Annotated in this window: 51 protein-coding genes (1 of these 51 running past the window's edge); 27 read left to right on the top strand and 24 right to left on the bottom strand. The window is 59.3% G+C overall.

Features of this window, described 5'->3' with window-relative positions:
- Positions 1 to 294 precede the first annotated feature (294 nt).
- Positions 295 to 723, top strand: coding sequence for a DUF4160 domain-containing protein (locus tag ATI14_RS02875; protein WP_016973864.1), 429 nt, complete (start codon positions 295 to 297; stop codon positions 721 to 723).
- Entirely contained in the window at positions 720 to 1,166 is a 447-nt protein-coding gene (locus tag ATI14_RS02870) for a DUF2442 domain-containing protein (RefSeq protein ID WP_016973863.1), read from the top strand. The genes ATI14_RS02875 and ATI14_RS02870 overlap by 4 nt, the downstream gene beginning before the upstream one ends.
- Here the strand turns inward: ATI14_RS02870 and trmA are convergent.
- Together trmA and ATI14_RS02860 are read right to left on the bottom strand one after the other, a co-directional pair.
- Entirely contained in the window at positions 1,163 to 2,242 is a 1,080-nt protein-coding gene (trmA, locus tag ATI14_RS02865; RefSeq protein ID WP_016973862.1) for a tRNA (uridine(54)-C5)-methyltransferase TrmA, read from the bottom strand. The two genes, ATI14_RS02870 and trmA, sit on opposite strands and share 4 nt — an antisense overlap.
- Positions 2,239 to 3,534, bottom strand: coding sequence for an NCS2 family permease (locus ATI14_RS02860; protein WP_016973861.1), 1,296 nt, complete (start codon positions 3,532 to 3,534; stop codon positions 2,239 to 2,241). Before ATI14_RS02860 ends, trmA begins: the two co-directional genes overlap by 4 nt.
- Before the next feature lie 209 nt (positions 3,535 to 3,743).
- On the opposite strand from ATI14_RS02860, the gene ATI14_RS02855 reads away from it, so the two are divergent.
- From ATI14_RS02855 to ATI14_RS02840, 4 genes are all read left to right on the top strand, one after another.
- Positions 3,744 to 4,190, top strand: a complete 447-nt coding sequence (locus ATI14_RS02855) for a DUF4879 domain-containing protein (RefSeq protein WP_016973860.1) — start codon at positions 3,744 to 3,746, stop codon at positions 4,188 to 4,190.
- A 96-nt stretch (positions 4,191 to 4,286) separates the two neighbouring features.
- Positions 4,287 to 4,796, top strand: coding sequence for a (2Fe-2S)-binding protein (locus ATI14_RS02850; protein ID WP_016973859.1), 510 nt, complete (start codon positions 4,287 to 4,289; stop codon positions 4,794 to 4,796).
- Entirely contained in the window at positions 4,793 to 5,782 is a 990-nt protein-coding gene (locus tag ATI14_RS02845; protein WP_016973858.1) for an FAD binding domain-containing protein, read from the top strand. Before ATI14_RS02850 ends, ATI14_RS02845 begins: the two co-directional genes overlap by 4 nt.
- Positions 5,779 to 7,962, top strand: a complete 2,184-nt coding sequence (locus tag ATI14_RS02840) for a xanthine dehydrogenase family protein molybdopterin-binding subunit (RefSeq protein WP_080520286.1) — start codon at positions 5,779 to 5,781, stop codon at positions 7,960 to 7,962. The genes ATI14_RS02845 and ATI14_RS02840 overlap by 4 nt, the downstream gene beginning before the upstream one ends.
- A 139-nt stretch (positions 7,963 to 8,101) precedes the next feature.
- On the opposite strand, the gene ATI14_RS02835 is transcribed toward ATI14_RS02840, so the two are convergent.
- Entirely contained in the window at positions 8,102 to 9,340 is a 1,239-nt protein-coding gene (locus ATI14_RS02835) for an MFS transporter (protein ID WP_016973856.1), read from the bottom strand.
- Positions 9,341 to 9,659: 319 nt separating this feature from the next.
- On the opposite strand from ATI14_RS02835, the gene ATI14_RS02830 reads away from it, so the two are divergent.
- The 3 genes from ATI14_RS02830 to ATI14_RS02820 are packed head-to-tail and all read left to right on the top strand — an operon-like array spanning position 9,660 to position 12,288.
- Positions 9,660 to 11,099 carry a cytochrome ubiquinol oxidase subunit I gene (locus ATI14_RS02830; protein WP_017253718.1) on the top strand — a complete coding sequence of 480 codons (1,440 nt, stop codon included), beginning with the start codon at positions 9,660 to 9,662 and terminating at the stop codon, positions 11,097 to 11,099.
- Position 11,100: 1 nt separating this feature from the next.
- Complete coding sequence (cydB, locus tag ATI14_RS02825) at positions 11,101 to 12,108, top strand: cytochrome d ubiquinol oxidase subunit II (protein WP_016973854.1); 1,008 nt, start codon at positions 11,101 to 11,103, stop codon at positions 12,106 to 12,108.
- 12 nt (positions 12,109 to 12,120) lie between these two features.
- A complete protein-coding gene (locus ATI14_RS02820) occupies positions 12,121 to 12,288 on the top strand; it encodes a DUF2474 domain-containing protein (protein ID WP_016973853.1) in 168 nt (55 codons plus the stop codon).
- A 64-nt stretch (positions 12,289 to 12,352) separates the two neighbouring features.
- On the opposite strand, the gene ATI14_RS02815 is transcribed toward ATI14_RS02820, so the two are convergent.
- Both ATI14_RS02815 and ATI14_RS02810 read right to left on the bottom strand, forming a co-directional pair.
- On the bottom strand, positions 12,353 to 13,477 hold the full coding sequence (locus tag ATI14_RS02815; RefSeq protein ID WP_016973852.1) for a methyltransferase: 1,125 nt from the start codon (positions 13,475 to 13,477) through the stop codon (positions 12,353 to 12,355).
- Between the two features lie 163 nt (positions 13,478 to 13,640).
- Positions 13,641 to 14,354, bottom strand: a complete 714-nt coding sequence (locus ATI14_RS02810; RefSeq protein ID WP_016973851.1) for a LuxR family transcriptional regulator — start codon at positions 14,352 to 14,354, stop codon at positions 13,641 to 13,643.
- 394 nt (positions 14,355 to 14,748) lie between these two features.
- On the opposite strand from ATI14_RS02810, the gene ATI14_RS02805 reads away from it, so the two are divergent.
- Positions 14,749 to 15,525, top strand: a complete 777-nt coding sequence (locus ATI14_RS02805; RefSeq protein WP_016973850.1) for a ferredoxin--NADP reductase — start codon at positions 14,749 to 14,751, stop codon at positions 15,523 to 15,525.
- A gap of 128 nt (positions 15,526 to 15,653) precedes the next feature.
- On the opposite strand, the gene mscL is transcribed toward ATI14_RS02805, so the two are convergent.
- A complete protein-coding gene (gene mscL, locus ATI14_RS02800) occupies positions 15,654 to 16,070 on the bottom strand; it encodes a large-conductance mechanosensitive channel protein MscL (RefSeq protein WP_016973849.1) in 417 nt (138 codons plus the stop codon).
- Between the two features lie 286 nt (positions 16,071 to 16,356).
- Here mscL and katB point away from each other — a divergent pair, with 286 nt between their 5' ends.
- From katB to radA, 3 genes are read left to right on the top strand one after another with little or no spacing between them, the layout of a single operon-like run.
- Positions 16,357 to 17,898, top strand: a complete 1,542-nt coding sequence (katB, locus tag ATI14_RS02795) for a catalase KatB (protein WP_016973848.1) — start codon at positions 16,357 to 16,359, stop codon at positions 17,896 to 17,898.
- Between the two features lie 56 nt (positions 17,899 to 17,954).
- Positions 17,955 to 18,494, top strand: a complete 540-nt coding sequence (locus ATI14_RS02790; RefSeq protein ID WP_016973847.1) for an ankyrin repeat domain-containing protein — start codon at positions 17,955 to 17,957, stop codon at positions 18,492 to 18,494.
- Between the two features lie 35 nt (positions 18,495 to 18,529).
- A complete protein-coding gene (gene radA, locus ATI14_RS02785) occupies positions 18,530 to 19,897 on the top strand; it encodes a DNA repair protein RadA (protein WP_016973846.1) in 1,368 nt (455 codons plus the stop codon).
- Between the two features lie 40 nt (positions 19,898 to 19,937).
- Here radA and ATI14_RS02780 read toward each other — a convergent pair whose 3' ends face one another.
- Positions 19,938 to 20,306, bottom strand: coding sequence for a PilZ domain-containing protein (locus ATI14_RS02780; protein WP_016973845.1), 369 nt, complete (start codon positions 20,304 to 20,306; stop codon positions 19,938 to 19,940).
- 173 nt (positions 20,307 to 20,479) lie between these two features.
- Between ATI14_RS02780 and ATI14_RS02775 the strand changes: the two genes are divergently transcribed.
- The 5 genes from ATI14_RS02775 to ATI14_RS02755 all read left to right on the top strand — a co-directional run bounded on the left by ATI14_RS02775 (position 20,480) and on the right by ATI14_RS02755 (position 25,520).
- Entirely contained in the window at positions 20,480 to 22,546 is a 2,067-nt protein-coding gene (locus ATI14_RS02775) for a carbon starvation CstA family protein (RefSeq protein WP_016973844.1), read from the top strand.
- A gap of 15 nt (positions 22,547 to 22,561) precedes the next feature.
- Complete coding sequence (locus tag ATI14_RS02770; RefSeq protein ID WP_016973843.1) at positions 22,562 to 22,759, top strand: YbdD/YjiX family protein; 198 nt, start codon at positions 22,562 to 22,564, stop codon at positions 22,757 to 22,759.
- 184 nt (positions 22,760 to 22,943) lie between these two features.
- Positions 22,944 to 23,906: a GTPase gene (yjiA, locus tag ATI14_RS02765; RefSeq protein WP_016973842.1), complete on the top strand. Its 963-nt coding sequence runs from the start codon at positions 22,944 to 22,946 to the stop codon at positions 23,904 to 23,906.
- A gap of 101 nt (positions 23,907 to 24,007) precedes the next feature.
- The gene (locus tag ATI14_RS02760; protein WP_231124353.1) at positions 24,008 to 24,664 is read left to right on the top strand and encodes a YopT-type cysteine protease domain-containing protein; all 657 of its coding nucleotides are present in this window, start codon (positions 24,008 to 24,010) and stop codon (positions 24,662 to 24,664) included.
- A gap of 115 nt (positions 24,665 to 24,779) precedes the next feature.
- Entirely contained in the window at positions 24,780 to 25,520 is a 741-nt protein-coding gene (locus ATI14_RS02755) for a hypothetical protein (RefSeq protein ID WP_080520285.1), read from the top strand.
- 57 nt (positions 25,521 to 25,577) lie between these two features.
- Here ATI14_RS02755 and glyA read toward each other — a convergent pair whose 3' ends face one another.
- Positions 25,578 to 26,831, bottom strand: coding sequence for a serine hydroxymethyltransferase (gene glyA / locus ATI14_RS02750; RefSeq protein ID WP_016973839.1), 1,254 nt, complete (start codon positions 26,829 to 26,831; stop codon positions 25,578 to 25,580).
- Positions 26,832 to 27,061: 230 nt separating this feature from the next.
- Positions 27,062 to 30,913, bottom strand: a complete 3,852-nt coding sequence (locus ATI14_RS02745; protein ID WP_016973838.1) for a sensor domain-containing protein — start codon at positions 30,911 to 30,913, stop codon at positions 27,062 to 27,064.
- Positions 30,914 to 31,198: 285 nt separating this feature from the next.
- Between ATI14_RS02745 and ettA the strand changes: the two genes are divergently transcribed.
- Together ettA and gdhA are read left to right on the top strand one after the other, a co-directional pair.
- On the top strand, positions 31,199 to 32,863 hold the full coding sequence (gene ettA / locus ATI14_RS02740) for an energy-dependent translational throttle protein EttA (protein WP_016973837.1): 1,665 nt from the start codon (positions 31,199 to 31,201) through the stop codon (positions 32,861 to 32,863).
- A 345-nt stretch (positions 32,864 to 33,208) separates the two neighbouring features.
- Complete coding sequence (gene gdhA / locus ATI14_RS02735; protein WP_016973836.1) at positions 33,209 to 34,546, top strand: NADP-specific glutamate dehydrogenase; 1,338 nt, start codon at positions 33,209 to 33,211, stop codon at positions 34,544 to 34,546.
- Here gdhA and ATI14_RS02730 read toward each other — a convergent pair.
- The 4 genes from ATI14_RS02730 to ATI14_RS02715 form a co-directional block, all read right to left on the bottom strand.
- Positions 34,543 to 35,031, bottom strand: coding sequence for a GreA/GreB family elongation factor (locus tag ATI14_RS02730; protein ID WP_016973835.1), 489 nt, complete (start codon positions 35,029 to 35,031; stop codon positions 34,543 to 34,545). The two genes, gdhA and ATI14_RS02730, sit on opposite strands and share 4 nt — an antisense overlap.
- 96 nt (positions 35,032 to 35,127) lie before the next feature.
- A complete protein-coding gene (locus ATI14_RS02725; protein WP_016973834.1) occupies positions 35,128 to 35,484 on the bottom strand; it encodes a hypothetical protein in 357 nt (118 codons plus the stop codon).
- A gap of 231 nt (positions 35,485 to 35,715) precedes the next feature.
- Positions 35,716 to 37,569, bottom strand: coding sequence for an Lnb N-terminal periplasmic domain-containing protein (locus tag ATI14_RS02720; protein ID WP_016973833.1), 1,854 nt, complete (start codon positions 37,567 to 37,569; stop codon positions 35,716 to 35,718).
- Positions 37,570 to 37,660: 91 nt separating this feature from the next.
- Positions 37,661 to 38,149 (bottom strand): DUF3015 domain-containing protein, encoded by a 489-nt coding sequence (locus tag ATI14_RS02715; RefSeq protein WP_016973832.1) that lies wholly within the window; start codon positions 38,147 to 38,149, stop codon positions 37,661 to 37,663.
- Positions 38,150 to 38,417: 268 nt separating this feature from the next.
- Here ATI14_RS02715 and ATI14_RS02710 point away from each other — a divergent pair, with 268 nt between their 5' ends.
- Both ATI14_RS02710 and ATI14_RS02705 read left to right on the top strand, forming a co-directional pair.
- Positions 38,418 to 40,856 carry a Lon protease family protein gene (locus ATI14_RS02710; RefSeq protein WP_016973831.1) on the top strand — a complete coding sequence of 813 codons (2,439 nt, stop codon included), beginning with the start codon at positions 38,418 to 38,420 and terminating at the stop codon, positions 40,854 to 40,856.
- Between the two features lie 280 nt (positions 40,857 to 41,136).
- Positions 41,137 to 41,454 carry a PA4575 family protein gene (locus tag ATI14_RS02705; protein WP_016973830.1) on the top strand — a complete coding sequence of 106 codons (318 nt, stop codon included), beginning with the start codon at positions 41,137 to 41,139 and terminating at the stop codon, positions 41,452 to 41,454.
- A 146-nt stretch (positions 41,455 to 41,600) separates the two neighbouring features.
- On the opposite strand, the gene ATI14_RS02700 is transcribed toward ATI14_RS02705, so the two are convergent.
- The gene (locus tag ATI14_RS02700) at positions 41,601 to 43,424 is read right to left on the bottom strand and encodes a hypothetical protein (protein WP_080520284.1); all 1,824 of its coding nucleotides are present in this window, start codon (positions 43,422 to 43,424) and stop codon (positions 41,601 to 41,603) included.
- Between the two features lie 163 nt (positions 43,425 to 43,587).
- Between ATI14_RS02700 and ATI14_RS02695 the strand changes: the two genes are divergently transcribed.
- Entirely contained in the window at positions 43,588 to 44,076 is a 489-nt protein-coding gene (locus ATI14_RS02695) for a TIGR00645 family protein (RefSeq protein ID WP_016973829.1), read from the top strand.
- Positions 44,077 to 44,091: 15 nt separating this feature from the next.
- On the opposite strand, the gene ATI14_RS02690 is transcribed toward ATI14_RS02695, so the two are convergent.
- Complete coding sequence (locus ATI14_RS02690; RefSeq protein ID WP_080520283.1) at positions 44,092 to 45,525, bottom strand: ArnT family glycosyltransferase; 1,434 nt, start codon at positions 45,523 to 45,525, stop codon at positions 44,092 to 44,094.
- Positions 45,526 to 45,711: 186 nt separating this feature from the next.
- Between ATI14_RS02690 and ATI14_RS02685 the strand changes: the two genes are divergently transcribed.
- Positions 45,712 to 46,278 carry a TetR/AcrR family transcriptional regulator gene (locus ATI14_RS02685; RefSeq protein WP_231124352.1) on the top strand — a complete coding sequence of 189 codons (567 nt, stop codon included), beginning with the start codon at positions 45,712 to 45,714 and terminating at the stop codon, positions 46,276 to 46,278.
- On the opposite strand, the gene ATI14_RS02680 is transcribed toward ATI14_RS02685, so the two are convergent.
- Together ATI14_RS02680 and ATI14_RS02675 are read right to left on the bottom strand one after the other, a co-directional pair.
- Positions 46,265 to 46,528 carry a hypothetical protein gene (locus ATI14_RS02680; protein ID WP_016973826.1) on the bottom strand — a complete coding sequence of 88 codons (264 nt, stop codon included), beginning with the start codon at positions 46,526 to 46,528 and terminating at the stop codon, positions 46,265 to 46,267. The genes ATI14_RS02685 and ATI14_RS02680 overlap by 14 nt on opposite strands.
- A gap of 169 nt (positions 46,529 to 46,697) precedes the next feature.
- Complete coding sequence (locus ATI14_RS02675; protein WP_016973825.1) at positions 46,698 to 46,943, bottom strand: DUF6124 family protein; 246 nt, start codon at positions 46,941 to 46,943, stop codon at positions 46,698 to 46,700.
- Positions 46,944 to 47,842: 899 nt separating this feature from the next.
- On the opposite strand from ATI14_RS02675, the gene ATI14_RS31945 reads away from it, so the two are divergent.
- On the top strand, positions 47,843 to 47,995 hold the full coding sequence (locus tag ATI14_RS31945; protein ID WP_130886719.1) for a carbohydrate porin: 153 nt from the start codon (positions 47,843 to 47,845) through the stop codon (positions 47,993 to 47,995).
- A gap of 299 nt (positions 47,996 to 48,294) precedes the next feature.
- Here ATI14_RS31945 and ATI14_RS02665 read toward each other — a convergent pair whose 3' ends face one another.
- The gene (locus ATI14_RS02665; RefSeq protein WP_080520281.1) at positions 48,295 to 49,143 is read right to left on the bottom strand and encodes a hypothetical protein; all 849 of its coding nucleotides are present in this window, start codon (positions 49,141 to 49,143) and stop codon (positions 48,295 to 48,297) included.
- A gap of 416 nt (positions 49,144 to 49,559) precedes the next feature.
- On the opposite strand from ATI14_RS02665, the gene ATI14_RS02660 reads away from it, so the two are divergent.
- Positions 49,560 to 49,760, top strand: a complete 201-nt coding sequence (locus ATI14_RS02660; protein WP_008436723.1) for a helix-turn-helix transcriptional regulator — start codon at positions 49,560 to 49,562, stop codon at positions 49,758 to 49,760.
- 359 nt (positions 49,761 to 50,119) lie between these two features.
- On the top strand, positions 50,120 to 50,776 hold the full coding sequence (locus tag ATI14_RS02655; RefSeq protein WP_080520280.1) for an inovirus Gp2 family protein: 657 nt from the start codon (positions 50,120 to 50,122) through the stop codon (positions 50,774 to 50,776).
- A 100-nt stretch (positions 50,777 to 50,876) separates the two neighbouring features.
- Here ATI14_RS02655 and radC read toward each other — a convergent pair whose 3' ends face one another.
- The 6 genes from radC to ATI14_RS02625 form a co-directional block, all read right to left on the bottom strand.
- Complete coding sequence (gene radC / locus ATI14_RS02650) at positions 50,877 to 51,374, bottom strand: RadC family protein (protein ID WP_080520279.1); 498 nt, start codon at positions 51,372 to 51,374, stop codon at positions 50,877 to 50,879.
- A 46-nt stretch (positions 51,375 to 51,420) separates the two neighbouring features.
- Positions 51,421 to 52,344, bottom strand: coding sequence for a recombination directionality factor (locus ATI14_RS02645; protein WP_080520278.1), 924 nt, complete (start codon positions 52,342 to 52,344; stop codon positions 51,421 to 51,423).
- A gap of 106 nt (positions 52,345 to 52,450) precedes the next feature.
- Positions 52,451 to 53,455: a YqaJ viral recombinase family nuclease gene (locus ATI14_RS02640; RefSeq protein ID WP_080520277.1), complete on the bottom strand. Its 1,005-nt coding sequence runs from the start codon at positions 53,453 to 53,455 to the stop codon at positions 52,451 to 52,453.
- Positions 53,456 to 53,567: 112 nt separating this feature from the next.
- The gene (locus ATI14_RS02635) at positions 53,568 to 54,536 is read right to left on the bottom strand and encodes a DUF932 domain-containing protein (protein WP_080520276.1); all 969 of its coding nucleotides are present in this window, start codon (positions 54,534 to 54,536) and stop codon (positions 53,568 to 53,570) included.
- A 66-nt stretch (positions 54,537 to 54,602) separates the two neighbouring features.
- Entirely contained in the window at positions 54,603 to 54,932 is a 330-nt protein-coding gene (locus tag ATI14_RS31585) for a hypothetical protein (RefSeq protein WP_080520275.1), read from the bottom strand.
- A 557-nt stretch (positions 54,933 to 55,489) separates the two neighbouring features.
- Positions 55,490 to 56,230, bottom strand: the 3' portion of a protein-coding gene (locus ATI14_RS02625) for a GlxA family transcriptional regulator (protein ID WP_231124351.1). The gene runs 273 nt beyond the window's last position; only the last 741 of its 1,014 coding nucleotides appear in the window; the start codon falls outside the window, past its right edge; it ends in the stop codon at positions 55,490 to 55,492.

Genomic DNA, 56,230 nt, shown 5'->3' with positions numbered 1-56,230 from the left:
TTGGTCAATTGATCGCAGCGGATGTGTTCGATTATCGAACCCTTAATCATCGGCCATGGGCGCACGGCAGGCCTACTTGCTGACCGAAGTATTACGCGAGGTTGCCGAATGAGCAGGGTTTCCAAGCCCTGGCGGGATATTTCTCGCCAAGGGAACAGGCGGTTACAACCCGGCGTTCGCCGGTTTTTTCGCCGTGACTAATCTGCAAAACAGCAACCCGTGGCAGGAGCCGGTTGTCGGGTGGCACCCGGAAAAGTGTTACCTGAGGGAAAATAACCTAACGGATGGGTTACGATGAGAGTAGGTACTTACAAAGGATATGTAATTGCGGTGTTTCTCAGGGACGAACATTGCCCACCTCATGTGCATGTCAGGGGAAAGGGCTGGGACGCGCGCTTTCGTTTCAGCTTCCTGGACGGGCGCGTGGAATTGTGGGACGTGGACCCGGAACGGCGCCGGCCACCGGTCGCCGTTCTTGAAGGCATTCGTCGGGCGCTGCTGCAACCGCATTATCTGGCGCGGGCACGCAGGATCTGGTGGAACAACCTGCAAACGGTCTGCCTGGACAACCATTCCTGGGACTGGGAAGCCGCTGAAGTGATACCGGGTCTGGTGATCCGGCGAGGTGTCTCTGTCATCGCCAGTGCCCGGCACGATGTGGCAGGGCCGCGAACAATATTGAATCTGGTCAGGGTGCCGGATCCCGTGGAGATTGAGTTATGACAGTCGTGAAAGCCAAGGTCTATCCCGATGTACCGCTCACCGAGGCCGATGTCGATAAGGCTCTGGTGCGTGGGCGCAAGTTGAAACGCTTGTACGCCAGCGCCAGTTCCGTCAGCCATGCAGATGGCTGCATTTGCATCGGTTTCAGTGACGGTAGCCGCATCCTGTTGCCGGTGGCCGGGCTTGCGGAGTTCGAAGGGTTTTCCAGTGAGGACTTTGAGCAACTGGAAGTCGGGTTTGGCGGCAAGGCGCTGTGCTGTGAACCACGGGACCTGCATGTGTCGATCACCGGGCTGGTGTCTACCAGCCCGCCTCTGATGGACCTGGCCGCCAGCATGGTGGCTTCGCGCAATGGGCGTAAAAGCAGTGCCGCCAAATCGGCCGCCGCCCGTGCCAATGGCAAGAAAGGCGGGCGGCCACGCAAAAAGCCCGAGGGGGGTTAGCGGCGGGTCAGCAACACCCCGGATTCCATGTGGTGGGTCCACGGAAACTGGTCAAACATCGCACACTGTGTGATGCGGTGGGTGTCATGCAGTTGCGCAATATTCGCCGCCAGCGTCTCCGGGTTGCAGGAGATGTAGAGGATATTGTCGAAGCGTCGGGTCAGCTCGCAGGTGTCCGGGTCCATGCCGGCGCGCGGCGGGTCGACGAACACGCTGCCGAATTCGTAGCTTTTCAGGTCGATGCCGTGCAAGCGACGGAACGGGCGCACTTCGTTCAGCGCCTCGGTGAGTTCCTCGGCAGACAGGCGCACCAGGGTGACGTTATCCACGGCGTTTTCATCGAGGTTGCTCAGGGCCGCATTGACGGACGTCTTACTGATCTCGGTGGCCAGCACTTTGCGCACGCGTGTCGCCAAAGGCAGGGTGAAATTGCCGTTGCCGCAATACAGCTCCAGCAAATCATCCGGGCGGTCACCCAGGGCTTCATAAGCCCAGTTGAGCATTTTCCGGTTCACGGTGCCGTTGGGCTGGGTGAATGCACCTTCGGGTTGGCGGTAGCTGAAGGTACGGCCGCCGACATCGAGTTTTTCCACCACATAATCGTGGCCGATCACATCGCGTTTGCCCTTGGAGCGGCCGATGATGCTCACGTTCAAGTCGGCGGCCAGTTTGTTCGCGGCGGTGTGCCAATGCTCGTCCAGCGGGCGGTGATAGCACAGGGTAATCATCGCGTCGCCGGCCAGCGTGGTGAGGAATTCCACCTGGAACAACTTGTGGCTCAGCGCCGCGCTGGCTTGCCAGGCGGCCTTGAGTTGCGGCATCAACTGGTTAATACGCTGGCTGGCAATCGGGAATTCTTCGATCAGGATCGGTGTGCGCTTGTCGTCCTGGGAAAACATCGCGTAGTGGCGCTCGCCGCCTTCGCGCCACAGGCGGAATTCCGCGCGCAGGCGGAAATTCTGCAGCGGCGAATCGAAAACCTGCGGTTCCGGTGCGTCGAACGGTGCCAGCAGGTCACGCAGGCGCGTGACCTTGTCTTGCAGTTGTGCGGTGTAGCTTGCGGCGTCAAAAGTCATGCGTTGAACCAGCCCAGCTTGATCACGAACAGAATCGACAGAATCACCAGGGCCGGGTTCAGCTCACGGTAGCGGCCCGAAAGCAGCTTGATGGCGGTCCAGGCGATGAAACCGAAGGCGATGCCGTTGGCGATGGAGTAAGTGAAGGGCATCGCCAGGGCGGTGATCACCACCGGCGCTGCAACAGTGATGTCATCCCAGTCGATTTCCGCCAGGCCCTGGGTCATCAACACGGCCACGAACAGCAGCGCAGGTGCGGTGGCGAAGGCCGGAACACTGGCCGCCAGTGGCGAGAAGAACAGGGCCAGCAGAAACAGGATCGCGACCACGATGGCGGTCAAACCGGTACGGCCACCGGCGCTCACGCCGGCGGCGGATTCGATGTAGCTGGTGGTGGTCGAGGTGCCCAGCAGGGAGCCGGCCATGGCGGCGGTGCTGTCGGCAATCAGCGCGCGGCCCATTTTCGGCATGTGGCCGTCCTTGCCCATCAGGCCGGCGCGCTTGGCGACGCCGATCAGGGTGCCGGAGTTGTCGAACAGGTCCACGAACAGGAAAGCGAAAATCACGCTGACCAGGCCGATGTCCAGCGCGCCTTTGATATCCAGCTGCAGGAAAGTCGGGGCCAGGGACGGTGGCATCGACGTCACGCCGCCGAACGGGGTGAAGCCCAGGGCGATGGAAACGATGGTCACGGCGAGGATGCCGATCAACACTGCGCCGCGCACGGCCAGGGCTTCCAGCGCAACGATCAGCGCGAAACCAAGGGTGGCGAGAATCGGCGCCGGTTGTTTCAGGTCGCCCAGGCCGACCATGGTGGCCGGGTTGCTGACCACGATCCCGGCGTTATGCAGCGCGATCAGCGCCAGGAACAGGCCGATACCGGCGGCAATCGCCGACCGCAGGGGCAGGGGAATGCTGTTGATGATCCACTCGCGGATACGGAAGATCGACAGCAGGAAGAACAGCACCGCCGAAATGAACACCGCGCCCAGCGCCACTTGCCAGGTATGGCCCATGTGCAGCACGACGGTGTAGGTGAAGAAGGCGTTGAGACCCATGCCCGGCGCGAGGGCGATCGGGTAGTTGGCGATCAGGCCCATCACGGTCGAACCGATGGCGGCCGCCAGGCAGGTGGCGACGAACACTGCGCCCTTGTCCATGCCGGTTTCGCCGAGGATGCTCGGGTTCACGAACAGAATGTAGGCCATGGCCAGGAACGTGGTGATACCCGCGAGAATCTCGGTGCGCACGTTTGTATTGTGTGCTTTGAGTTGAAACAGCTTTTCCAGCATGCCGGCTCCCTGTGACGCTATCTTGCGTCGTTATTTGTTGACCTCTAAGTCAAAGCACAAACTGCGCCAAGCGCCTGTGGTTTCAGAGAGGATCGGAAAAAGCGGCGCATCATACCAGCAGCCGAGGCCATGTGGCGCACGGGGTTGGTTTTGTAGGCCATGGCCTTGAGGCATACTGCGCCGACGTTCAATTCAGGGTCATCGACAGCATGAAAAAAGCCAACGCGTGGAGTCTAGCTCTGATCGCCAGTATCAGCCTGTGGCTCGGCGCAGCACCGGCGTGGGGCGCCACTGCACCGCCCTTGAGCGAGGTGCGCGTGTTCAAGGTTGAGTCGGCCGGTTGCACGGAAACCATTCCCGAGCGCGCGCAGGACACCGCGATGTGTACGCACCGCGGCCCCACCAAGGTATCGGTGATGGAAGTGGGCCTGGGGAATAACCCGGTCGGCCTCTTCAATGGCGCGGTGTTGAATGGCCAGCGCACGGCGGTGTGCCAGGTCGGCAACGTTAGCGAAGCCTGCAGTGGCGCCGGCACCTTGATGGGCTACATCTATGTGTTTGACCTGAATGTCGAGGCCCAGGGCTGGTTCCAATACAGCAACTCGTCCATCAACCCGCCGCGCAACACCTTGTCGACGCTGCTCAATATCCGCTGATCAATCCCCTTGAACGCTCATAACCCCGGGAAGTCGTACCCCTGAGACGGCGACTTTCCTGAACGCCGCAGCGGTACACCAACCCGTGAGGTGTTTATGAGTGCAACTTCCAATGGCGCGGCGGCCACCCCGTTCGCCAGCCACCCGATCCGTCTGACCCTCAATGGCCAGGAACGCCAACTGGATGTGTTGCCCTGGACCACGCTCCTCGATTTGCTGCGCGAGAGACTCGACCTGGTCGGCAGCAAAAAAGGCTGCGACCACGGCCAATGCGGTGCCTGCACCGTGTTGCGTGATGGCAAGCGTGTCAATGCTTGCCTGACCCTGGCGGTGATGTGCGACGGTGCCGAGTTGACCACCATCGAAGGCCTGGCCGACGGCGACGTGCTGCACCCGATGCAACAAGCCTTCATCAAACATGACGCCTTCCAGTGCGGCTATTGCACGCCCGGGCAGATCTGCTCCGCCGTCGGCCTGGCCAATGAAGGCCGCGCGACGGACACCGCGCAAATCCAGGAGTTGATGAGCGGCAACCTGTGCCGCTGCGGCGCCTACAGCAATATCCGCGATGCCATTGAAGACGTGGTGTTGGGAGGTGAACAATGAACCCCTTCCAGTACAGCAAGCCGGCCGATGTGCGGGAGGCCGTGCACCTGAGCAGCGCCGCTTCGCGCTTTATAGCCGGGGGCACCAACCTGCTGGACCTGATGAAAGAAAACATCAGCCGCCCCGAACACCTGATCGACATCACGGGCCTGCCGCTGCGGGGCGTTGAAGAAACCGCCGATGGCGGGGTGATGATCGGTGCGCTGGTCAGCAACGCCGACCTGGCCTGGCACCCGCTGATCGAACAGCGTTATCCGTTGCTCTCCCAGGCAATCCTCGCCGGTGCCTCACCGCAACTGCGCAACATGGCCAGCACCGGCGGTAACCTGTTGCAGCGGACCCGTTGCTATTACTTTTATGACGCCACCGTACCGTGCAACAAACGCGTCCCTGGCAGTGGTTGCCCGGCGCGCACGGGCTTGAATCGCATCCACGCGATCCTCGGTGCCAGCGAACAGTGCGTGGCCACGCACCCATCGGACATGTGCGTAGCGCTGGCGGCGTTGCAGGCGCGGGTGCACGTGGAGGGGCGCGGCGGTGCGCGCATCATCGAATTTGCCGACTTCCACCGTTTGCCTGCCGATGCACCGCAGCGCGATAACTTGCTGGCCGACGATGAATTGATTACCGCCATCGAGTTGCCCGCCGACCATTTGGCGCGCCACAGTCACTATTTGAAAATCCGTGACCGCGCGTCCTACGCCTTTGCGCTGGTGTCCGTCGCCGCCGCACTGGCGTTGGACGGCGACACCATCATCGACGCGCGTTTGGCCCTGGGTGGCGTTGCCCACAAACCCTGGCGTGACCGCGCGGTGGAAGCCTCGCTGATCGGTCAAGTGGTCAGCCGCGAAGCCTTCAGCAATGCCGCCGACGCCATGTTGCAAGACGCCGAGCCACTGGCGCACAACGGCTTCAAGATCAAACTGGCGCGTCGCGCAATCATTCGTGCCCTGAGCGACGCCGCCGTCGCAGGAGAACGCCCATGACCGCTATCGGCAAACCGTTGGACCGGGTCGACGGTCTGCTCAAGGTCACCGGCCAGGCGCGGTATGCCGGTGAGTTTCCCGAACAAGGCCTGCTCCATGGCAGCGTCGTCTCCAGCACCATCGCCAAAGGGCGCATCGTCAGCATTGATGCCTCCAAAGCACTGGCGTTGCCGGGTGTTGTGATGGTGCTCGACCACCTCAACCGGCCCCAACTCGCCAGTTACGATGACGCCTTTGCCGACGCCGATGCCGCCGACGGCTCGCCCTTTCGCCCCCTGTATAACGACCGCGTGCTCTACAGCGGCCAGCCCCTGGCCCTGGTGATTGCCGACAACCTCGAGCTGGCGCGACACGCCGGCTCGTTGGTGGAAATCGAATACGACAGCGAAGCCTTTGAAACCGACTTGCTGGCGATGCAGGAACAGGCGCACCCGTCGCCCCAGACCCCGCCCGCCCCGCGCGGCAACTTCCAGGCCGAATGGTCCGCTGCCGCGGTCAGCCTTGACGTGCACTACAGCACTCCCATCGAACACCACAACCCGATGGAGCCCCATGCCAGTACCGTGCTGTATCAGCCCGACGGCACCTTGCATATCCACGACAAAACCCAGGGCCCGCAGAATTGCCAGGCCTATGTGCAAAAAGTCTTCGGCCTGGACAAAAGCCAGGTGCGGATTTTCGCCGCATTCGTCGGCGGCGCCTTCGGCTCGGGCCTGCGCCCGCAGTATCAACTGCCGCTTGCGGTGATGGCGGCGTTGGCGCTCAAACGTTCAGTGCGCGTGACCCTGACCCGCCAGCAAATGTTCACCTTCGGCTACCGACCGCGCACCTTGCAACGTTTGCAAATGGGCGCTGCCGCCAACGGTCGCCTGCTTGCGCTGGGGCATACGGCGATTGGCCAGACATCTCGCTTCGAAGACTTCAGCGAGCATGTGGTCGAGTGGAGCGGCATGCTCTATCAGTGCGACAACGTGCAGCTCACTTACAAACTGGTGCCGCTGGATGTGTTCACGCCCCTGGACATGCGCGCGCCCGGCGCTGCGTTGGGCGTGATCGGCCTGGAATGCGCGATGGACGAACTCGCCTGCGCGCTGGGCATGGACCCGGTGCAGCTGCGCCTGATCAATTATGCCGAACGCAACCAGACCGAAGACAAGCCCTGGTCGAGCAAAGCCCTGCGCGAATGTTACAGCGAAGGTGCCGAACGTTTCGGCTGGAGCCAGCGCAACCCGGAGCCGCGCAGCATGCGCGAGGGTCGCCAGTTGATCGGCTGGGGCATGGCCGGCGGTGTGTGGGAAGCCATGCAGATGAAGGCCAGCGCCAGGGCGCGCATTGATGCGCAGGGCCAGTTGACGGTCAGCAGCGCCACCACCGATATCGGCACCGGTACCTATACGGTGATGACCCAGATCGCCGCGCAGGCCAGCGGCGTCCGTGTCGAGGACGTGGTGTTCCTGCTCGGCGACTCCTCATTGCCGACCGCTCCTTTGCAGGGCGGCTCGTTTACCGTGTCATCGGTCGGCACTGCGGTGCAGCAAGCGTGCGAAGCGTTGACGGCGAAACTGTTGAGCATCGCGCGGCAAACCTACCCGGTATTCAAGGACGCCAAAACCGTGCGGTTCGAAGCGGGGCAGGTGCATGCCGGCAGCGTCAGCGTGTCGTTGGCGCAATTGGTCAAGGACGCCGGTGAAGAGGCATTGGAAGTGCAAGTCGACAGCAAGCCGGACAAAAAGCGCGACGGCTACGCCACCGCCACTCACTCGGCGGTGTTCGTTGAAGTGCGTGTGGATGAAGACCTGGGCACCATCAAGGTCAGCCGCGTGGTCAGTGCGATTGCGGCCGGGCGAGTGGTCAACCCGAAAATGGCGCGCAGCCAGATTCTCGGCGGCGTGGTGTGGGGGATCGGGATGGCGTTGCACGAAGAAACCCAGATCGATCATCAACTGGGCCGCTACATGAACCACAGCCTGGCCGAGTACCACATCCCGGTAAATGCCGATATCGGCGACATTGACGTGGTATTCGTTGAAGAACACGACGAGATCGTCAACGCTCTGGGTTCCAAGGGCGTGGGAGAAATCGGCATTGTCGGGGTGGCGGCGGCGGTGGCGAATGCGATTTACCATGCCACCGGCAAGCGGGTGAGGGACTTCCCGATCACCCTGGACAAGGTGCTGTAACCCGGCCTTCCAGACACTGAAGATCAAGTGTGGGAGCTGGCTTGCCTGCGATAGCGGTGGGCCAGCCCCTCACCTGTCAACTGATACACCGCCATCGCGGGCAAGCCCGCTCCCACATTTACCCCGTTTCACCCGCAACTCAGGCTTTGCTTTCTTCCACCGGCACATGCATGCGGTCGCGGTTGGCCAGGGTCGGGAACAGCTTGATCCACACTCCGGTGACCACCAGCGTACCGATGCCGCCCATGACCACGGCGGGTACGGTGCCGAACCAGTGGGCCGTGATGCCGGATTCAAATTCGCCCAGCTGATTCGACGCGCCGATAAACAGGCCGTTGACCGCACTCACGCGCCCGCGCATTTCGTCCGGGGTTTCCAGCTGCACGAAAGACGCGCGGATCACCATGCTGATCATGTCCGCCGCGCCCAGCACCACCAGCACCGCCATTGAAAACCAGAACGATGTCGACAGGCCAAAGGCAATGGTTGCCACGCCAAACACGCCGACGGCAGTGAACATCACGCGGCCCACATGGCGGTCTACCGAGAACCGTGCCAGCCACAGCGACATCAGTAACGCCCCCACCGCCGGTGCCGAGCGCAACAAGCCCAGGCCCCAGGCGCCGGTCAGCAGGATGTCTTTAGCGAACACCGGCAGCAACGCGGTGGCGCCGCCCAGCAGCACGGCGAACAGGTCGAGGGAGATGGCGCCGAGGATGTCCGGGCGGCTGCGAATGAAGCGGATGCCGGCCAGCAGCGAATCCATGGTCGCCTTGGCTTTGTTCAGTGGCGTCTGGCGCGCGGGCAGGTTGAGGGTCAGCACGCAGGCGATCAGGTACAGCGCAACGGTCGGGCCGTACACCCACACGCTGCCGAACGCATAGAGCAAACCGCCCAGTGCGGGCGCAACGATAGTGGCCAGTTGCTGGGCGGACTGCGACGATGCCACGGCGCGCGGGAACAGCGCGGTGGGCACGATGCTCGGCAGCAGGGCTTGGGTGGTGGGCATTTCAAAGGAGCGCGCGGCGCCCAGCAGGAAGGCGAGGATGAAGATCATCTCGCGGGTCACGTGGCCGGTCAGGCCGCCGATGGCCAGGGACAGCGCGATCAGCGCCTGCAAGGTCTGGCAGATGGCGGCAACCTTGCGCCGGTCATAACGGTCGGCTACGTGGCCCGTGTGCAACATGAACAGCACACGCGGAACAAACTCCACCAGGCCGACAAGGCCCAGGTCCAGCACGTTGCCGGTCAGTTGGTAGAGGTTCCAGCCGATGGCCACGGTGAGCATCTGGAAGCCGCTGGCGGTGAAGATGCGCGCCAGCCAGAACGCGATGAAAGGGCGGTGGTGACGCAACAGCAACGCGGGTTCACTAGGCATCGGAAATTCTGGTCAGGGCCGGAGGGAGCGCCGAGATTATCACTAAGTTGTAACAGATAGTTGCAACAACTGAGCTGAGGCAGTCTGTCACGCGGCAAAGGACCACACGACCCTCGGTCGAAAATGGGACTACTCTTTCAGCAATGCTTGATCCAGATCAAAACCGGCCCCGGGATTGTTCTGGCGGCCCAAAAGGCCAGATTCCCCACGTAGCTGGTTAAAAAAGAAACGAATTTGAATTCGCCACACTCCATATCCGTGGGGGCAGTGGGTGCAGGCTCCCAGCCAGCAGCCGGTATTACCTGACAGAGGAAGACTTATGTTCGGTTTGGAGGCGCTAGATCTCGCCCGAATTCAATTCGCGTTCACCATCTCTTTCCACATCCTGTTCCCGGCGATCACCATCGGCCTGGCCAGTTACCTTGCGGTGCTGGAAGGCTTGTGGCTCAAGACGCACAACGACACCTACCGTGACCTCTACCATTTCTGGTCGAAGATCTTTGCCGTCAACTTCGGCATGGGCGTGGTCTCGGGCCTGGTCATGGCCTATCAGTTCGGCACCAACTGGAGCCGTTTCTCGGACTTCGCCGGCGCCGTCACCGGGCCGCTTCTGACCTATGAAGTGCTCACGGCCTTCTTCCTGGAGGCTGGTTTCCTCGGGGTCATGCTGTTCGGCTGGAACAAGGTGGGGCGCAAGCTGCACTTCTTCTCCACCGTGATGGTGGCGGTGGGTACATTGATTTCGACCTTCTGGATCCTGTCGTCCAACAGCTGGATGCAGACGCCCCAGGGCTTTGAAATCATTGATGGCCGCGTGATTCCGACCGACTGGTTCGCTGTGGTCTTCAACCCCTCGTTCCCCTATCGCCTGGCGCACATGGCCACGGCGGCCTTTGTGGCGACCGCGTTCTTCGTCGGCTCGTCGGCGGCCTGGCACTTGCTGCGCGGCAAGGACAACCCGGCAATTCGCACCATGTTGTCGATGGCAATGTGGATGGCCCTGATCGTTGCGCCTATCCAGGCGGTGATCGGCGACTTCCACGGCCTCAACACCCTCAAGCATCAGCCGGCGAAAATCGCCGCAATCGAAGGGCATTGGGAAAACATCGGTAATGAACCGACGCCGCTGATCCTGTTCGGCTGGCCCGACATGAAGGCCGAAAAAACCAAATATGCAGTGGAAATCCCGTACCTGGGCAGCCTGATCCTGACCCACTCCCTGGACAAGCAGGTGCCAGCGCTCAAGGAATTCCCGCCTGAGGACCGCCCCAATTCGACCATCGTGTTCTGGTCGTTCCGGGTCATGGTCGGCCTGGGCTTCCTGATGATTTTCACCGGCCTGTTCAGCCTCTGGCTGCGCCGGGGCGACAAGATGTACACGTCCAAGCCGTTCCTGTACCTGGCGCTGTGGATGGGCCCGTCCGGCCTGATCGCGATTCTCGCCGGCTGGTTCACCACTGAAATCGGTCGCCAGCCATGGGTGGTCTACGGGTTGATGCGCACGGCGGATGCCTCCTCCGGGCACAGCCTGGCGCAGATGACGATTACGCTGGTGCTGTTTGTGGTGGTGTACTTCGCACTGTTCGGCGCCGGGTTGGGCTACATGATGCGCCTGGTGCGCAAAGGTCCGCAGACCCACGAGGGCAGCGAGCCGACCCACGGTGGCCCCGGCCAGAAACGCACGCCGGCCCGTCCGTTGTCCGCCGCCGATGATGGCAGCGACGACGAGCACACCCACATCCAGCACAAGGGGCATTGAGATGGGTATTGATCTTCCGCTGATCTGGGCCGTGATCATCATCTTCGGCATCATGATGTACGTGGTCATGGACGGCTTCGACCTCGGCATCGGCATCCTCTTTCCGTTTATTCCGGGCAAAGTCGACCGTGACGTGATGATGAACACCGTCGCGCCGGTCTGGGACGGTAATGAAACCTGGCTGGTACTCGGCGGTGCGGCGTTGTTCGGTGCGTTTCCGCTGGCTTATTCGGTGGTGTTGTCGGCGTTGTACCTGCCGCTGATCCTGATGCTGATCGGGTTGATTTTCCGCGGCGTGGCCTTCGAGTTTCGCTTCAAGGCCAAGGACCACAAGCGTCATCTGTGGGACAAGGCGTTTATCGGCGGCTCCATCGCGGCGACGTTCTTTCAGGGCGTGGCACTGGGAGCGTTTATCGACGGCATTCCGGTGGTGGACCGTCAGTTTGCCGGTGGCTCGCTGGACTGGCTGACGCCATTCACGATGTTTTGCGGCGTGGCGTTGGTGGTTGCCTATGCCTTGCTTGGCTGCACCTGGCTGATCATGAAGACCGAAGGCAAGTTGCAGGAGCAGATGCACAATCTGGCGCGGCCGTTGGCATTTGTGGTGTTGGCGGTGATCGGTATCGTCAGCCTGTGGACGCCGCTGGCGCACCCCGAAATCGCCTCGCGCTGGTTTACCCTGCCGAACCTGTTCTGGTTCCTGCCGGTGCCGATTCTGGTACTGGTGACCATGTACGGCTTGATCCGCGCCGTGGCGCGTAATGCGCACTACACGCCGTTTCTGCTGACACTGGTGTTGATCTTCCTCGGCTACAGCGGCCTGGGGATCAGCCTGTGGCCGAACATCATTCCGCCGTCGGTGTCGATCTGGGATGCCGCCGCGCCGCCGCAGAGCCAGGGCTTCATGCTGGTGGGCACGCTGTTCATCATCCCGTTCATCCTGGGCTACACCTTCTGGAGCTACTACGTATTCCGCGGCAAGGTCACCCACGAAGACGGTTATCACTAGGAGGTGCGTCCCATGTCCGGCAAACCTACATTGCAAGAGATCGAACAGGCCGAGAAGCAACCGCTGTGGCGGCGCCTGGGCTGGTTGGCGATGATCTGGACCGGCAGCGTGCTGGCCCTGTTCATCGTGGCCAGCCTGATGCGCATGTTCATGAATGCGGCTGGCCTGACGACTCACTGACCTTCCGACCCGGTCTTTGCGGCCCGGCGTTCAACCCTGCCTTTTGCCAGAAAGGCAGGGTTTTTTATTTGCGCGCTTTGAGAACCACGAATTTAGGTGTGGTGGCGACTTGCTCGACACCGCGGAACAACCGCGCCAGCTTGGTGTGATAGCCCAAGTGGCGGTTGCCGACGATATACAAGGCGCCGCCGACCACCAGGCTTTCCCGTGCCTGCTGGAACATGCGCCAGGCCAGAAAGTCACCCACCACCTGTTGTTGATGGAATGGCGGATTGCACAGCACCACGTCCAGCGACTGCGGCTCCTGGCCAGCCAGGCCATCGCCGGCACGTACTACCACCTCGCGCTCACCCAGTGCGGCCTTCCAGTTCTCGGCCGCCGATTGCACGGCCATATAGGACTCATCCACCAACGTGTACTGCGCGTCGGGGTTGTGCAGGGCGCTGGCGATGGCCAATACGCCGTTACCGCAACCCAGGTCCGCCACGCGGGCGTTGCCGAGGTTTTTCGGCAAGTGCGGCAGAAACGCGCGGGTGCCGATATCCAGACCTTCGCGGCAAAACACGTTGGCGTGGTTGAGCAGCTCGATCGCCGGCGCGTCCAGGCAGTAGCGGGTGGGGTAGGGCGAGACGGCGACGGGGCGATCATCCACGGTGGCAATCAGCAAGCGGGCTTTTTTGACCGCCAGCGAGGCGTGCATCGGGCCGATATAACGCTCCAGCAATTCGCCCGCCGCCCGTGGCAAGTGCTTGATCATCGCCCCGGCAATCACCTCGGCGCCCGGCGACAGCTGGCCTTGCAGGCGGATCAACTGTTCTTCCAGCAAGGCCAGGGTTTTCGGTACACGGATCAGCACACGGTCGAACGGCCCGGCGGGCGTCAGGTTCGCCGGGATGAATGGCACGGCATCAAATGCCTTGGCGTTGCGCGCGAGGTTCTTCTCAAGGCCCTGGGCAGCCAGAAAGGAGTCGCCGCTGGACGTCACCTGCACATGACCTTCAAGGCTGGCAGCCAGTGCGCCGAAGCTGTCGTTGAGCACCAGCACACGGGTCGCAGGCGCCGGTTGCTGTTCGGCCAAATGATTGAGCAGGTATTCATCGGCGGCATCGAAAGCTTGCAGCGGATCATTGTGTTGCTCTGGCTGGCGGATCAGATCGAGCTGGGCGAAAGGGCTGTCAAGCAGGGGCATGGCGGGGGAGGCTCTGGGTCATCGATGGGTGTTCGGCGAATGCGGGCGTGGGCCGAACCGTCTGAGTGAACTGCGAGGCGGCGCCTTTGGGGCGGCTTCAACACTCAGAATGGGTCGTAAATGTTACTTTTTTTTCGACGGGAATACATGCGGTGTTTGTGGGTCAGTCAAACAGCCCTTCTTTGGATGCACGCAGAACCGCGGCAATTTTGCTGTTGACGCCCAGTTTTTTCGAGGCACTGGCTAGATGAAAAACGACCGTGCGTGGGGTAATCGCCATAATCTTGCCCACTTCTTCTGCCGTCTTGCCCATGGCCGACCATCTGAGGATTTCTATTTCCCGGCCGCTCAACTTGGAGGACGGCTTGATGCTGGGTTTGTCGGCGAAATTCTGTGCGACTACCGCGTGCATCGCGTGGCAGAGCCACAACACCTGACCGGCTTTTTCGTACAGCTCTTCAGGCGTTACCGCACCTTTGCTGCGCCCCAGGGTGAGCATGCTGAAGATGCCCTGGAAGTCGTGGACCGATTGAGTCCAACCCAGATGCACACCGAATGACTGGGCCAAATCCCACAAATTGGGCGCGTCGCTAAAGGCTTTCTCATCCCAGAGGATGGGAAAAACACTGCGCTTGCAGTGGGCGACTACCGGGTCTACGTCAAAAAAATGGGCTTGTTTGTAAAGGGTGTTCCATTCTGCGGGGTAATTGTCGAATTGAATCGGTTCAGTTTGATTAGTGGGTGATTGAGAACTCATCTTGAATGAACAGTATTGGAAGCCGAGTTTGTAGGTTTCGTTGATGACCATTTCAAACGCTGTGGTTGTCTCGTTCTCGCCTTCCAGTTTGGGAACCCGTGTATTGCGCCAGTTGAGCATCGGTAACTCTCCATAGGTTTCTCCGTGACTTGGGTACGTCCTCATCCCCCAAAGCGACACGAACATGAGTGTAGGACACGGCTTACAAGGCGGGATTAAATTTTCATTATTGAACTGGCGGGTTCAATCAGTTTTTCGCTGCCCTGTTAGTTGGCGTGCTGAGGTCCGCACAAGGCTTTCCTGCGTTGTATGAGTCACTTGAGGTGCGTGTAAGGTTTAAGTAACAAAGTTTGTATGTGGTTTAACGAGGGTTGGCTCTTGGGCTAATAGCCAATTGATTAGAGAGGGAGTCACATGGCCAGCATCGAGCGCGGTGGTGATGTCACTACAAACCAGCGGTGTTTGTGTCGGCGACTTTAAGGGACACTAGGGCACCTGTAGATCGGAGCCCCCCATGACCGCCAGTGCCGAGAAATTTACCCGCCAGACCTTGCTCGACGTGCAATCGCTGACCCCCAGCCTGTTCACCTTGCGTACCACTCGTGACGCGGGCTTTCGGTTTACCGCGGGCCAGTTCGTGCGTTTGGGCGTGACTAAGGCGGACGGCAGCACGGTGTGGCGGGCTTACTCCATCGTGTCCTCCCCGTTTGACGAGCACCTGGACTTCTTCTCCATCGTTGTGCCGGGCGGCGAGTTCACCAGCGAGCTAAGCCGTTTGCAGGTGGGCGATACCTTGATGGTCGAGCGCCAGGCCACGGGGTACCTGACGCTGAACCGCTTTGTGGACGGGCGCGACCTGTGGCTGCTGGGCACCGGCACTGGTGTGGCGCCGTTTCTGTCGATCCTGCAGGACTTTGAAGTCTGGGAGAAATTCGAGCGCATCGTGCTGGTCTACAGTGCGCGTGAGGCCAAAGAGTTGGCGTACCAGTCGCTGATCAAAGAACTGGGGGAACGTGAATACCTGGCCGAGTACGCGCACAAACTCGTGTACCTGCCAATTGTTACCCGCGAACAGCATCCGGGCGCGCTCAACGGGCGCATCACCACGCTGATCGAGAGTGGCGAACTGGAGCGCGCCGCAGGCGTCGCACTCACCCCGGAACACTCGCGTGTGTTGATTTGCGGCAACCCGCAGATGGTCGATGACACCCGCCAATTGCTCAAGCAACGTGATATGCAACTGAGCCTGAGCCGCCGCCCCGGCCAAGTGGCGGTGGAAAACTACTGGTAATAAAAAGGCGCCCATCGGGGTAATGCCAGTCAGTTAAGAGCGGACACAGGTTACTTTTCGCTCTTGCTGTTTCTTGACTGACTGGCATTACCCATCGGGGCGCCTTTTTTATTACCCGCCGGTTTTGCTTAAAGCGGCTTGTCGTTCTGAGCCTTGAGCAAGTCGCGGATCTCGCCCAGCAGCACTTCTTCCTTGGTTGGGGTCGGCGGCAGGCTTGGCGCCACGGCCTCTTCGCGTTTCAGACGGTTGATGGCCTTCACGCCCATGAAGATCGCAAACGCGATGATCACGAAATCGATCACGCTCTGGATGAACTTGCCGTATGCCAGCACCACCGCAGGCGCATCGCCCTGGGCTGCCTTGAGCGTTATCGCCAGGTCCCCGAAGTCCACGCCGCCGATCAACAGACCGAGCGGTGGCATCACCACGTCGCCTACAAAGGAGGACACAATCTTGCCGAAGGCGGCGCCGATGATGATACCGACGGCCATATCGACCACATTGCCTTTGACCGCGAAGGCCTTGAACTCACTGATCACGCCCATAAGTTATTCCTTGTTACAGATGAGAAGGGTGGAGGTCAGTGTAAGTCAGTCGTAGAGGGCTTGCGCGACACAACCGTTAACACTGTTAATTTTTATCGACACATTAAATCGCAAATAGTTTGCAAAGTGCCACCAATCGCGCGCGAAATACGCGCTATTTCAGGGGGTTACCACACTATTTTCTTTATCGGGCTGGTACGGCTTTTCTATTTATCTTCCGGCGCGCAGGTCACTAGCCTCTGGCAAGCACGAATGAATGTGCATAAAAAAACCAGAGGACACCCCGATGAATATGCCCATGAGCCGCAGGCCACTCTCGGCGCGCCACGCACTGGCACTGGCCGCCGCGAGCCTGCTTTCCTTATCCGTACACGCCGCCAACCTGACCCGCGATAACGGCGCCGCCGTCGGCGACAACCAGAACTCGCAAACCGCCGGCGCCAATGGCCCAGTGCTGTTGCAAGACGTGCAATTGATCCAGAAGCTGCAGCGCTTCGACCGCGAGCGCATCCCGGAGCGCGTCGTACACGCCCGTGGTACCGGCGCCCACGGTACGTTTACCGTCACCGACAGCCTCAGCGACCTGACCAAAGCCAAAGTCTTCGCCGCCGGCGAAGCCACCCCGGTGTTTGTGCGTTTCTCTGCTGTGGTCCATGGCAACCACTCGCCGGAGACCCTGCGCGACCCGCGCGGCTTTGCCACCAAGTTCTACACCGCGGAAGGCAATTGGGATTTGGTCGGCAATAACTTCCCGACCTTTTTTATTCGCGATGCGATCAAGTTCCCCGACATGGTTCACGCGTTCAAGCCTGACCCGCGTACCAACCTGGACGATGACTCCCGTCGTTTCGACTTCTTCTCCCATGTTCCGGAGTCCACCCGTACATTGACCGAGTTGTACTCAGACTCCGGCACGCCGGCCAGTTATCGGGAAATGGACGGCAATGGGGTACATGCCTACAAGTTGATCAATGCCAAAGGCGAAGTGCATTACGTCAAGTTCCATTGGAAGAGCCTGCAAGGCATCAAGAATCTTGACCCGAAACAAGTGGCCGAAGTACAGGGTCGCGATTACAGCCATATGACTAACGACTTGGTCACTCATATCAACAAGGGTGACTTCCCCAAGTGGGACTTATATGTACAAGTGCTGAAACCTGAGGACTTGGTCAAGTTTGACTTTGATCCACTGGACGCCACCAAGATCTGGCCCAATGTACCGGAGCGCAAAGTTGGGCAAATGGTATTGAACCGTAACCCGGCGAATGTGTTCCAGGAGACCGAACAAGTTGCCATGGCCCCCGCCAATCTGGTGCCTGGTATCGAGCCATCGGAAGACCGCTTGCTGCAAGGCCGGGTGTTCTCCTACGCCGACACGCAGATGTACCGCCTGGGCCCGAATGCCCTGCAACTGCCGATCAACGCCCCGCGGGTGACCGTCAACAACGGCAACCAGGATGGTGCGATGAACGTCGGCAAAACCAGCACCGGCGTGAACTACCAGCCAAGCCGCCTGTTGCCGCGCGAAGAGCCGCAAACCGCGCGCTACAGCCAGTCGGCGCTGTCGGGCAGCACCCAGCAGGCGAAGATCCAGCGCGAGCAGAACTTCAAGCAGGCGGGTGACCTGTACCGCTCGTTCAACAAGAAAGAACGTCAGGACCTGATCGACAATTTCGGCGGCTCGCTGGCGACCACCGATGACGAAAGCAAGCACATCATCCTGTCGTTCCTCTACAAGGCAGACCCGGAATACGGCACCGGTGTGACCAAAGTGGCCAAGGGCGACCTGGCGCGGGTCAAGGCGCTGGCGGAAAAACTCACCGACTGACTGTTGGTTTCGGCCGGTGCCCGACACAGGGCACCGGCCCCTTGCAGGAGAAAATCATGCGAATTTCCATCGGTTTGCTGATGGCCATGCTGGCCTTTGTCGCCCATGCCGAACAACCTGACCCGGTTGCGCTCAAGGCGCAGTTGCAGGATTACTATTTCGACGCCGCCCGCCGTGGCGACATCGACATGCTCAATACCTTTATTGACTCCGGCTACAGCCTCAACACCCAGGACGACAAGGGTTACACCGCGCTGATCCTCGCCGCCTATCATGGCCAGGGCCCGTTTGTGGAACGCCTGCTCAGCGCCGGGGCCGATGCCTGTGTACAAGACAAACGCGGTAACACTGCACTGATGGGCGCGATCTTCAAGGGCGAGTTGAAAATCGCTCAGCGCCTGCTCGCCACCGACTGCAACCCCGACCAACGCAACGGTGCCGGGCAGACAGCGGCCATGTACGCCGGGCTGTTCAAGCGCGTCGAACTGCTCGATGAGCTGAAAGCCAAAGGCGCCGACCTCAATGCCGAAGACCCGATCGGCAACAGTGCATCACGCTTGGCCAGTGGTGAAATCCGGACCCCGGCGCCGCGCTGAGCTATCATCGCGGTTTTTCAGTTGGAGGTTCTCAAATGGCAAAGGCCAAGCGCATGTACGGCTGCACAGAGTGCGGCGCGACCTTTCCCAAGTGGGCCGGCCAGTGCACCGAATGCGGCGCGTGGAACACCCTGACTGAAACCATGATCGAAAGCGGCGGCGCGGCAGCCCCCACCGGGCGTGCCGGCTGGACCGGGCAACAGGCGCAGATCAAAACCCTGGCGGAAGTCAGCGTCGAGGAAATCCCGCGTTTCTCCACCGCCTCCGGCGAACTGGACCGCGTGCTCGGCGGCGGCCTGGTGGATGGCTCGGTGGTGCTGATCGGCGGCGACCCTGGCATCGGCAAATCCACGATCCTGCTGCAAACCCTGTGCAGCATCGCCAGCCGCATGCCGGCCCTGTATGTCACTGGTGAAGAGTCCCAGCAACAAGTGGCCATGCGTGCGCGCCGTCTGGGCTTGCCCCAGGATCAACTGCGGGTGATGACCGAAACCTGCATCGAAAGCATCATCGCCACTGCGCGCATCGAAAAACCCAAGGTCATGGTGATCGACTCGATCCAGACAATCTTCACCGAGCAACTGCAATCGGCGCCGGGTGGCGTGTCCCAGGTGCGTGAAAGCGCGGCGTTGCTGGTGCGGTACGCCAAGCAGAGCGGCACGGCGATTTTTCTGGTTGGCCACGTGACCAAAGAGGGCGCGCTGGCGGGGCCACGGGTGTTGGAGCACATGGTCGACACCGTGCTGTATTTCGAAGGCGAATCCGATGGGCGTTTGCGTTTGCTGCGGGCCGTGAAGAACCGTTTCGGCGCGGTGAACGAACTGGGTGTGTTCGCCATGACTGACCGGGGGCTGAAAGAAGTCTCCAACCCTTCGGCGATTTTTCTCACGCGCGCTCAGGAAGAAGTCCCGGGCAGCGTGGTGATGGCAACGTGGGAAGGTACCCGGCCAATGCTGGTGGAAGTGCAGGCGCTGGTGGATGACAGCCATTTGGCCAACCCGCGCCGCGTAACCCTGGGCCTGGACCAGAACCGCCTGGCGATGTTGCTCGCGGTTCTGCACCGGCACGGCGGCATTCCCACCCATGACCAGGACGTGTTCCTCAACGTGGTCGGCGGGGTCAAGGTGCTGGAAACCGCCTCCGACCTCGCGTTGATGGCGGCGGTGATGTCCAGTCTGCGCAACCGTCCGTTGCCTCACGACTTGCTGGTGTTCGGTGAAGTCGGCCTGTCGGGCGAAGTGCGCCCGGTGCCCAGCGGCCAGGAACGCTTGAAAGAAGCGGCCAAGCACGGCTTCAAGCGCGCCATCGTGCCCAAGGGCAATGCGCCGAAGGAATCGCCGCCGGGCCTGCAAATCATTGCGGTCACGCGCCTTGAGCAGGCGCTGGATGCCTTGTTCGAGTAATCGGCAACACCGCAACCCCCTGTGGGAGCTGTGTTGACTGCTAGAGCTCCAGCAACGCACCCAGCTCCCGGTGCAGTTCATCCTCATCACCCAGGTTCAGCTCGATCAGCCGGCGCAAATGGCTGATCGAGTCCAGATCGATGTGCTCGCACACAAAACCCAGCTGCCCGTGATCATCATGGGCCAACTTCACCTGCATCTTGATATGCGCCTGTGGGTCCAGCCGGATATCCACGTTAAATAGCCGCTTGCCATTCCCTCGCCAGTCCTCAGGGCGCTCTACCAGCAACCCGCGCAGCGACACATCCACCAATCGCACCGGCCAATTCCAGTTGTCCTGGGCAATCGTCGTCTTGGCATCAAAGGCGATTCGTCGAAAACGGCGGCGGTCAGACGGCTGCTCGGTCATGGTTAAACCCTCTGTGAATAGAAGGATTGTAGCCTTGCGCCATCACCCGGCTTTTATTTCTGCTTTTTTTGCAATTGCAAGGCGCTAGACCAATGTGGGGGGTGGCCTTTGAAGCCAACAGCGCTAAACTCGGGCTGGCTGTCCTTTCTGTCCACCCTGGCTGGAATATAAAAATGAAAAATAATAATAGCCTGCTACGCCACCTACCCTGGCTGGTGCTGGCAATCGTAGGAGCGTGCGCCCTGGGCGTAGTGGCCTTGCGCCGCGGCGAGGCGATCAACGCCTTGTGGATTGTGGTGGCTGCGGTGGCCATCTACCTGGTTGCGTACCGTTACTACAGTCTGTTCATCGCTAACAACGTGATGCAACTCGATCCACGGCGGGCCACCCCCGCGGTGCTCAACAATGATGGTCTGGACTATGTGCCGACCAACAAACACATTCTGTTCGGTCACCACTTTGCGGCGATTGCCGGTGCAGGCCCTCTGGTCGGCCCGGTGCTGGCGGCGCAAATGGGCTACCTGCCCGGCACGCTCTGGCTGATTGCCGGCGTGGTGCTGGCCGGTGCGGTGCAGGACTTCATGGTCCTGTTCCTGTCCACTCGTCGCAACGGCCGTTCCCTGGGGGACATGGTTCGCGAAGAGATGGGCCGCATTCCGGGCACCATCGCGCTGTTCGGCTGCTTCCTGATCATGATCATCATCCTCGCGGTGCTGGCACTGATCGTGGTCAAGGCCCTGGCCGAGAGCCCATGGGGTATCTTCACCGTGATGGCGACCATCCCGATCGCGATGTTCATGGGCGTGTACATGCGCTACATCCGCCCAGGCCGCATTGGTGAAATCTCGATCATCGGCGTGCTGTTGCTGCTGGGTTCGATCTGGCTGGGCGGGCAGATCGCCGCTGACCCGGTGTGGGCCAAGGCGTTCACCTTCAGCGGGATCCAGATCACCTGGATGCTGATCGGCTACGGTTTTGTCGCCGCAGTATTGCCGGTGTGGCTGATCCTGGCGCCGCGTGACTACCTCTCCACCTTCCTCAAAATCGGCACCATCATCGCTCTGGCGATCGGCATCCTGGTGACCATGCCAGAGCTGAAAATGCCGGCCCTGACCCAATTCATCGACGGCACCGGCCCGGTGTGGAAGGGCGGCCTGTTCCCGTTCCTGTTCATCACCATTGCCTGTGGCGCGGTTTCGGGTTTCCACGCGCTGATTTCTTCGGGCACCACGCCCAAGTTGCTGGATAACGAAACCAACGCGCGTTATATCGGTTACGGCGCGATGCTGATGGAATCGTTCGTGGCCATCATGGCCATGGTCGCTGCCTCGGTGATCGAGCCAGGCGTGTACTTCGCCATGAACAGCCCGGCCGCCGTGGTCGGTGGTGACGTGGTGGCGGTGGCGCAAACCGTCAGCAGTTGGGGGTTTGCGATTACGCCTGAGGCGCTGACCGCTGTGGCCCACGACATCGGCGAAACCACCATCCTGGCCCGTGCCGGTGGTGCGCCGACCTTGGCGGTGGGTATCGCGCAGATCCTGCACAGCGTGTTGCCGGGTGAAAACACCATGGCGTTCTGGTACCACTTTGCGATCCTGTTCGAAGCGCTGTTCATCCTGACCGCCGTCGACGCCGGTACCCGTGCCGGGCGGTTCATGCTGCAGGACTTGCTCGGCTCCTTCGTGCCGTCGCTCAAGCGTACCGAGTCGTGGACCGCCAACCTGATCGCGACCGCAGGCTGCGTGGCCATGTGGGGTTACCTGCTGTACCAGGGCGTGATCGACCCGCTGGGCGGCATCAACACCTTGTGGCCGCTGTTCGGTATCTCCAACCAGATGCTCGCCGGTATCGCGCTGATGCTCGCCACCGTTGTGCTGATCAAAATGAAACGCCAGCGCTACATCTGGGTGACCATGCTGCCGGCTGTTTGGCTGCTGATCTGCACCACCACCGCAGGCTTCATCAAGCTGTTCGACGCCAACCCGGCAATCGGCTTCCTGTCGCTGGCCAAGAAATACAGTGATGCACTTGCCAATGGCCAGATCCTGGCTCCGGCCAAAAGTGTCGACCAGATGCAGCACGTGATCTGGAACGCCTACACCAACGCAACGCTGACGGCGCTGTTCCTGTTCGTGGTATTCAGCATCCTGTTCTATGCGCTCAAGGTCGGCGTTGCCGCCTGGGGCAATAAAGAGCGTACGGATAAAGAAGCCCCGTTCCAGGCGGTTCCTGACGCGTAATCGAGGGTTGCAAGCATGTTCAATGACATCAGTCGCCTTGGTAAATACCTCGGTCAGGCCGCCCGCCTGATGGTCGGCATGCCCGACTACGACACCTACGTCGAGCATATGCAAACCAAACACCCGGACAAGCCGGTGATGGGCTACAAGGCGTTCTTCCGCGAGCGCCAGGAGGCCCGTTACGGCGGCAAGGGTGGGCCCAAGTGCTGCTGACCCGGTATTCGGGCTGGCGATGATCCCATGTGGGAGCGGGCTTCTGTGGGAGCTGGCTTGCCTGCGATAGCATCAACTCGGTATGACTGGAAGACCGAGTTGTCTGCATCGCAGGCAAGCCAGCTCCCACAGGGGACTGCTCCCACATTTGTTTTGTGTTCATTCAGTTATTAAGGAGAATTTTTTGTCCTCTCCCATTCCGGTCACGGTCCTCAGTGGCTTCCTCGGCGCCGGCAAGACCACCTTGCTGCGCCACCTGCTCAAAGCCGAGCACGGCCTGAAAATCGCCGTGATCGAAAACGAATTCAGCGACGCCGGTATCGACACCCAACTGCTGGGCGCCGAGCCGGTGCAGGTCATGACCCTGTCCAACGGCTGCGTGTGCTGCACCATCCACACCGACCTGACCAAAGCCCTGTACCTGCTGCTCGAACGCCTGGACAGCGGCGAAATTGCCTTCGACCGCCTGGTGATCGAATGCACCGGCCTGGCCGACCCGGCGCCCGTGGCCCAAACCTTTTTCATCGATGAAGAATTGCGCGAGCGCTACATTCTCGACGGCATCATTACCCTGGTGGATGCGGCTCACGCTGAGCATCACCTGACCCAGACCATCGCCCAGGTCCAGATCGGCTTTGCCGACCGCTTGTTGGTGAGCAAGCGTGACCTGGTGGACGACGCCACCTTCGACGCCCTCAGCCAGCGCCTGACCCGCATCAACCGCCGCGCGCCGATTCGCGTGGTCGACCACGGCAACATTGACCTGGCCGAATTGCTCGATGTGCGGGGCTTCAACCTCAACGCCGGCATGAGCCTGCGCCCGGTCAGCGCCGCGCCGTCCATCGACCGTATCTCCAGCCTGGTGCTGCGCACCGACCAGCCGCTGGATATCGACCGCCTCAGCGCGTTCATGAACGAACTGCTGGAAGATCATGGCAAGCAGTTGTTGCGCTACAAGGGCGTGCTGAACATCGCCGGGGAAAACCGGCGACTGGTGTTCCAGGGCGTGCTCAAGCTCTACGGGTTCGATTGGGACACCGAGTGGGCCGAGGGCGAGGCGCGTGAGAGCGTGATCGTGTTCATTGCCGATGAACTGCCTGAAGACAAGATTCGCCAGGGTTTCCAGCAGCTGTACCAGTCGGAATAAACCGACCTCGCGAGCTGTTATCTCATCAGGCAGATGAAATGGCAGAGGCAGACCCATGGTGAACGTGGCACGGATCAACGCAGGCATTGGGGGCAGTGCCAATGCCGGCTAATTATGTTTCCTGGAAAACCCCGATCGGCATGAAGGTGCATCGGGTCGCCAAATTCAAACAGCGCTCGGCATTGAGCAATAACGCCGCCATCAAAGAGATGCCCGGCGTGCAGAATGGCGCTTGCATCGGGCTTGCGTTTGCGTGGTTGCGACGCAGGCTGCAACAACCGTCGGAGACACCGCAACGGCGCATACAGTATCTGGGGCAGGAAGACACGCTGTACAAGGTCGATGTGGACTGCAGCTCCTTCAATCGCTGCTACTACAGGTCCGCCCGTGGCATCGAAAGAATTGTCGCGGCGGCGCCCAATATCTGCGGCATGTCGAGCCGTTCGGCTATCGAAGCGAGCGGGCTGACGGGCCTGGAGGTATTGGCCAGTCATATCGACGAGACCCTGCCGGGTTATTACCTGTGGGAGTGCACCTTTACCGAAGGTGTCACGTCCCACGCTTTTGCCTTGTACGCCGATGGCAGCGGGATGAGCTTTTTCGACCCCAACTCGGGTGAGTACCGTATCGGGGCGAAGGGCAAGCTGGCCTTTTTCAAGCAACTGTATAACCACTACCGGCATTACGTTTCGATGAAGGGCGTCAAGGCCGACCTTCAATTCGACAAGCTGTTTCTGATTCAGCTGGGAAACATGTAGCTGCGCTCCCTGTTGGCCGGCTCAACGAACCAAAGCCGTGCCGGACGTTCATCGGAATAAACCGCGATCACCGACTGTTATTTCAGCAGGCACGTTCAGATGTCGGAGATCGACCATGGCCACGGCAGCACAGATCCAGGCGGGTAGAAAGAGTGACGGCAAGCTGGCCCAGACCTATCGGGCCAAGACCGGCATGATGACCTTCACCTATCAGGCCTATAACGGGCCGGGCGCTGCGATGATGAGCATCGGCAGCGAAAACGGTGACCCGCTTGCCCAGTTGAAACGCACCTCCATCGACAAGGCCCTGCAAGTGTTGGCGGCCAAGGGCTTCAGCCTGCCGCCGATCACCTTCCTCTGTTCGGCCACCGAGGGCGTGCCGTGCATTGCCTGCATGGGCAATTTGCGCGGCGCAGCCGAGTACACCGTCTTCATGGGCCCCAAGACCGGGCAGCATAACCCGCAGATCCAGCTCAACGGCATTGAAGGCGGCTTGGGCAAGGACCCGGGAAGGGGCGTCGCCGACCAGGTGTACGACGGCACACAGCGCTGGTTCGGTGACCCGAAGATGCATGGGCACGCCGCGACCGTGGTGATCCACGAGATCGGCCATATTCTTCACGAGATGAATCAGCCCGAGACCTTCTGGACCTTCAAGCTGGGTGCTCAAGACCCGTCGATCACACTCAAGGCGGCGAATAACGGCACGGCGGTGAGCATGTACGCCATGACCAACCCCCTGGAGTTCGTGGCGGAAACCTTTGCTGCCAACCTGTCGGGCAAATCGTTCGATACCGGTGTCAGTAACTTTTACCGTGAGATAGGCGGTGCGCTGCCACCGTCGGGCAGCTTTTGAACAGGCAAAAAAAAGCGCCGACGTTGCCGTCAGCGCTTTGTGTTCAAGCGACTGCTATCAGGCGCCGTAGACCGGCAGCTTTTTGCAGATGGCCTTGACCTTCTCACGGACCGCGTCGATCACGGCTTCGTTGTTCAGGTCTGCCAGGATGTCGCAGATCCAGCCCGCCAGCTCCTTGCACTCTGCTTCCTTGAAGCCGCGAGTGGTCACAGCCGGGGTGCCGAAGCGCAGGCCGGAGGTGACGAACGGCGAACGTGGGTCGTTCGGCACGGAGTTCTTGTTCACGGTGATGAAGGCGCGGCCCAAAGCAGCGTCAGCATCTTTACCGGAAATGTCCTGCTTGATCAGCGACAGCAGGAACAGATGGTTTTCAGTACCGCCGGACACCACGTCAAAACCGCGCTCGATGAACACGCTGGCCATGGTCTGGGCGTTTTTTACCACTTGTTGCTGATAAGCCTTGAACTCAGGCTGCAGCGCTTCCTTGAAGCAGATCGCTTTGGCGGCGATCACATGCTCCAGCGGGCCGCCCTGGGCGCCCGGGAATACGGCGGAGTTCAGCTTCTTCTCGATATCGGCGTTGGCGCGCGCCAGGATCAGGCCGCCACGTGGGCCGCGCAGGGTTTTGTGAGTGGTGGTGGTGACCACGTCAGCGAACGGCACCGGGTTCGGGTAGACGCCAGCGGCGACCAGACCGGCTACGTGAGCCATGTCGACGAACAGGTAGGCGCCAACCTTGTCGGCGATAGCGCGGAAGCGTGGGAAATCCAGAATCTGCGAGTAGGCAGAGAAACCGGCCACGATCATTTTTGGCTTGTGCTCAACCGCCAGACGCTCGACTTCGTCGTAGTCGATCAGGCCGTTGGCATCGATGCCGTATTGAACGGCGTTGTACAGCTTGCCGGAGGAGGAAACGCTGGCGCCGTGGGTCAGGTGACCGCCGTGGGCCAGGCTCATGCCCAGAATGGTGTCGCCGCCTTGCAGCAGAGCCAGGTACACGGCGCTGTTGGCTTGGGAGCCGGCGTGCGGCTGGACGTTGGCGTAATCGGCGCCGAACAGCTCTTTTGCACGGTCGATGGCCAACTGCTCAACCACGTCGACGTACTCGCAACCACCGTAGTAGCGCTTGCCCGGGTAGCCTTCGGCGTACTTGTTGGTCAGAACCGAACCTTGAGCCTCCATGACGGCTGGGCTGGTGTAGTTTTCCGAAGCGATCAGCTCAATGTGCTCTTCCTGGCGCACGGCTTCTTGCTCCATGGCGGCAAAGAGATCGGCGTCGTACTTGGCAATAGTCAAATCACGGCTGAACATGGCGGTCCTCAAGGATCGGGGGCAGAAAAGGAGGGCATTCTAACCCAATGGGTTTTAGATGGCATATGAAAGGACATCATGTCGCGGACAAGCGGGATTCACTTAGGGATGAGCGGTGCCTGTACTGGCGCCATCGCAGGCAAGCCAGCTCCCACATTTTGATCTGTGAACCCATTCAACTGTGGGAGCGGGCTTGCCCGCGAAGGGGCCGGCAGCGCCACCACAAAACTTCAGTCGAACATGAACAGCGCATCATTGCTGAACTGCGCCTCGAACCGGTTCGCCGGCATCGGCCTGCCGAACAGGTAGCCCTGCACCTCATCACAGCCATGCTCCCTGAGGAAATCCAGCTGTTCATGGGTTTCCACGCCCTCGGCGATCACCGCCAGGTTCAAACTGTGAGCCATGGCGATAATCGCCCGGGCGATCTGGGCGTCTTGCTCGCCGGACGGCAGGCCGTCGACGAAGGTGCGGTCGATCTTCAACACGTCGATGGGGAACTGCTTGAGGTAGTTCAGCGACGAATAGCCCGTGCCGAAGTCGTCCACTGCAATGCTCAGACCGAGGTTTTTCAGGCTGGCGAGGATCTGCATGGCCTCGTTGACTTCACGCATCAGGATACTTTCGGTCAATTCCAGCTCCAGGCACGCCGGCGGCAGGCCGGTGTCCTTGAGGATGGTGGCGATGCGCTCGCCCAGTTGGCCGTCGGAGAACTGCCGAGCCGAGATGTTCACCGAGACTTTCGGCACGCGCACCTTGTTGTGGTGCCAGGTTTTGAGCTGGCGACAGGCTTCGGCCAGCACCCAGTCGCCCACGTCCACCACCAGGCCTAGCTCTTCGAGCACCGGAATGAAATCACCCGGCGGCACCAGCCCGCGACGGGGATGACGCCAGCGCAGCAGGGCCTCGGCGCCGGTCAGGCGTTTGCCGTCGCCACTGAATTGCGGCTGGTAATAGAGCACGAATTCGTTCTGGTCGAGGGCATGGCGCAGGTCGCTTTCCAGCTCCAGGCGCTCCAGGGCGCTGGCGTTCATGTCGGCCTGGTAGAACTGGAAGTTGTTCTTGCCGCGCTCCTTGGCGTGGTACATCGCGGTGTCGGCGTTTTTCATCAACTGGCTCAGCTCGTTGCCGTCCTGCGGGCTCAAGGCGATGCCGATACTGGCGGTCACAAAGAACTCGCGGCCTTCCAGCACAAACGGCTTCACCAGGCTGGCCAGAATCTGCTCGGCCACGTGAATCGCACGGTTGAGCGCCATGTCGCGGCTGACCCGCGGTTGCAACAGTAAAGTGAATTCGTCGCCGCCCATGCGTGCCACGGTGTCGTCTTCGGCCACGCAACCCAGCAGGCGCGTTGCCATTTCCTTGAGCATGCGGTCGCCGGCGGCGTGGCCCAGGGAATCGTTGATCGGCTTGAAACGGTCGAGGTCGAGGAACATCAGCACCACCCACGACTTCTGCCGCTCGGCCGACTGCAACGCGGTGTGCAGGCGGTCCTGGAACAGCGTGCGGTTGGGCAGGTGGGTCAGGGCGTCGTAATAAGCCAGGCGGTGGATGCGCTGCTCGCTGGCCTTGCGCTCGCTGATATCGCTGAAGAAACACACGTAGCTGGCCAGGTCGCCTTCGTCGTCGAACACGGCGGTAATGCCGACCCAGGCCGGGTAATGCTCGCCGTTCAGGCGTTTGAGCCACACTTCGCCTTCCCAGGTGCTGTGCTGGTGCAGTTGCTTGAGCACGTAACGCAGGTGGGCTTCCTGTTGCTCATCCACGGTAAGCATGTTCGGCAACTGGTCGAGCACGTCGCTGACGGCGTAGCCGCTGACCCGGCTGAACGCCTCGTTGGCCTGCACGATATAACCGGCCGGGTCGGTGATCAGAATCGCCGAGGTGGAATGCTCGAATACCGTGGCCGCCATGCGCAGGTCTTTCTCGGCGCGGCGCTGCTGGCTGATGTCGCGGCCCACGCCGAGGATGCCCTCGAACGCACCGTGCTCATCCCACACCAGCACCACGCGCAGTTCGATCGGCACCTTGCGGCCGTCGGCGCGCAGGCAATCGAACAGAAACAGCTGGGTTTGCACTTCATCGCGCAAGGCGTTCAGCGCTGCAGGGTCGCCGAGCGCGCGGCTGACTTGCTCCACCAGGCTGTAGATGCCGGTCAGTTGCTGCGGGTTGGCAATGATCGACTGCCAGCCGTTCTTGAACACCCAGTCCACGTCATACCCGAGCACGGCGTTGACCGACGGGCTGATGTAGTTGAGCGCCAGTTGGCTGTCGGTGGAGCAGATCACGTCGCTGATGCTTTCGGCCAGCATGCGGTAACGCTGCTCGCTGTCGCGCAGGGATTCGCTGGCTTCGATCTGGTCGGTGACGTCCTTGGCCACGCCGATGATCCGCGTGACCACCGCCGACTTATCCCGCGCCAGCGCCTGCTCGCGGATATCAAAACGCCGCCATTGGTTATTGCGATGGCGAAAGCGTAACTGGCACTGCAATTGGTTGGCATAGCCCACCTGACGCTGTTGCTGGCGCAGGTCGTGGTAAAACTCGGCGTCTTCGGGGTGCAGCAGGATTTCCCAGAAGTACTCGCCCATTTGCTGCAGCTCGGCCCTGTTGTAACCCAGGGTGTGACCCAAATGGTGATTGCTGAAAATCATGCGCTGGCTGATCACGTCCTGCACGTACAGGTGATCGGGCACGGTGCGCACCACGTCCGACCAGAAACTCTCGCGTTCCACCAGTGACAGCTCGATCAGCTTGCGGCTGGTGATGTCGCTGATGCTCAGGATCACGGCCTTGCAGTCGTCCTGCTGTTCCGGCAGGCGCATCACCAGCCACAGGTATTGCTCGTTGCCGTTGACATCATTGAGCTGGATCTCCAGCTCCAGCTGTTTCTGCCCGGTCAGCACGGCTTCCAGCACTTGGTAACCGATGGCCGTGGCGTTGCGCGGGCAGTCGTCGATCAGGCGTTCCCAGGCTTCTTCGCAGGAACTGACGTTCAACAGGCGCACGGCCACCTGGTTGACCTCGGTGACGCGCAATTCCTTGAGCAATTGCTGGCGCTCTTCGGCGTTGTCCTTCAGCCAGTCGTGCAGTTGCTCGCGGGTGTGCAGCCGTGTTTTGACGAAGAACGCCTTCAGACCCGACAGGTCCAGCACGCACAGGGCCACGCCGGTGCCTTCGAAAATATCCTGATAGCGCCGCCGGCCCTCATTCACCTGACGCTGGCGGCGGCGCATGTTCAGCAGCACGATCACCGGGATCAGTGAAAACGCCAGGCCCAGCAGGCATTTGCCGATAAACGCCGGCAGCAGTTGCTCCAGCACGGCGCTGCGGTCAAAGAGGCCGCGCAATTGCCAATCGCTTTTGCTCAGGGGCGTGACCAGCACGCTTTTATTCAGCTCGTCCGGGGTCAGGGCCGAGGCCCATTGCGCCGGCATGCCGGTGTCGCGGCTGACCACGCGGTGGTTCAGGCGGTTTTCGATGGCCCACATCGGGCGGGCGCCCTGGCCATCCTGCCGGGTGAGGTTGGCCAGGTAATTCGGCGCCAGGCGCAGCGCCCAGTACATTCTCGAGCCTCCGCTGGGCTGGTGCAGCAACAGGTAGATGAGGGTGCCGTCGGGGCTGTTGCTCAGGTAATAAGGCTGCGAGTGGCTGCGTTGTACCAGCTCTTCGAGCCAGGCGGCGTCGTGGCTGTCTTGGGCACTGTCACTGATCATGGCACCGCTGGGGGCGAGCAGGGCGACGCTGCGCAACTCCGGCAGCGAGCGCTGCAGGGTGCGCATGAGGGCTTGTTGCTGCTCGTCGTTGCGCGGCGGCTCGACCATCGGCAGCAGGTTCAGGGCAATTTTCGCGCTCAGGGCCATGTTCAGGCTGATCTGTTCAGCCAGGTCGGCGCTGTAATTGATGGTGTATTGCTGCTGGTTCTTCTGGTTTTGTTGCAGCTGGTCGAGCAGTTGCCAGAACAATAAGGCGAGCAACATCAGGACAAGCGTCGCCAATGCGCCTTTGAGGGTGCCGTGCAGGGGCGCTCCCGGCGCAATATGAGCGGCGCGCAGGGGAGTGGGCGGCGTGACTTTGGACAAGCTGTGATCCTGCGGTTTGGCTGGACTGGCGCGCGACGTGCACTATAAGCCGGACGCCCGGAGGGCGGCTAGCATGCCTTGAGTTGTGGCAAAGTGCCAGCCCCGCTTGGCTGGACTGGCCAGGCGCATTCAGGTAGCTTTGCCGGTTACGCGAGGGCGTTCCAGCCCCAGACATTCAGGCTTTTTCCGCACGCCGGCATTGACGATAGTCAAAGGCCCGCGCCGCGCATGGCCTGGCACGGGCTTCGCCCGCTTAATTCATCAGTCACTGACGCTAGGTTCACCATGGCTCAATACGTCTTCACCATGCATCGGCTGGGAAAAGTTGTTCCGCCGAAGCGGGAAATCCTGAAAAACATTTCGCTGTCCTTCTTCCCCGGCGCCAAGATCGGCGTACTCGGCCTCAACGGTTCGGGTAAGTCCACACTGCTGAAAATCATGGCCGGCGTCGACACCGAATTCGAAGGCGAAGCCCGCCCGATGCCGGAACTGAACATCGGTTACCTGCCGCAAGAGCCGATCCTGGACCCGACCAAGACCGTACGTGAAGTGGTCGAAGAGGCCGTCAGCGTGATCAAGGACGCCCAGGCGCGCCTGGACGAGGTCTACGCCGCCTACGCCGAACCGGATGCCGACTTCGACAAGCTGGCCGCCGAACAGGCCAAGCTCGAAGCCATCCTGCAGGCCGGCGACGGTCACAACCTGGAGCGCCAGCTGGAAGTCGCCGCCGACGCGCTGCGCCTGCCGGCGTGGGACGCCAAGGTTGAACACCTGTCCGGTGGCGAGAAGCGCCGTGTGGCCCTGTGCCGCCTGCTGCTGTCGGCTCCCGACATGCTGCTGCTCGACGAACCGACCAACCACCTGGACGCCGATTCCGTCGCGTGGCTGGAACATTTCCTTCACGATTTCCCGGGCACCGTGGTAGCGATCACGCACGACCGGTACTTCCTGGACAACGTTGCGGGCTGGATTCTGGAACTCGACCGTGGCGCCGGTATCCCTTACGAGGGCAACTACTCCGGCTGGCTGGAAGCCAAGTCCGACCGTCTGGCCGCCGAATCCAAGCAGCAATCGGCCCACGAAAAAGCCATGAAGGAAGAACTGGAGTGGGTGCGCAAAGGCGCCAAGGCCCGCCAGTCCAAATCCAAGGCGCGTCTGCAACGCTTCGAAGAAATGCAGTCGCAGGAATTCCAGAAGCGTTCGGAAACCAACGAAATCTACATCCCGGCCGGTCCGCGCCTGGGTGACAAGGTCATCGAATTCAAGAACGTCACCAAAGGCTACGGCGACCGCGTGCTGATCGACAACCTGTCGTTCTCCATGCCAAAAGGCGCAATCGTCGGCGTTATCGGTGGTAACGGCGCGGGTAAATCCACGCTGTTCCGCATGTTGATGGGCAAGGAAACCCCGGATTCGGGCAGCATCGAAATCGGTGAAACCGTGCAACTGGCCTGCGTAGACCAGAGCCGCGAAGACCTCGACGGCAGCAAGACGGTGTTCCAGCAGATTTCCGACGGCTCCGACCAGATCCGCATCGGCAACTATGAAATTCCGTCGCGTACCTATGTCGGCCGTTTCAACTTCAAGGGCGGCGACCAGCAGAAGTTCGTCAAGGACCTGTCCGGTGGTGAGCGTGGCCGCTTGCACCTGGCCCTGACCCTGAAGGAAGGCGGCAACGTGTTGCTGCTCGACGAACCGTCCAACGACCTCGACGTTGAAACCCTGCGTTCCCTGGAAGAAGCCCTGCTGGACTTCCCGGGCGCCGCCATTGTGATCTCTCACGACCGGTGGTTCCTTGACCGCGTCGCGACCCACATCCTGGCGTACGAAGACGACTCCCAGGCGGTGTTCTTCGAAGGCAACTACACCGAGTACGAAGCCGACCGCAAGAAGCGTTTGGGCGAAGCGGCTGCCCAGCCGCATCGCGTGCGACACAAAAAACTGGCCTGATTCGGGCAGGTTTGAAAAAAGCGGAGCCTTCGGGCTCCGTTTTTTTTGCATTTTTTCAGGTGGACCGAGGTGGGTCATCGCAGGCAAGCCAGCTCCCACTTTTGGCCGCGTTCCGCCAGTAGAAATCGATCAAATGTGGGAGCTGGCTTGCCTGCGATGGCTTTTTAACGACGGGTGCATGTTGAAAGCTGAAATCCCATTCTTGGTGCAAAAGATGTGATTTATTTATATCGAATGCACCATTTAAATTCACAAAGGCGACATTTTGCACTTTTCAGGTGCAACCTGAATTGCTAAGGTCCGGCTCAATCTCCCTTAAAAACAATCAATTTGCCGAGACTTCCCATGATCGAATCTGTCGAATCTTTCCTTTCCCGCCTCAAGAAACGCGACCCGAACCAGCCGGAATTCCATCAGGCCGTCGAAGAAGTCCTGCGCAGCCTGTGGCCCTTTCTTGAAGCCAACCCGCACTACTTGAAGTCGGGCATTCTGGAGCGCATCTGCGAGCCGGAACGCGCGATTACCTTCCGGGTATCGTGGGTGGATGATCACGGCAAGGTTCAGGTCAACCGCGGGTTTCGCATCCAGATGAACAGCGCCATTGGCCCCTACAAGGGTGGCCTGCGTTTTCATCCCTCGGTAAACCTGGGTGTGCTGAAATTCCTCGCCTTCGAGCAGACCTTCAAAAACTCCCTTACCTCGTTGCCCATGGGCGGCGGCAAAGGCGGCTCGGACTTCGACCCCAAGGGCAAGAGCGACGCCGAGGTGATGCGTTTCTGCCAGGCCTTCATGAGCGAGCTGTACCGCTACATCGGCGCCGATGTGGACGTGCCGGCCGGCGATATCGGCGTGGGCGCCCGTGAAATCGGCTTCCTGTTCGGCCAGTACAAACGCCTGAGCAACCAGTTCACCTCCGTGCTGACCGGCAAGGGCATGACCTACGGCGGCAGCCTGATCCGTCCCGAGGCCACCGGTTTCGGCTGTGTGTACTTCGCCGAGGAAATGCTCAAGCGCAACAGCCAGCGGGTTGAAGGCAAGCGGGTGGCCGTCTCCGGTTCCGGCAATGTGGCGCAATACGCGGCGCGCAAGGTCATGGATCTGGGGGGCAAGGTTATTTCCCTGTCCGACTCCGAAGGCACGTTGTACGCCGAAAGCGGTTTGACCGAAGAGCAGTGGTTGGCCCTGCTGGAGCTGAAAAACGTGCAGCGCGGGCGCATCAGCGAGCTGGCCGAGCGCTTTGGACTGGAATTCCGCAAAGGCCAAACCCCTTGGGAGCTGGTTTGCGATATCGCACTGCCCTGCGCCACCCAGAACGAACTCAACGCCGACGCCGCGCGCACGTTGTTGCGCAATGGCTGCATCTGCGTGGCTGAAGGCGCCAACATGCCGACCACCCTTGAGGCGGTGGATATCTTCATCGAGGCCGGCATTCTGTTCGCGCCGGGCAAGGCGTCCAATGCCGGCGGTGTGGCCGTGAGTGGCCTGGAAATGTCGCAGAACGCCATGCGCCTGCTGTGGACAGCCGGGGAAGTGGACAGCAAGTTGCACAACATCATGCAGTCGATCCACCACGCTTGCGTGCATTACGGCGAAGAAAATGGCCGGGTCAATTACGTGAAAGGCGCGAACATCGCGGGCTTCGTGAAAGTCGCCGACGCGATGCTGGCTCAGGGCATCGTCTAAACCCCGGGTTCCACGCGCAGCACTTCGATCAATTGATCACCGACGGGGCGTTTCCACAGCACCTCGTCGCCCACCCGAGCGCCCAATAATGCGCGACCCAGCGGCGAGCCCCAGTTGATCAGGTTCGCGCTGGCGTCGGCCTGATCTTCGCCAACCAGTTGGATGCGCTGCTGCTCGTCCTGCTCGTTGGCGAAGGTCACCCAGCTGCCGATCTGCACCTTGTCGGTAGAGGTCGCGGGCGCCACCACCTGAGCGCTTTGCACCCGCTGGTTGAAATAACGCAAATCGCGCTCAAGATCGGCTTGGCGCTGTTTGTCGTCCTTGGCGGCTTCCTGGCTGTATTCGTGCTGCAACTGCGCAACCCTGGCTTGTAATTGTGCCAAGCCCTGCGCAGTCACTCGGTTCGGCTGTTCACTGATCTGACGCTCCACCGGCTGGTCGGCCTGGGCGGCGGCGTTGTCTTCATTCACAAAAGCACGGCTCATGACATTCTCCCTCTATGGAGTTTGGGCCATGTTCACCGCGCGATCGTTCCCATGCTCTGCGTGGGAATGCAGCCCTGGACGCTTCAGGAAAGCGACCTATTGCGAGCGATACGCCCTGGCCGCGTCACGATCCTTCTCCTGCTGCCAGGCGCGCTCGCGGTCATCCCAGTGGTTGTCCTTGTAGTCGCGCAACTCTTCGTTCTCGCGCATGGCCTTGCACTGGCGAAAGCCGTCTTCCCAGCCTTCGGCGTATTCGCGGTCTTTCAGATAGCGGGGTACGTTTTTTCGAAACTCCCCACTGATCACACCTGCGGCCTGGCGGCCACTGCTGCAACCGTCATCAAAGCCATCGGCGAAGGCGGGTGGGTAGCCCTTGGCGATCAAGTCCTGATGGGTGGACTGGCAACCTGACAACCACACTACAGCGCACAGCATTACCGCAGACCGCCACATGGCGTACTCCCTGGCCGTTTTACGGCTGATGGGGGAAAGTCTAGTCAGCGAATTGTTGGGGAGGTGTGAAAGGGAGGTGAGAAAGGTGTTGAGCATGCAGGCCGTGCGATGTTTCAGGCTAAGCACAAAACCAAGTGTGGGAGCTGGCTTGCCTGCGATGGCGGTGTATCAGTAATAGCCAGGCTGACTGACACACTGCCATCGCGGGCAAGCCCGCTCCCACATTTCAGGTCAGTAGTGATACCACTTCACTTCGAGCAGCACTTCATTCACGGGCGTCGACAAATGGCTGTACTCGCGCTGGGCGCTCAGGCGTAGCCCGAGGTTGCGTGACAGTTCCCATTGCTGATTCAGGCTGATGCTGCGTCGCACTTCGCCATTGGTGAAGAAATCACCCTTGGCTTCCAGGCTCAAATTGCCCAACGGGTTTTTCCACAGCACGCCGGTGTTGAAGCCGGCGGCGGGGGAGATGGCTTCGCTGAAGTCGTTGTTGTGCTCCACGCGCACGGTGCCGAGGGCGAAGCCGAGCATGTCGTCGGTCAGTTGCCAGGTGCCGCCGGCGCCGCCGTTGACGTGGGCGACGAGGGTTTCGTCGTCGTGTTTGCCCGGCACACGTTCCAGGCCGCCGGTCACTTGCCAGGACCACGGCTGCAACAGCGCGTTACGCGGCGTCAGGGAGCGGATGGTGGCCAGGTCCAGTTGCTGCAGTTGCCAGTGGTTGCCTTCGTACTGGCGCAGTTTCATTTGCAGGATTTCGATTTGCGCGCCCAGCGGGAAGCCTTCGGCGTTGTCGTTGAGGTCGTGGTAGGCCATGCGCAGGCCGTATTCGCCGAACGTCTTGCTGCCGCGGGTGCCGATGCCGGCTTGCCAGGTGCGTGATTCGTGGCCGTTCTCGGGCAGGCCGGGTTGTTCAACCTTGAGGTCGGGCGCGGGGTTCTGGTTGATCGCGCGCAGCAGCTCGAAACTGCGTTGCGAGCGTTCGGTGTCACGCTCCAGGCCATTGGCGCGGTAGCGGCCCAGGCGATAGGCGGCGTCGATGATCAGTGCCTGACGATCACGGGGCAGGGCTTTGAAGGCCGGCTCCTGCAATTGTTTCTGGTCATCGCTGATTTTCAGTACCCACTGTTGCTCATCGCCATCCAGTGGCTTGGCGCGTTCCAGCAGTTCGCGCTCTCGAGACGGGCGATAGTCGATTTTTTCCACCAAGCCCGCTTCCTTTACCGCCTTGACGGTGTCGGTGGGGATGGCTGTGAGCGGGAATTGCTCGGTCAGGCGCAGGCTCGGGCGCGCCACTTGCAGCAACTCGAGCAGGCGGTAGGAGCAGTTTTCGTCAAAGAAGAAGTAGTCGAACTGGATCTGCTTGAGCTCCCACACATGCTCGACCATGCGTTTGGTTTCGACTTCGGTGAGGTTCAGGCGGTATTCCCACAGGTCGCGGTTCTCGAGGCTGCGGTATTCGGAGAGTTTTTCCTGATAGGGCACCAGGGCGAACAGGCCGGGGTAACCGCCCATCAGGCCTTTCCAGGCGTAGAGAATGCTGTTGTCGGAGCCTTCGATATAGGCGCCGAAGTTGATCGCGTAGCTGAGCAGGGCGGTCTTGTCGCGCTGCACGTCAGCCTGGTCGATACGCAGCAGGGTGTGGCCGAACATCGACGACGGGCTGTTGAGGTAGGCGGCCGGGAAGATCATCACCGCGCTGTGGGGCGCGACGTCCTTGAACCATTGGGTGAATTCCTTGCACTCAAGGGCGGGCAGGTCAGTCAGGTTCAGTTGAGCCTTGAGCCAGCGCGTACGTGCCGGGTAAACGCATTGGGCGTGCTTTTCGCCCAGGCTGGCCGGGGCATACAGCGCCTCTACGGTAGCCTTCAGTTCCTGGTCGGGGTGGTGCGCGCCGTCGGGCGCGAGGAAGAATTTCTTGTCGCTGACGTAACTGCGCCAGCCACCGATTTTGCCGGCTTCGTAATGGCCCAGAGACAGCCAGAACGGATCGTTGGCCAATTGCTGCAAACGTTGATCATCAATGTGCGGCGCCGCGTACAGCGGGGCGCAGGCGAAGAGTGCCAGCCAGGCAAAGCGTTTGAGCATAGGGGCAACTTAAGTCGGAAAAAGTGAGACCCAAAGGGGGGCGGGTCCAAAAAATAAGGCCCGCGCCTCGAGAGACGCGGGCGGGTCGAGCTTAAGCCTGGGTAGCGTATTTCGCCAGGCGGGCATCGCTTTTCAGTACAGCCAGGGTGTTGTTGTGCACGTCGTCAGCGGTCACGTCAGCCTTGCTGAAGATTTGCTGGAAGTGCTCGTGGGTCACGGCCGCGAAGTGCTCGCGATCTTCCGGTGCAACGCCCAATACCACCGCGTAGGTGGTCAGCGCTTCGCCGTTGCCTTTGGCCATGTCTTCGGACAGCTCGTTCATCATGCCATTCATGGCAATCCAGGACTTGCCGCCGTAGGTCAGGGCGCTGTTGGTGCTGCAACCGTTGGTACCCGAGGTCATGCCGAACGTGGCGTTACCCGAGGTGCCGTTGGTGGTGGAAGCCAGGAAGTGAGCCGGAGTGCCGCGCTGGCCTTCAAACAACATGTTGCCCCAACCGCAGTTCGGGCCACCTGGTGCTTCTGCCATTGCATTGAGGGAGACGACGGTGAAGAGAGTACCAAGAAGGATCCGTTTCATAGCTTTGTTCTCTTTGTGTGCAAACCAATGGACAAGGGTTCAGGCGCGTTGCAGCGCCCTAGGGGCCAGTTATTTAGTCCAACCCGCGCAGTTTGGAGTTTAGGCAGGTTCTTGGGGTTCCGTTATTTTTTATAAAACAATGGGACTTATCGCGATTTATTTGTAAGACGCATCCCGTGTCTATGCTTTCCCACAGGCTCGCCTTGCCAGAGCGCGCAAGCGAGAGCCAGAATGCCGTCATCTGCCCCGCCTGATGTAAGGAAGCCCGATGCCTGATCCTGTTGCTGCCAGCTTGCGTCTAGCGCCCGAAGCGCTGACTCGCCCTTTCTCCGCTGAACAGTTCAGCTTCTCGACCACCAATGATTTGGAGCCCTTTCGCGGTGTGCTTGGCCAGGAACGCGCAGTTGAAGCGTTGCAGTTCGGTGTGGCCATGCCACGCCCCGGTTACAACGTATTTGTCATGGGCGAGCCCGGTACCGGCCGCTTTTCGTTCGTCAAACGCTACCTGAAAGCCGAAGGCAAACGCCTGCAGACCCCGGCGGACTGGGTCTACGTCAACAATTTTGATGAGCCGCGCGAACCCCGTGCCCTGGAATTGCCGGGCGGTGCTGCAGCGGCGTTCATTGCCGATATCAACGGGCTGGTCGACAACCTGGTCGCCACCTTCCCGGCGGTGTTCGAACACCCCACTTATCAACAACGCAAAAGTGCCATCGACCGCGCCTTCAACCAGCGTTACGACAAGGCCCTGGACGTGATCGAGCGTCTGGCCCTGGAAAAAGACGTGGCGCTGTACCGCGACAGCTCCAACATCGCCTTCACCCCGATGCTCGACGGCAAGGCGCTGGACGAAGCCGAGTTTTCGCAGTTGCCTGAAGCCGACCGTGAGCGTTTCCACACGGATATTTCCGAGCTGGAAGAACGCCTCAACGAAGAACTGGCGAGCCTGCCGCAGTGGAAGCGTGAATCCAACAACCAACTGCGCCAATTCAACGAAGAAACCATCACCCTGGCCCTTCAGCCTTTGCTGGCGCCGCTGTCGGAAAAGTACGCCGAGAACGCCGGTGTTTGCGGTTATCTGCAAGCCATGCAGGTGTATTTGCTGAAAACCGTGGTCGAGCAATTGGTGGATGACGCCAAGACCGACGCCCAGGCGCGCAAGCTGCTCGAAGAACAATACTGCCCGAGCCTGGTGGTGGGCCACCCGGTCAACGGCGGCGCGCCGGTGGTGTTTGAACCGCACCCGACCTACGACAACCTGTTCGGCCGCATCGAATACAGCACCGATCAGGGTGCGCTCTACACCACCTATCGCCAACTGCGCCCGGGTGCCTTGCACCGTGCCAATGGCGGTTTCCTGATCCTTGAAGCGGAAAAAATGCTCGGCGAGCCGTTTGTGTGGGATGCGCTCAAGCGTTCCCTGCAATCGCGCAAGCTGAAGATGGAGTCGCCCCTGGGCGAACTGGGCCGTCTGGCGACCGTGACCCTCACCCCGCAGATGATTCCGCTGCAGGTCAAGGTCATCATCATCGGCTCGCGCCAGCTCTACTACGCCTTGCAGGACGCCGATCCGGATTTCCAGGAGATGTTCCGCGTGCTGGTGGATTTCGACGAAGACATCCCCATGGTCGACGAGAGCCTGGAGCAGTTCGCCCAGTTGCTCAAAACCCGCACCTCCGAAGAAGGCATGGCGCCGCTGACCTCCGACGCGGTGGCGCGGTTGGCCACTTACAGCGCACGGCTGGCGGAGCATCAGGGACGTTTGTCGGCGCGTATCGGCGATTTGTTCCAGCTGGTCAGCGAGGCGGATTTTATTCGCCACCTGGCCGGCGACGAAATGACCGACGCCGGGCACATCGAGCGCGCGCTCAAGGCCAAGGCCACGCGTACCGGGCGGGTGTCGGCGCGGATTCTCGACGACATGCTCGCCGGGGTCATCCTGATCGACACCGCCGGTGCGGCGGTGGGCAAGTGCAACGGGCTGACGGTGCTGGAAGTCGGTGATTCGGCGTTCGGCGTGCCGGCGCGGATTTCCGCCACGGTGTACCCGGGCGGCAGCGGCATCGTGGACATCGAGCGCGAGGTTAACCTCGGCCAGCCGATTCACTCCAAGGGTGTGATGATCCTCACCGGTTACCTGGGCAGCCGCTATGCCCAGGAATTCCCGCTGGCGATTTCGGCGAGCATCGCGCTGGAGCAGTCCTACGGTTACGTGGACGGCGACAGTGCGTCGCTCGGCGAGGCGTGCACCTTGATTTCGGCCCTGTCGAAAACGCCGCTCAAGCAGTGCTTTGCCATCACCGGTTCGATCAACCAGTTTGGTGAAGTGCAGGCGGTGGGCGGGGTCAACGAGAAAATCGAAGGCTTCTTCCGCCTCTGTGAAGCGCGCGGGTTGACCGGCGAGCAGGGCGCGATCATTCCCCAGGCCAACGTCGCCACGCTGATGCTCGACGAAAAGGTGCTGCAAGCTGTGCGCGCCGGGCAGTTCCACATCTACGCCGTGCGCCAGGCCGACGAGGCGCTGAGCCTGTTGGTGGGCGAAGACGCCGGTGAACCGGATGCAGAAGGGCAATTCCCGGAAGGTACCGTGAATGCTCGCGTGGTGGAGCGCTTGCGTGCGATTGCCGAGATGATCAGCGAGGAAGATTTGAAGGAGGCCGAGAAGGAGTTGGCACAGCAGGCGTTGGCGGAAGCCAAACCAAGCTGATTATGTGGGAGCTGGCTTGCCTGCGATGACGACTTATAGCCGACATCTCTGCTGACAGGCCCACCGCTATCGCAGGCAAGCCAGCTCCCACACTAAATCAGTGTGTATCGCCAAAAAAATGACTCCCATCTGATGGACCAACGCCCGTTGGTCCCTACGACCTTGGTTTGTCGTGGTTTTCTTCTATTCTTCAGTTCAAGGGATATCCACAGGAGTCGCTGGATAGAAACAGCCTCGCCTCGCGGCGAAGTTGAACACCGATCTACCGAGGGTCGCCGCCATGCCGCGCAACCTTTGCCTTACCCGCCAATGCCTGGGCCTGGTCACCCGTATCGAATGCTCCATTCGCCCTCTCGCGGGGGATAACGGGCTGTGGACCTTGCTGTTTGCCGCCGGAATGACCGGCGAGCAACCGTCCACCATCAAGTCACAGGGCCCGTTTCATGGGCCTTTCGCGGCAGAAACCATTCTGGGTTCCATCGTCGACAGCCTGACGTTGCACGGCTATGAGCTGGCGGATGACCCGCAGATCTGGTGCCTGCACCTGCAGGCCCATTTGCGAGAGCTCAATGGCGGGCGAGAACGCCTGGCCCTGTGAGGATGAGATCGTTCCCACGCTCTGCGTGGGAATGCATCCCGTAACGCTCCGCGTCACATGCGCAAGGCTTGAAGCTTGCGGTGACAGCCGGACGCGGAGCGTCCAGGGCGGCATTCCCACGCGGAGCGTGGGAACGATCTGTTGGCTTACTTGCTCTCGGGCTTGTCCAGCTTGACCTCGAAACCGTATTGCACGGTGTCCAGGTCGGTGCGCTGGTAGCTTTCCAGAGCAGTCGGCTGGCCGTAGAAATAGTGGACGTCAAACAGCGCCGTGCCGTATTCCTCGGCGCGGTGGCTGACCCCGAGGATTTCCTTGAGGTAGTTGCCGCTCGCATCCTTGGCATAAAAGCGCCAGCTGTCGGACGGGAATGCCTTCTGGTCGACGATCAGCGCGTTGTCCTTGAGCGACAGGCCTTTGGGCAGTTTCGCCACGTCAACCGTGGCTTTATTGATGGTGGCCAGAAACAGCGGCACCGAACCCACCACAAACGCCGGGGTTTCCGGGAACAGGTTGAGGTCGTAAGTCAGCGTGCCGCTGCCGGCATTCATTTCAAACGCTTCGCTGGGCAGTTCGATCGGCTCGCCGCGCTCGCCCTTGTCGTCGGCCGTAAAGAAGGTGATCGGGGCGTCGCTGTTGTTGCGCTCGGCGCCGACCAGGTCGTCGTTGAAGGTGAAAGGGTGGTCAAACACAATCTTCGCGGCGCTGGCGTCTTCGGTCGACTGGCTGATGGTCACGCTTTTTTTCAGCTGGTCTTCGGTCATCGACGCGTCCTTGAGCCAATTGACGGCGCTGTCGTCGTAGACCGTGACCGGCATCGGCAGGGGTTGCACGGTGTTTTGCAGGCTGTTCTTGTCGAAACGCATCACCGGCAAGTCGAGGTCCTTGCGCGTCAGCGTGGCCTTGGAAAAGTCCAGCACGTTGACCTGCAGGTTGTCGATCAAACCGTTGAAATACACTTTGGCGTAATGGCTGCTTTGCTTGTGCTCGAAGGCTTTTTGCTCGTCGGTAAGCTGCTTCTCGAACGCGTCCGACCAGGCTTTCTGCTTCTGCATTTCGGCCAGCTGTTTCTCGTAAAACGCCACCTGCGCGGCATTTTCGTTGATCGAGCCTGAGCGGGTCAGAAATTGCCCGGTGGTGTCGCGAGCCTGCACCAGCAGCGGGTTCGGCGACTCATCGCCGACCTCCGGCGCCAGCGGCTCGCTGTTGGTCAGCTCGATCTCGGCGTAGTTCTTTTCCAGCAACAGCAGGTTGAGGGTGATATTGCCCTCGGTGCGTTTGTGGCCGACGTCTTTTTTGCTCAGGTCGAAGGTCAGCACCTTGCCCGGCGCGACCACTTCCACCGCGCCTTTGAGGCTGACCGGCTGCGGCTGGCTCTTGTTCTCGGTTTCGATGCCGTCGATGAACGGGTAGGTGATGGTCAGGTCATCGGGGTTGGTCAGGTTCGAGCTGCTGGGGCTTAGCTGGATGCCGGGGTCGGTTTCCGACCACTCCGGCTGAAACGGGATGACTTTATTGTTGCTCAAGGTCACCGATTGCCATTCCAGTGCGTGGGGGAACGGGAACTGGGCGGGGGTGTTGAAGCTGAACGGGAACACCGGCTGCAAGTCGGTGAGGTAGTCGGAGTGCGAGGCTTTGCGCAGCACGAACAGGCCATTGATGTAAGTGTCGACCAGCGCCTGGGGCGTGGGGTAGTGCTTGAGCAACGCCAGGGTGTCTTCGCCGTACTCGGCTTCGATGGGCTTGTCGGCGAGCTTGACGCGTGCGCGTTCGAGCAACAGCAGCGAGCCGCCGAGGTCGGCGATGGCGTCGCGCAGTTTGGGATCCTGGATGCTGTCCAGCGACTGCTCGAACTTGGCGGTTTTCTCTTCGAGGGTGGCCTGCTTCTGCTCTTCTTTCGGGGAGCAGCCGCCGGTCAACAGCAACACCGCACCCAGGCCGATAGTGGCCAAATGGGATCGCACATCCATCATCTGAGTTTTTCCTGTTCGACGTCATCGAGCCGATTTGATGGGCTCGACACTAGCAGAAAAATTCTCTTACAGATGCCGTCCAGGTCAGTTTTCTCGTGGTGACAGGTGTTCTGGCTCGGCTGGTATACTCGCGGCCATTTTTAGCAAAGCTGTGTGAGATTCGATGGAACGTTTTATTGAAAATACTATGTACGCCTCACGCTGGCTGCTGGCGCCTATCTACCTTGGGTTATCCCTGGGCCTGCTGATCCTGGCGCTGAAGTTCTTCCAGGAAATCATCCACGTGCTACCCAACGTGTTTTCCATGCTGGAAGCCGACGTCATCCTGTTGCTGCTGTCGCTGATCGACATGGCCCTGGTCGGCGGCCTGCTGGTGATGGTGATGATTTCCGGCTACGAGAACTTCGTCTCGCAGTTGGACATCGATGAGAACAAGGAAAAGCTCAACTGGCTGGGCACCATGGACTCGTCCTCGCTGAAGATGAAGGTGGCCGCCTCCATCGTCGCGATTTCGTCCATCCACCTGCTGCGCATCTTCATGGACGCCAAGAACGTCGATCCGCAGCATTTGATGTGGTACGTGATCATTCACATGACCTTCGTAATCTCGGCGTTCGCCATGGGTTACCTGGACAAGGTCACCAAGCACTGACGCCCTGCGCCCGCCTTACTGCTCGACGAAGAAGTAAGGCTGGCGGTTGATCGACATCTGTTTGATCACAGTGACCTTCTCGCTCAGTTGCTCGGTGCGGTCCAGCAGCGCCACGTTGCCGGGCTTGGCGGTGAGGTAACTGCGCAACTCGGCTTCGGTCTGCAGGATGGGCAAGTAAGCCTGCAAGTAGAACACGCTGGCCCCGGCGATACGCTCGTTGGGCTGGAACAACACCGCCGCCTTCCCCTCGGCCTGATAGGCCTGAACCTGGCTGATCACCGGCACAAATGACTGGCGCACATCGGCTTTGGGGGCGAACCAGAATGCTGCGCTGAGGTAGCACGCGACGGCCAGGGTGAACACGCCGCCGATCACGCTGCGGTGATGGCGATACAGTCCCGGTTTGTGTGCTTTCACCCACTCCAGCAACACCCCGGCATATTCTGCGGCGAGCATGGCGGCGGCGGGCGTGAGTGCCATCAAGTAAACGGTGCGTTTGCTGGAAGCCAGCGTCAGCAAGGTGAACTGCGCCACCAGCCACACGCTGAAGAACAGGCGGTAGCGGTTGCGTACCAGGCTTTTGCGGAAATGCCACAAGCCCAGGTACACCAGAATGTTCCACGGCAGGAACGCTTCGGGCAGCTTGGCGATGTAGTAGTAGAAGGGCTCGTAGTGCCCGGCCTCGACAAACGAGCCGCTGAAGCGCCCGACGCTGTTGGTCCACAGCACTTCGGCCACGGCCTGCATACCGCCGCGCTGGAACAGGAAGCCCAGCCAGATCAACAGCGGCACCAAAGCCAGCAGCGTAAACAGCCCGGGCTTGAGCCAATCGCCGATGCGCAGGCGTTTATCCATCACGCTGGTGCTGAGCAGGTACACAAAAATCACGATACCCGGCAGTGCCAGGCCCAGCACGCCTTTGCTCAGAGTGGCGATCACCATCCCGGCGGTAAACAGCGCCCACGCCCCGGCAGCGGAGCCCTCGCGATCGGGGCGCACGGCCTGGTAGAAGGCCAACAGCGCCGTGGTTACGCCCAGGCTGAGCAGCGAGTCTTCACCCACGCCTCGAACGTTGGTCCAGTAACTGGCCATGGTGGCGAGCATCAGCGCGGCGCAGAACGCCAGGGTTTTCGGGCGCCCGAACTTGCGCAGCATTGCGTAAAACAGCATCACGCTGAACAAACCGGCGAATGCCGATGCCAGGCGCACCGCCCAGGTGGTGCCGCCGAACAGGCGAATCGCACCGGCGTCGAGCCACAGGCTCAGGGGCGGTTTCTCCAGAAAAGGTTCACGAAACAGGCGCGGGATCACCCAGTCATTATCCAGGTGCATGGCCATGGCGATGCCGGCGACACGGGCTTCCGTGGAGCCTTGCAGCTCATGGCCACCGAGGGCGAAAAAGAACAACAGACCAGCGAGAAGGAGCAGCAGAGAAGCAGGACGCGTCATATTTCTGGCTACCAAAGCAAGTGACCCTTCGGGGGAAAGGCCGTGGCAAACGGCTAGTATCTGCCAGCACTTCTGAATATTTCGTGAATGAATGTGGGTTTTTTGTAAGGCGTTGAAGGCCGCGTTTACCGACCAATTCTTCTGCAGACCCACGGCTTTGACCGGCGCCTATGTTAGGCTGCCGCCATGCCTAGAATGACCAAATCCGAACTGAATGCCGAAATCATCGACCGCGCTGCGGGGCTGTTTGCCAAGCATGGTTTCGCGCATACCTCGCTGCAGCAGATCGCTGATGCGGTGAATTACTCCAAAGCCGGTTTACTGCACCACTTCCCGAGCAAGCAGGCGCTGTTCGACGCGGCGTTGCGCACAGGGCTGGAGCACATGCAGGCGTTGGTTGAACGCGTGGAAAGCCTTGCGCCCGGCGTGGAACGCGAGCGCGCAGTAATCGAAAACCTCGTGGACTTCACCTTTGCCTGGCCGGGTGTCTCGGCGTTCGCCAACCGCTTGGTGGAGGGCGAGCAAAGTGAGGTGCCCGAGTTGATGCAGATGGCGTTGCTCATCTACGTCGCGCTGGGTATCGACCCGGCCACTGCTTCCCAGGAGCGCCTGGTGCGTGTCACCAGCTCCCTCACCGGCCTAGGCGCCACCGCCCTGGTGGCGGTGCGCTCGGGCTTCCACCGCGAATGGCGCCCGCTGATCATCCTCGCCGCCATGGACACGCTCGGCCATCACAGCCTCACAACCCCCTGACCATCCCCAGAAACCGGTGGCTCCACACCCCGTGCCGCGCGCCGGGGGAGGTGGGGTCGTCGGGGATCAGCGCGGTCACCAACACCACGCCCACAATAATCAGTACCCATTTGCGCAGCCGCACCACGCCGGCAGCGGCAGGGTGTGGATAACTTCCGGCGCGTCCCGGCTCACCGCGAGCAACCAGCCCCAGCCTGATGCGCGCCCGCCGACCTTGTAACCCTCTCAACGCTGCGAACAAAAAAGCCACTGGTGTATTCCTTGCCTTGATGTAAACAAGCGCAGGCCGACGAGGGTCGGCGAGTGAGTGGCGATTATTCTACCGAAATGGTTGGTATGCAACCTTGTTGGTCGGTCAGGCGGAGGATGTTGTTCGCAGAGGCCGAATCGCTGGAAAGCGTCCCGGCCTTTTTTGAGGGTTACTGCGGGGAGCGGTGGGTGTTGTGGGTGAGTGCGCGTTCGATCAACAACTCACTCAAGCCGATCAACTGTTGGTGGGCCAGCAGCTTCTGACGGCCAGCGCCTTCGAGCTCGAAGGCCAGGTCGGTGGTCATGGCGTTCAGCGAGGAGAGGGTTTCGCTGGCTTGGATGAGCAGGGTTTCGGTGTCGATGTTTTCGGCGACGGTGAAGAGGGTGGTTGGGGGATTGGGGGTGATTTTTTTCATGATGAAGCTCCCACACTGTTTGAGGAGCTGCCAACCCCTGCTGTCAAACAGGATTGGGTGGCAGCTGTACGCGGGTTGACAGACCGGAAGTGTAGGAACCCGGCGCACCCGAAGATGCCCCACGCACAGCCGCCATGAACGAGACGGAACACGCGAAGCATGCCGCTAAATCAAGGGGTGTGAAAGGTTACACTTTTCAGCCTGTCAAAGCCGGTCGCTGATGAGCAGCGGCAGAGGGAAATTAGCGTGGTGTGGGGGTGTGCGCCAGTTCATCAACAGCGCGGAATCTTGAAGGAAAAATCCGAGGGTAGGCTGGCTGGGCTTTTCAAACGCCAGAAACAACAAAACCCGCGTTTGGCGGGTTTTGTTGATGCTTTGGATTGGTGGGCCGGGGTAATCTGAATTGATTCTATAACATGTTGATTATTATAGATTTTCTTCGGTTAAATTTTTTATTGGAATACCTTTTGGAATACCATTCGCGAATCTTCCTAAATTCCTACCTTTACGTCGATCAATGCTCAATTCCACAGCTGTTCGTCGGATCTCACTTTTGAGCGGAGCCAACGGCTTCTGATAGCCATTGCTGGCGATTTTGCATTCCTTCACTCGCTCTGGCGAGTCAGCACATGCCATATTGCCTTCGAGTACAGCAAATGGGCGGTCTCTACTATTTCCTGCTCCAACGCCCGGCGAATACCGCGTCGGCGGCTACTACAGTACCACCAAGGCTGACGATTTCTATCTTGCTGCGGACGTGGCACAGGAGCCGCTGAGCGATACAGGCTTCAAATCCCACAACAACAAACACGGCGCCTAGTGGGTGGTGCAGCATCAGGTCTACAAGGATGCGACCAACCCGGCACGGGCGCTGACCTTGTTCAGCGACGCCACTGTGCATGACAAGGCCACCAACAAGATCGATCGCTACATCCAAAGTGGAGCTTTACTACGGCTTCCTGGTCAGCAAGTGGCTGACAGCGCTGCCAAACATTCAATACGTGGTGAGTCCTGGCGTCAACGATGTCGACAATGCCTGGATTGCCGGTTAGAAGTTTGAAACTACGTTGTAGTGCAAGATGTGCCAGGTTTGGCGCTGGGCCCAGTTTCTTTGCCTGCGTGAGTTATGAGAGCCCATACTAGTTCAGTCGGGGAGGACGGACCCAGGCCGTACAATATGCTCTGCATAACAGCTGCGTCACAGCATGGATTGGCACGATGTAGAGCATGTAAATAGAGAGCAGCCATTGTATCGCTCTCTTGAGCTAGATCCTGCCAGGGCGGAAAATAATCCGAGAGTGAGGTCGGGTCTTGACCGGAGATCTATCAGGATCTATTTCTGCAAAGTCCACTAATCTTGATTGAGTAGTTTGGAGTTTTTCAGTTTTTCAGCAATGTACGTAGCGTTTATCTCTTCTTGCGCTATGAGGATTTCTATTGCTCGTGCACGACTGATTTCATGTTGTTCGCATATTTTGTCTAAACTGCGTATAGCCTTGTCGGAAAGTATAAAGTTGTACTGAGACTTTCCTGATAGATTGCTTCTGTATTTTTGCTGGCTCCATCGTGCTTTAATTTTAGTGAGGTAGAGCTCTCTTTGTTCGTTGATGATAAAGCTTTCGTCAAAATATATTAAAAGGTCTTCGTAGTCTTCAAATGGGGGGCATGAAAGAGTGAGTTGAGTGTTCTTTGTAAGCCATTCCCACGCGAGTAAGATTTTTTGGTTGTCGTCTTTAAACCATCTGAAAGGTTTGTCAGCGTTTTTTTGTGATCTCCACAGTTCCTCTATGTTCTTCAGTTCAATACGCTTGTAGGTGATGTCGGCTTCCCAGCAGTCTGCGATGTAATACAGTCTGTCCATTCCATGTAGGTTTGTTGGGATCATGAATGGAATAAGTCCTGAAGCGCTAAGTAATCGATTACTTACCCATGAGATTTGGCGTTTGCCCTCATGTATCCACTTGAAGTGATCCTGATGAAGTAGTTTTGCCGCTTCCTGTTGTTTCAAAGTCTCAGCGATGTGTGGGTTTAAGCTCAAGTACTCTGCGATTATGTTGCGCATCTCTCGCGGCGCTCTGTCGAGGGGGCCAATATTGAGCCCGTATTCTTGGAGGCGTTTCCATAGCCAAATATCCCTGCGGTCATTGACTACATTGTCTCCCCAGAGCTGAGAAAGATTGTCATTGATTCTGATGGCCATTTTATAAGTCTTCTAGAAAAAATTCAGTAGAATTATAGCACAAACATAGAGATTGTGAATGAGTTTTATAGTGTTTAGCTAGAATATTTATAGTAGATATTTTTGATGATAGGACCGAAATTATGCGGTGTTTAAGACATCAGCACCATGGAGTTCGCCCAACTGAGCACTCGTGAATAAGCCGCTGAAGTGCTGCTGGGCCTGAACCGCCTTGAGGTCAACAAGGGGCGGCTGCCGAAAGGTCTTCAAAAATCCGTCAACGCCGCCGCCCATGGCAAGGAAGGGTCGCTTCTTACCATGCCCGTTCTCTAGCCTCTGAGTGGTTCATTGACTCGCCAGTAGACAGGAGTTTCGTGGCCCTCAGTAAAGTTCTACTGACCTTGCCAATCCTCTGGACGAATACAGGAGATGCGTTCATGAGGATAATTCGATTGAAAGAGGTCATGGATCTAACTGGCCTTGCTAGATCTACGATTTACAAGTTTATTTCGGGAGATTCATTTCCCAAACCTATTTCCTTGGGGGACCGTTGTGTAGGTTGGCTGGAAAGTGAAGTTCACGATTGGATACTAAGTAAAGTTAAAGAGCGGGATCAGTTGGTGAAGAATGATGCTTGAGGATCTGCTGCGTTTGCCTTTGTGAATTTCACTGGCTCGGTTCAAGTTAACACCATGAAGGAACTTATCCTTCATGGTGTTTTTCCAGAGTTGTTGTTTCTCTGTAATGTATCTTTTTTAACAGGGCTTGTGGGTGTTTTATCTAGTGTCGTGCCGTCAGAAAGTTTCGGTATTGGTACTATGTTTATACAGTATCTCTATTGTGAGTTTGGCTTGTCTGTACTGGTTAGGTGTAGGAGGTGTGTCGGAGGGAAGATAGGCGCTCTAAGCAGAGCAGTATTGTGCTCTGCATTCTTAGGTGTAAGTAAAAATGTACTAGTGGGCCTGACTATATGAAACTCAATACTCGGAGCTCCATCATGGCTAGATATCCAGGTAACACGAACTTAACCCTTCATTGCGAAGGTTCTTATCAAGGCTTAACCGTGCAAGTGGATAAGGGACCTTTCATCCAAGAGTACCTAAACCGTCTTCATCAGACGGTATCTCGAGCGCTTAATCAGTACCCTCGTGTGTTTGCATTCAGGTTTGACCTGCGGCTACCAGCTAACATTCAATTGCCTGATTACGCTTTCACGAACGAAGTTATTGACCACTTCATCGAATCCTTTAAAGCCAAGATCAAGCACAATCGCCAGATGGCGAAACTTGTGAATAAGTACGCACACGACACCAAGGTGCGTTACGTCTGGGCTAGGGAACAAGGGCAGCACGGGCGACCACATCATCACTTTGCGATGTTGCTGAACTACGATGCCTTCAATGCGCTGGGTAAGCTCGAATCAGGCAGAGACAACATGTTTAATCGCTTGGAAGGAGCGTGGGCAAGTGCTTTAGGGCTATCAGTAGAAGCCGTCAGGGGGTTGGTCGAGATTCCACAAAATCCTTACTATCACTTGTATCGCGACGAGATAGCCGGACAGGCAGCCTTCTTCCATCGTGCGAGCTACCTGTGTAAGTCGAGCACGAAGGTTTTTGGGGATGGTTCCCATGGTTTCGGGTGCAGCAGAACCTGAGCACAACGCTGAATCACGACAAAAAAAATAGAAGGACACCGTGCCGACGACCACCCTGGCAGTGCCAAAGGCGGTCCATCGGACGGTGTGTACATTGGAGTTAAAGGTAACCTCGTTCAGCCAGCGATACGCAGCCTTCATGACCTACAACGATGTGATCCAACGTCTGGGTGCCAATCATGCTGAGGGCGTTCTTGAGCGCCTGGGTTAGCGTGCGATCAGCTTGGCTGGGTTCAGGGTCGCCGGATGGATGGTTATGTACCAAAATCACCGCTGCCGCATTGTGCTCCAACGCAATCTTGACCACTTCTCGCGGGTAGACGCTGGCGCCATCCAGCGTGCCTCTGAATAGCTCCCTGAAGGCAATCACTCGATGTTTGCTGTCGAGCAGTAGTAGCGCAAAGACCTCGTGCTCGTGGTACTGCAGCAGTGTTTGCAGGTGGCTAAAAACCTGCTTTGGCTCCGTTAATGCCCGGCCTTTAGACAGACGGCTCATTGCCAATTGTTGTGCCATCTGCAGGATGTCAGCCTCGGTAACCGGGGATTCCATGACATAGGTACCGATTGTTTCACCGGCTATCAGCTTGTGATATTTCATTCGGGTATTCCTGAGCGAATAGGGAAGAACGCAGAAGAGTTGATGGCTACTGAACCGAAGACCTGCTTTTGTGCTGCGAGGCTCGCGATTCCAGCTTCTGGGCAAGTGAGGGTTTGGCAGGCGCTGCCGGTGGAGGGGGGTTGAGTTCTATACGGCTGGGCTGATCTTCAATGACAGGGAAGAACTCCTCGACGATGGCACCTGTGTCCTCCACGGTGTCCTCAAAGGCCCCATTGTTAAAACCCTGCCGTGCCGCTTGATCCAAGGCGCTCTGGTCAAAGCCTGCGGCTTGACGGGTCTCCTCCAATTGCTTGGCTGCAAGTAAGGCATCCTCCATGCCCAGACCGCTGCGTACCGTGATGTCTACGTAGAAAATCGGTACACCGTGGCTTTGGCGAGTGGACTTACCGCGAAGACGCAACTCCAGCGGCAGGCAGGCCAGTCGATCGCCGGAGATGGCTTGCAGATAGTGCAGTCGCGCTACCAGGGTGCGGATGCTGTTGTAGCCTGTGGTGCGAAAGACAAAGCTACCCAGTGGATCGTCATCGCCAATCACCACGTTGAGCCGGCCGTAAGGTTTGCAGGCATTGCCTTGAGCCAGTGAACAGCCATCCGGTGAAGGGCAGGGCAACGACTGAATACCATCCTTGGTGAGACGCTTGCAGGTCTCACCATTGCCGACGCACAGCGGCCGGCCAGTATTACGGTCGAACAGGCTGTAGTCAGCCCGAAAGTTGAGGTCCGGCTCGTTGAACAGCAGCCGGATCGGAATGCTGCGCAGCTTGCCGTCCTTACCATTGCGCAGTTCTTCGTTAAGGGGATGCAGCAACCAGCCGTCACGGTTATGTACTTGGGAGGTGAGGGTAAATTGATCGTCCTTTTCTGGCAGACGCTTACCGTTCTTTTCGACGACTTTGCCGATGGAAATTCGGCCTAAAACCGGCGGTGTGATGGCTAAACCTTTGAGCATGGGAGTTCTCCTGTCACTGAAATAAAAACGCCACCGAGACCGCACGAGCGACCAGGGTGGCATTGAAGGGAAAGGGCACGGGGATAAGGGAGGAGCGAACGATCGCTTAAGCCAGCAGAAAACGTCGACTACCGGCTTTGGTGGTCGAGTAGCGAACTTGCAGATGAGGCTTTTCTTTTAGCAGGTGGGGGATATCCAGAGCCAAGCTGTCTTTGGCTTTCTTCCACGTGATGCTGCCGGTTGCGAAGGTCGCCCGACTGGCATCGCCTATGGCCTGTTGCAGTGTTTGCTTAAGTTGAGCTTCCTGCGCCTCCTGCAGAGCAATCGACTTGCGCACGTTCTGCAGCTCGGTAAAGGCCGTGCAGAGCAGTGTGTCCTGGCTAAAGTCTAGGGTTTGTCCATTGTCTTGTGGATACAGACAGCGCAAAGCTTGCTCCGCTGAGGCCGAACCGTCTGCCGGCGGTGGGGTGTCACTGACGACGTAATCCCAGAAGAGCCGTTCCAGGTCGATCAGCCGAGCTATCAGTGACTCATCGCGCTCAATGCGATGGATTTCCAGGTGCTGACCTCCGAGCAGTACCGCCACATCCGCCGCCTGCTTGCCAGTCACGGCCAACTGGTGAATGACCTGCAACTGCACATACTCGGGCACGCCTTCTTTCCAGAGACGTGCGCCGTTTATGCCGGCGGTTTTGCATTCGAGAATCTGCACTTCTGACGCACCGATAACCTCACGGTCGATATTGGCCAGCATCCAGGCCAGTTTGGGATCAGGATGCTGCAGAACCGCATTGACCCGACGGACCCGATGACCGCTGCGCCGGGTGTAATGGGATGCGACAGTCGGCTCCAGGATGTTGCCCCAGTACGCGGGGCTTTCCTCATCCTGCGGATCGAGCATGGTTAGTAAGGCGTCACGCCCGGTTTTTTCCATCCACAGTTCCAGCTGTGATTTATAAGGGTTCAGGCCCACAGCGGCGGCGGCATCCGAACTGCCGATGCCTTGCTTGCGCACGGTCAACCAGTCCTCACGCGGCAGTTGTTTGGTGCCGACCAAGCGTAAGGCAGGACGGGGTTTAGTTCTGAGATTTTGTAGGGAGTGAGTGCTCATAATCATTTCCTTGAGGCATAAAAAACGCCCAACCAGCACGAGGCTGATCAGGCGCTTAGGGAGTGGAAGAACAGAATGGGGAAGGGGATGATGAGGACAGTGAAAACCAGGCCTAAGCTGCCAGTTGTAGCGCCGCCTCCAGCGCCCGTTGCTTGATCTGTGCACCTTGACCGAACCAGGCAGAATCCATGCGGTACTCGATGCTTCTCGCACGCCGTTCGTGGTCGACATATTCGGTCACCGCATTGAGCAGGCCCCAGACAGTTCCTTGAGCTGACTCCAAGGTTGATCCGCGGCCCTGGCCTTCATATAGACCTTGCACCTTGCGTAGCGCCCGCTCGTTGGGAAGTACTGCCGGTAGTGGCGTGTTCGGATTGGCATCACACAGCACGTTCATGAAGAACCCCATGGCTTCATGCCACTGAACTTTGCGTTCAGACAGCATTCGCATCCGGTGCATGAAGTTGTCCCATTGCGAGACGGCGATACCGAGTTGCTTTTTCACCGCCTGTGGATCGAAGCGCGTGCTGTGCGGCACCTTGATCGCTTTGGCCGAACCGTCCAGCGCAATAGTCAACGTGTTATTGCAAACTACCCGCACAGTTGTAGGTGTGGCCGTGGTAGCCAAGGTACCGTCACAGGAGGTGGCCAGCAGGAGATAACCATTGACCTGATCGTTGCCTTTCAAGGTCGTACCTTGACCAGTGCGGGCCAGCGCCCAAAACTTGCGACCGCCTTTGAGTACGCCGGCCGTTTCCAGCTCGTAGCCCGATACTTCAGTGAGGTCCCGATAGAACTCCAAGACCTCGCGTGGCTGCACGACCTGGTAGCGCTGAGAAACTACGGACAACGGGGCCTTAGTATCGGAGCGGTAGAGAACCTTCTGGTCAGGGAAGGTGTGAATTGAGCCAAGTGCACCGAAGCTATCGGATTTGAAATGCACCGGGCTGTCCTGGATCTTCCAGTCCATACCCGCTTCGCGCTGCCAGATTTCGATGGGTTGTTTTGGCGAAAGGCGACTACCCAGACCGTGCCAGGGAGTTGCGCCAACATAAGCCATTTGTTCAATCAAATGAGCCATGGGAATAGGTCCTTTGACAAAGGGGGAGCCCCTGTTTGCGTGTGAAACAGGGGCTGACTCGATGAGTTAGCGATTAGCGCTGAAGCTGTAACCGCAGTCTAGACATTGATAGTTATTCAGTACCTTGTCATCGATCTGTTCACCGAGCGTGGCCCCGGCGATACCGCCAGCGACCCCTCCAAACAACCCCCCTAAAATCGCCCCAGCGACGCTCCCGATCGCGATGCCTATTGGGCCTCCGGCGACACCTAAAACAGCTCCAGCTTCGGCGCCGGACAGAGCGCCAGCTGTACCACTGGCGGCGCCGCCTGCGGCACCGATCAAACCGCCTGCTTGTTTCCCAATATTTTTCGTGACGATGCGTCCAGAGTTACAACTTGGGCAAGGGCTATACATACGCAGATCCTCTCAAATGATGAGCGTGCTAAGCGAAGTGCAGGCACGCCAAAATCCCAACTGCAGTCGATACAGGTGGGCGTTCATAGAGGTGATATAGGTCTGAAATATTTTTGATTATCCACGGGCGCACAGCCAATGGTCATACAGAATGGACGGTGGAAAGGCACTGGGCTGACCTGCGCGGCCTGGCAAGATCAGCAGTTGACCAGTGCGACACTCGAGCCGGAGGGAATGTGAGGAAAACCCGCCCTACAACTGACCGACTATCGGGTCTCTCGGACCAGAAATCCATTGATAACGCCCAGCGTTACGACAGTAAAGATTAAGGCTAAGGTGCTGGCATAAGGGCATGATTTTCTAGCATTTGTCCATGGGAAGTTCTTGATTCGCCGTAGTGAAACTACAGCGCTCCCATTTCGAATTTGTTGTGCCCCGAAAAATGTGCCGAGCGAGGTACTGCCATTGATCGCCAGCGGGATTGGCGATTGAAGCATCAATGTGAGCGTGTCGGTCGTCCTGAAAATCCAAACCCATGGTCTGCGGGTATTTGGATTTTAGTTTACTGAGCTGAAACGACGACGGTACTCCGTCGGCGTCAGGCCAACGACCCTTCGGAACCGCGACCGGAAGGTCACCGCAGACCCGAATCCGGAAAGAAGTGCCGTTTGATCAATCGATGTGTCGCTCTCCTCAAGCAATGCGCGCGCTCGATCAATACGAGCGGTGAGAAGCCACTGTAAAGCTGTAGTACCGGTCTGTTCTTGAAATCGTCGAGCAAAGGTGCGAGAGCTCATGTTGGCACGAGCAGCAAGACTATCGACCGTGTGCGAACTGTTCAAATTGTCTCGCATCCATTCGATCAAGGGCATTAAGCTCGTTGGAGAGCTTGGAAGCTCTTGACGAATAAACTGGGCCTGACCACCATCACGGTACAGTGGCGCGACCGCTAGACGGGCAGTGTTTGCCGCAACAGACTGGCCGTAATCGCGTCGCACGAGATGCAAACACATATCTAATCCTGCTGACGCGCCGGCCGAAGTCACGATGCTTCCTTCATCGACGAACAGAACATTAGGTTCTACTTGTATCTCTGGGTGAAGCCTGGCCAAGTCCTCGGCGAAACGCCAATGCGTAGTAGCGCGTTTTCCGTCAAGAAGACCGCTCTCGGCAAGGATAAAAGCCCCAGTGCAGATTGACGCCAATCGTGCACCACGAACATATGCCTCGCGAAGAGCGATTCTTACCGTCTCTGGAACCTCTCCAAACGGGTCTTCACACCCTGGAATGACAATGGT

This window comes from Pseudomonas tolaasii NCPPB 2192 (assembly GCF_002813445.1).
GTDB classification, from domain to species: Bacteria; Pseudomonadota; Gammaproteobacteria; order Pseudomonadales; family Pseudomonadaceae; genus Aquipseudomonas; species Aquipseudomonas tolaasii.
The sequence above is the reverse complement of the archived record's forward strand: the minus strand, read 5'-3'. Positions and strand labels throughout refer to the sequence as shown.

Coding starts and splice junctions, on each gene's coding strand:
- ATI14_RS02675 (WP_016973825.1), bottom strand. CDS start 46,943: ATGAAAAAAATCACCCCCAATCCCCCAACCACCCTCTTCACCGTCGCC.
- ATI14_RS02685 (WP_231124352.1), top strand. CDS start 45,712: ATGCCTAGAATGACCAAATCCGAACTGAATGCCGAAATCATCGACCGC.
- ATI14_RS02805 (WP_016973850.1), top strand. CDS start 14,749: ATGACCGCCAGTGCCGAGAAATTTACCCGCCAGACCTTGCTCGACGTG.
- ATI14_RS02820 (WP_016973853.1), top strand. CDS start 12,121: ATGTCCGGCAAACCTACATTGCAAGAGATCGAACAGGCCGAGAAGCAA.
- ATI14_RS02730 (WP_016973835.1), bottom strand. CDS start 35,031: ATGAGCCGTGCTTTTGTGAATGAAGACAACGCCGCCGCCCAGGCCGAC.
- ATI14_RS02860 (WP_016973861.1), bottom strand. CDS start 3,534: ATGCTGGAAAAGCTGTTTCAACTCAAAGCACACAATACAAACGTGCGC.
- ATI14_RS02870 (WP_016973863.1), top strand. CDS start 720: ATGACAGTCGTGAAAGCCAAGGTCTATCCCGATGTACCGCTCACCGAG.
- ATI14_RS02780 (WP_016973845.1), bottom strand. CDS start 20,306: ATGACCGAGCAGCCGTCTGACCGCCGCCGTTTTCGACGAATCGCCTTT.
- mscL (WP_016973849.1), bottom strand. CDS start 16,070: ATGGGCGTGATCAGTGAGTTCAAGGCCTTCGCGGTCAAAGGCAATGTG.
- ATI14_RS02700 (WP_080520284.1), bottom strand. CDS start 43,424: ATGATGGATGTGCGATCCCATTTGGCCACTATCGGCCTGGGTGCGGTG.
- radA (WP_016973846.1), top strand. CDS start 18,530: ATGGCAAAGGCCAAGCGCATGTACGGCTGCACAGAGTGCGGCGCGACC.
- ATI14_RS02665 (WP_080520281.1), bottom strand. CDS start 49,143: ATGGCCATCAGAATCAATGACAATCTTTCTCAGCTCTGGGGAGACAAT.
- ATI14_RS02640 (WP_080520277.1), bottom strand. CDS start 53,455: ATGAGCACTCACTCCCTACAAAATCTCAGAACTAAACCCCGTCCTGCC.
- ATI14_RS02875 (WP_016973864.1), top strand. CDS start 295: ATGAGAGTAGGTACTTACAAAGGATATGTAATTGCGGTGTTTCTCAGG.
- ATI14_RS02755 (WP_080520285.1), top strand. CDS start 24,780: ATGGCCACGGCAGCACAGATCCAGGCGGGTAGAAAGAGTGACGGCAAG.
- ettA (WP_016973837.1), top strand. CDS start 31,199: ATGGCTCAATACGTCTTCACCATGCATCGGCTGGGAAAAGTTGTTCCG.
- radC (WP_080520279.1), bottom strand. CDS start 51,374: ATGAAATATCACAAGCTGATAGCCGGTGAAACAATCGGTACCTATGTC.
- ATI14_RS02725 (WP_016973834.1), bottom strand. CDS start 35,484: ATGTGGCGGTCTGCGGTAATGCTGTGCGCTGTAGTGTGGTTGTCAGGT.
- ATI14_RS02775 (WP_016973844.1), top strand. CDS start 20,480: ATGAAAAATAATAATAGCCTGCTACGCCACCTACCCTGGCTGGTGCTG.
- ATI14_RS02660 (WP_008436723.1), top strand. CDS start 49,560: ATGAGGATAATTCGATTGAAAGAGGTCATGGATCTAACTGGCCTTGCT.
- ATI14_RS02855 (WP_016973860.1), top strand. CDS start 3,744: ATGAAAAAAGCCAACGCGTGGAGTCTAGCTCTGATCGCCAGTATCAGC.
- ATI14_RS02850 (WP_016973859.1), top strand. CDS start 4,287: ATGAGTGCAACTTCCAATGGCGCGGCGGCCACCCCGTTCGCCAGCCAC.
- ATI14_RS02645 (WP_080520278.1), bottom strand. CDS start 52,344: ATGCTCAAAGGTTTAGCCATCACACCGCCGGTTTTAGGCCGAATTTCC.
- glyA (WP_016973839.1), bottom strand. CDS start 26,831: ATGTTCAGCCGTGATTTGACTATTGCCAAGTACGACGCCGATCTCTTT.
- ATI14_RS02845 (WP_016973858.1), top strand. CDS start 4,793: ATGAACCCCTTCCAGTACAGCAAGCCGGCCGATGTGCGGGAGGCCGTG.
- ATI14_RS02840 (WP_080520286.1), top strand. CDS start 5,779: ATGACCGCTATCGGCAAACCGTTGGACCGGGTCGACGGTCTGCTCAAG.
- ATI14_RS31945 (WP_130886719.1), top strand. CDS start 47,843: ATGACAAGGCCACCAACAAGATCGATCGCTACATCCAAAGTGGAGCTT.
- ATI14_RS02720 (WP_016973833.1), bottom strand. CDS start 37,569: ATGCTCAAACGCTTTGCCTGGCTGGCACTCTTCGCCTGCGCCCCGCTG.
- ATI14_RS02790 (WP_016973847.1), top strand. CDS start 17,955: ATGCGAATTTCCATCGGTTTGCTGATGGCCATGCTGGCCTTTGTCGCC.
- ATI14_RS02810 (WP_016973851.1), bottom strand. CDS start 14,354: ATGCTCAACTGGCGCAATACACGGGTTCCCAAACTGGAAGGCGAGAAC.
- ATI14_RS02830 (WP_017253718.1), top strand. CDS start 9,660: ATGTTCGGTTTGGAGGCGCTAGATCTCGCCCGAATTCAATTCGCGTTC.
- ATI14_RS02705 (WP_016973830.1), top strand. CDS start 41,137: ATGCCGCGCAACCTTTGCCTTACCCGCCAATGCCTGGGCCTGGTCACC.
- ATI14_RS02635 (WP_080520276.1), bottom strand. CDS start 54,536: ATGGCTCATTTGATTGAACAAATGGCTTATGTTGGCGCAACTCCCTGG.
- katB (WP_016973848.1), top strand. CDS start 16,357: ATGAATATGCCCATGAGCCGCAGGCCACTCTCGGCGCGCCACGCACTG.
- ATI14_RS31585 (WP_080520275.1), bottom strand. CDS start 54,932: ATGTATAGCCCTTGCCCAAGTTGTAACTCTGGACGCATCGTCACGAAA.
- trmA (WP_016973862.1), bottom strand. CDS start 2,242: ATGACTTTTGACGCCGCAAGCTACACCGCACAACTGCAAGACAAGGTC.
- ATI14_RS02710 (WP_016973831.1), top strand. CDS start 38,418: ATGCCTGATCCTGTTGCTGCCAGCTTGCGTCTAGCGCCCGAAGCGCTG.
- ATI14_RS02715 (WP_016973832.1), bottom strand. CDS start 38,149: ATGAAACGGATCCTTCTTGGTACTCTCTTCACCGTCGTCTCCCTCAAT.
- ATI14_RS02760 (WP_231124353.1), top strand. CDS start 24,008: ATGCCGGCTAATTATGTTTCCTGGAAAACCCCGATCGGCATGAAGGTG.
- ATI14_RS02655 (WP_080520280.1), top strand. CDS start 50,120: ATGGCTAGATATCCAGGTAACACGAACTTAACCCTTCATTGCGAAGGT.
- ATI14_RS02770 (WP_016973843.1), top strand. CDS start 22,562: ATGTTCAATGACATCAGTCGCCTTGGTAAATACCTCGGTCAGGCCGCC.
- ATI14_RS02815 (WP_016973852.1), bottom strand. CDS start 13,477: ATGCCCCTGCTTGACAGCCCTTTCGCCCAGCTCGATCTGATCCGCCAG.
- ATI14_RS02835 (WP_016973856.1), bottom strand. CDS start 9,340: ATGCCTAGTGAACCCGCGTTGCTGTTGCGTCACCACCGCCCTTTCATC.
- ATI14_RS02695 (WP_016973829.1), top strand. CDS start 43,588: ATGGAACGTTTTATTGAAAATACTATGTACGCCTCACGCTGGCTGCTG.
- ATI14_RS02690 (WP_080520283.1), bottom strand. CDS start 45,525: ATGACGCGTCCTGCTTCTCTGCTGCTCCTTCTCGCTGGTCTGTTGTTC.
- cydB (WP_016973854.1), top strand. CDS start 11,101: ATGGGTATTGATCTTCCGCTGATCTGGGCCGTGATCATCATCTTCGGC.
- gdhA (WP_016973836.1), top strand. CDS start 33,209: ATGATCGAATCTGTCGAATCTTTCCTTTCCCGCCTCAAGAAACGCGAC.